This is a genomic window from Rugamonas apoptosis (assembly GCF_014042355.1).
In the GTDB taxonomy this organism is placed as follows: Bacteria; Pseudomonadota; Gammaproteobacteria; order Burkholderiales; family Burkholderiaceae_D; genus Rugamonas; species Rugamonas apoptosis.
This window is the reverse complement of sequence record NZ_JACEZU010000019.1, coordinates 1-57,671: the sequence shown is the minus strand read 5'-3', so window position 1 is coordinate 57,671 and position 57,671 is coordinate 1. Positions and strand designations below refer to the sequence as shown.

The window sequence follows — 57,671 nt, the reverse complement described above, 5'->3', positions numbered from 1 at the left end:
ACGGCAAATGCTCTGTGCCCAGTCGCGGAACAGAAAAACCCGCAAACCGACCGATATTATTTATCCAGAACCAATCCATGAACAGCGTGGGGGAACGCATATAAAGAACTAGTGGCCAGATAACGCACCATGGTAGGCTGACAACGACCGCCGTCAACAGTCCGCGCCAATATGCACGCAAGCGCCACGCCTCAAAACAAAGCGGCAGGAGCAGCGCGGTGAGTACCATCACCGCCGGCGCCAGTAGTCCTTTCGATAGGAAGCCGATGCCGACGCCCATTCCGAGCAGGAAACCGCCCAGGTGTGCCCTGGATAGAATGGTGGCGAACCCCAATGCCGATATCGCGAAACTGGCGAGCAACGGCAAGTCTGGCATCATCATGTGGCTCTGTACCAGCGTGCCAAGGCACGCGATCAATATCAGGGCGGCGTAGCGCCCCATGCCGGCGCCCCACCAGATTCGCGCTGTCGTACCCAGCGCCCAACAAGCGACAGACATGAAAAAACCTGATGCCAAACGTGCGCCATCATGTAACGGAAGCCAGTGGGAAAAGATCGATGCAAACGCCGTCGCCATCCAATAGAACAAGGGCGGCTTTTCCATGAAGGGTTCCCCCGCGAGCATCGGCACTACCCAATCCGACGACTCATACATGTGCTGCACGACCCCAAATACATACGCCTCATCAGCTTTCCATGGATCGTGACCTACCAGTCCAGAGAACGTAAAAACGAGAACCACAACGACGTATGCTTGCACGCCCCGAGAAAGGTTACTGGAGATCGCGTAGCGGTCTGCCTTTCCCTTGGCAAAACAATTTAACAGACGCTTGACGACTGACTGGTGCATTGGATCGGTCTCAACATGGCGATGGATTCGCCCCTGCAGAAACCACTTCCCGGGGGCAGGAAGCCAATGCTTTGCCTTCGAGCACCGCGCAAGGCTAAGTTTCATTTTAATTCGTGCACCACGCCTCCACAATGGTCGAGAACTCGACCGGGTAATCGAATCAGGAGACACCGAGGCACACGACACGAAACTAGCCGATGAACATCCCAACACAGCAATTGCCCTTTGCGCTGCAAAGGTGGGCCGAGTCCATTCCGGCTAGGCAGGGGATAAATCCCTGGATCGAGTCGCGATGATGTTGATCCTTCATGACGTCACAAAATTAAAAGAACAAGGCTGTGCGAGTGATGGTGGTGCCGTTGTTTGTGTAGTTGCCCGTGGCGCGCACGGAACCTGTGTCGAACTTGCCGTCATCAAGTTTGCTATCGATCTGCTCGGCGAACGAATCGGGCAGGTTGTCAAAGCGGAGGCCATTGCCGCCTCGCCCGGCCACGACTTCGTTGTAGATGTAGACGGCACCACCCTGGGCGCTGGTCATGAAGTCCGTGCTGCCGTTGTAGGAACCCGTAATGAAGCCGGCCAGCGCCAGATGTTGCGGTGCCAATTGATATTCGGTGATCTGGCCGTCGCCATTTCCGTTGCCGGTAGCGCCAGGAACATGACTGGTAGCCAGCGCGTCGTCGCCGGGCAGCGCCCGAAATCTGTCCTGATAGGCATTGACAGCGGCAGACAATGCGTTCGCCTGCTGGATAATATTTTTAATCTTGGCACTATCGATCAGGCTCTGTCCCTTGAGCACACCGCCCAGTAGTAAGCCGATAATGACGAGCACGATGGCAATTTCAACGAGCGTAAAGCCGTACTGACGTGATAAGAGGGGCGGCATGATATTTTCTCTGAACAGCCTTCCAGCGAGACCTGAACCGTCGTCCAATTTGAACACGACGACCATCAAATCCGCCGGATCCAGACCATCCCTGCGCCGGGCTCCTGCCAGAAAAATCGGCAGTCTTGGTCTGGCGATTGAGCAGATCATACTCCGATAGCCATCGAGGCGTATTCGATCCACCCCGGCAAATATTCCTATCGCTCAGCCTGCGCCAAGTTTGGCCTGTGCCGCCCTAGCCTCCCGTACCAGGCCGACCGCTAACCTTCGCTCAGCATGCCATGGATCATCTGATGGTACTGGAACGCCTTGCGAATACGTTCGCGCATGGCGGCCTCATCCCACGGCTTGGTATGGAAGCGGTAAATCTCGCCACAATTGATGGCGCCAAGTATCGATTCGATTTCGGTGTAGCCTGACAAGATGATGCGCATCGTACCAGGAGACAGCTGCTTGACGCAGCTAAGGAATTCGGTCCCATTCATGCCCGGCATGCGCTGGTCGCTGACCACCACCTGAGCCTGGTGCAAGGCGGATCGCAGAGATAGCGTCATAGTACGGAGAGATAACTTGCATAATTCAAGCGTCTGTGTAATTGGCAACACGAACATCCAGGTCTCAGATTGACGGTCGGCGCGCGAGAACTGGGTTTTCAAAAAGAATTGCAATTTCCAACATTGCAATCGATACTGTGCATGTACCCCTCTCAAATTCCTTGAATTTGAATTTCACCCGCCAAGTCAGGCGGGTTTTCTTTTTACCGAAAAGCCCTCTCTCCCCTTGCCAAACAGCACATCTTGACGAAATTCGTATCGGATTTAAACTCTACCAATACAAAGCAAACACCGCAGTAACTGACGTCCAATCATGCCCACACACAATTTCGATTTCGGGCCGATACCATGGCCTATCGTGGGCACCTCGTCAAACGAGCGTCGCCCTGACGGGCATCGAGCCTTCCATTTGACGAGGCAAATGGAACAGCAGGCTGATGCCCAATTCAGTGGATGGGCAAGGAGGGCTGCGGAAGAACTAGTCCGAACCCTGAGAGAAAATTAGTAGACCTGGTCGTGATCGTAACACCGCAATTAGCATATTCCCTGACGGACCGGCGTCACGAGCTGTTGGAATCTCCGTCCTTCTAGAGCGAAAAGGACGTCAGGTCTCGACAGGCAGTGCCCCGGCTGCCTTATCGTTCCCAGTGGCCGCGTGTCCACTCCCACTCGTTATGGCGCCAACTCCAGTGGCCGGGAATCCAATAATGCGCTGGGCTTGGTGCGACGGTAATTTGCTCCACGATTACTGCCGGCATCGGACGTGCGGAGCCCTGGTACCAGTGTCCTGGTTGCCATTGCCATCCGTGGTCGCGCCAGGTCCAATGGCCTTGAATCCAGGCATATCCAGACGCGGGAGGTGGCGGAATCACTTCCTGGATGGGGGCAGGCGCCTGGCGCACAATCGCTGGGTGGTCGTGAACTACGACTCGTTCCTTGACGACTGTGGTGCAGCCACCCAAGACAATCGCAACGGCTGCCGCATACATCATTTTTTTGGTCATTTCTTGTTTCCTTGTTTCTTGTGTTCGCGAAAAAACGTTGGCCGTCATTTTTTCTTTGCCGAAGAATAGCGTATTCGCCGGCAATCCGGGTTTGTCTGTGAGCAGGTCCCCGGTGTCAGACCCAACGGCCAGCATCTCCTTATTGTTGGCCAACTGGCTGGTCGCGCTTGGCGATTTCATTACCTACGTAGCCACCACCAACGGCACCGGCGATAGCAGCCAAGGTACGGCCATTGCCGCCGCCAATGCGACTTCCGACCAGACCACCAACCAGGGCTCCAATACCGATGCCAAGAGGACTGTTCTGGGCGACTGGAGCAGGCTGTGGATATGCCGGAGCTTGTCGATAATCGCGGGCCGTTTCAACTTGAGCGACCTGGGCGTGTTCACCGCCATAGGCAGTTTCCGAAATGCGTGGGTACTCACGGTGTAGGACAGCTTTGTGTCGGACGAGCTCGCGCTCAACCGGTGCTTGTAATGACGGCTGTGCCGCCGAAGCGCTGCCGCTGTTTGCTAACTCGCCTGCTGAGGCGGTCGCGACGGCACCATGCGAGTTAGGCAAGAGTCCGGCTATCGCGGCTGCGCCGACCAGGCTGACCAGCGTCAACGAGACAGCGGCGGTGGCCATCAGGGGGTGGATGCGATTCGAGGCTACGGTGGTTTCCATTTTCGTTCTCCGGTATGGCGCTGACGTCGCGCCGTTAGGTCAATAACGGTTAAGGTCGAGAACAGGGTGTATGGAAGACGTTTCCTCAGTAAGCAGATGTAACGCGAGCAAGGGCAACTTTGGACGAGGACGTGCATGCCTGGAACGACGGAGTCAGCGACTTGAACTGAGGAACAATGGGCAGACATCCCATGCAACAGCGATACGGTAGGCAGCTCCCGCCGGCTTGAGCGCGTCACCCATCGAGCCACCAATCAAATTTATGAGTTGGCAGGACTGCCGCAACATTCCACAGTCGGCAACAAGTGGTCCCGCGATGGTACGATCGGTGACCAATGCGACGGTGAAGACGGCGTGCGGATTCAGGGGAAATTACAAAGTTTCTTTGAACTGGAGGGTGGGCGCAAATTACTCCACCAGTCAATTATGGCCGCCGGGCGCCTATCCGCTATTGGCCACCAATGTAGTTCCGGCACATGGCCACTAAACTCGACAAGTCTGCCACGTCCTGGCGCTGATTCAAGAGTTCCAACACAAGTTCCACTTGGACCCGGCTCGGGATAATTTCGGTCGGGCTATGAACCATCCAGCCGATGAGGAGCGGCGCAAGTTCCTGCGGGGACAGCAAGGATACTTCTTTTCGCGTCGGGACACGGGTGTGGTACTGATATCTGCCCCGCTGCTTCGTCGCCCATCTTTCCGCTGCTTTAATGTTTTCAACGGGAATTCCGAACCGATCAAAATCTGCTTGCATAATGTTTCTCGTAAGTTACTACCTGCGAGTCAGAATAGCATGAAAAAAATCGACGGCTGATGCCGAATGTTGACAAAAGCGGCCTCAACCCGGCACACCATTGCCGCGCATTGGGATTTGCGCCGCTGCCTGTCCGTTCCGGGATCGACGCTCTCCTGCTCTCCCCGCGCACCCGCACTGTAGCAATAGCCCATCGCCTCGTTTCCTCGGCTGCCGATCGGCGTTACTTCGGTGCCTGGCAAGAGATACGGAGCCGGCATAGCCTGTACCAGATCATCAAACAACGCATGAAGCAAACCGCGAGCAGAGTGCGCCTGGCCGGACGCGTCGAAGAGGCCGAGCACCTCAACAACGCCACTCCCCCTTGGCTGCGCCACACCTTTGCGCATTCTGCACTGAGGCAAGGCCATGGCTTGCGCGAAGTGGCAAGCCTGCTGGGGCAGGCGAACACGGACACCACCATGATCTACACGGAACAAGAAGCTTTGGATCTGATCAGGGTTATAGAGCGAAACCAGCGGGAAACCCAGGCGCAAAGTTAAAGCTAATTTTCCCACCTATTTCAAAACTGTCTTCGCCGCCTGGGGGATTCGGCCGGCTGCACGTGCTGAAATGCCATGTATAGGAAGAATGCTCGAAATTCGGCGAACGTGAGCGTGGCCCGGTCCCGCCCCTGGGCGATCGGTTAGCCCCCGGGCGTCCGAGATCCTCGACCGACCGGTCGAGGACGAAATAGCCGCGCTCGACGCGCAACTTGCCCGGCCTGCAGTGTGCATGCAAAGCCTGCGATTCAGATTTCTTGGTTAAGCTCATCTCTAACACCCTCGCTCGCACAGTAGCGCAAGTGCCGGACGCCGGCCCTGGAGACCGGGAGCTCAGCGTATCTCCGACCCCGCGTCAGCCCGCATGCCGAATAAGCCCTCCAACGTAGATGACAGGGTCAAGCCCGCCGTCCCTGACGACCGGACGGCCAGCCATTTGTGCTGCACGCAACAAGCTGCAACATCGAGCAAGGCGTAATGCACGATCGCCGTCCCGTCCTGTCCCATCAAGCCACACAGGACGAAATCCGTGTTGGCCGCCTGCGCCGGCACCACCCAACCCAGGGTGCCGCCCCTGGACCGGCAACGGGTGACGGCAACGCGTAACGAGATGCATTCATCGAACATGATGACGGCCCGGTTCGGCGTCCGTTGAGCGTGGCCGCCGGCATGCACGATGCAATCCAATACGGCCTCAAACAATCGCAACCACGCCTCGCTGTGCGCCGCCGTGCGCCAGCACGCCAGGTCATCACCGACTGGCGCCAACGCCAGTCGATAGGCACGGTGCAAGCTGCCAAACATCTTCTTGACCAGGGCGGCGTGCGGCATGCCCGGCTCGGCGTCGATCAGCCGGTAATTCAACGTGCCGCTGCGGTCGTAAATGCCGCGCAAGCGAGCCAGCACCCCGCCTGTGTCCAGTCCTCTGCGCAGCGTTTGCTGCCGCTGCGCTGCCGCAAACACTGCCGGGCTGACGATGGCTGTATGCGCTCCCTCGTGGCGCAGCCATAGGCTGCGCTCGTTCATGTGGCGCCGGCCACCCAGGCGCGCGGTACTGCGGTTATACAAGAGATTGCCGCAGTATTTTTCATTGTGCAGTATGCCCTTGACCAGAGTTGCGCTCCACGCCCGGCCGGCCGCCGCCACGCCCTCGGCGTTGAGCGTACGCGCCACGCCGCAATAGCTGAGCCCCTGCTCGGTGTACAGGCGGAATATGCGGCGCACGGTGCGCTGTTCTGCCGCCGGTCCAGGCGCCAGCACCACGCGATCGGTGGGATGGCATTTTCGCTCGCCTTCCTCCAGCATCCGCCGCACGCTGCCATCGGCGCGCACGCTCAGCCGGCGCAAGCCAAAACCGGCCGCGCCGCCCGGCTTGTAGCCGCGCGCCAGCAGGAATGCATGGGCGTCGAAAGTCCGCTCCGACAGCGCGCGGCTGAACTCCGCCGCCATCGTGCGCTTGACGCTCTTGATGATATGGGCCAGCGGCGAGCCGTCATTTGCAAACCGCTCGGCGCAGTACACCACGCGCACGCCGCCGCGGCTGCACAGGTATTCGTAATAGGCGCTCTCATCGACATCCTGAAAGCGGCCCCAGCGGCTGACGTCATAGACAAGCACCCGGTCGAAGCCAGGCTGGCCGTCACCAATGTCGCGCATCAGCTGCTGCAGGCCCGCGCGGCGCCGGGCATCCAGCCCGCTCTTGCCCTCGTCACGATAGACCTTGACCACCTCGCACTCCGCGGCGGCCGCATAACGCGCGATGTAGTCCAGCTGCAGCGCGATCGACTGACCCTGTTGCTCAGTGGACATGCGGACATAGGCTGCCGCCCGGTGCAAGACGGTCTCCGCCACAGGCCGCGCGGCGTTCATGGCCCGGGCCCCACAACCGGGCCAGCCAGCCCGAATACCGCGTCCAGGCTGGAGTGCAGCAGCGGACGCGACTTGGCGGATAGGCCGCTACCGATATAAATCATTTGGCGACGCTCCTGCGCCGTCGCCACCAGCGCATAGCGCTCGATCACGCGGTTGTCACGGTCCAGCAAACCCGCCAGAATAAAATCCACCGCGCGCCCACGCTGTACCGCAAGCCGCCAGCGGCACTGGCCGTCCGCCCGCTGGCGGCAGGTCAGCACCGACAAGCGCAGCACGTAATCACCGTTGAGCCGCAGTTGGTTAGGGATGCCCACGACCGGCTCGGACTGGCCTCCGGCGGCCGCCACCCGGATGCAGACTTGCTCGCGCAGCCGCGCGACCATTGCGGCAAGGGCCACCGGCGCGACCACATGCTGTGTCTGGCGCGGCGGGGGCACACCGGCATGCGCATAGGCGCCGGCCAGCGAGCCAAACATGCGCGCCATCCGCCTCCAGCCCGGCATGCCGGGGACCGCCGCCAGCAGCGCCAACGTGACCTTGCCGTACCGTGCGTACACCCTCCGGATCGCTGCCAGCACCGCCTCCGGCGCCTCCCCATTGCGCATGCGCCGCACCAACTCGGCCAAGAGGCCTTGCGCCGGCGGCACGATGGCGGCCAGCGCCCCCTCCTTGCGCAACCAGGACTCCGGTGGGTTGTGCACCCGCGCCGTTTTCATCCGCGCGCTGCTCCGGTTGTAGAGCAGGTTGCCCCAGTAGTGCTCCTTGCGTAGTACGCTGGACACGCGGTAGTCGGTCCAAGCGGCACCGCCACAGGCGACGCCCTCTGCGTTGAGCTGGCGCGCGATCGCACGCAGGGTCCAGCCGACGTGGTTATACAGGTGGAAAATGCGTCGCACGACCGCTAGCTCTTGCGGCGCGCCCGGCGCCAGCAGCACCCGGTCGCTGGGCCTCGGCTTGCGTTCGCCAGTCGCCAGCGTGCGCTGCTCTCGCCCATCGGCGCTGACGACGATCCTGCGCAGGCCATACGTTGCCGCGCCACCCTGCTTGTATCCCAGCAGAGCCAGGCGCCGCTGGCCGGCCCAGACTTTGGCCGACAACTCGCGGCTGTACTCTGCCGCCATGCTGCGCTTGATGCTTTTGAGTAGCTGCGACAGGGGCGCGCCATCGTTGACGAACGCTTCCGCGCAATACAGCAGGCGGATGCCCGCCTTCCGGCACAGGAACTCGTAGAATCCCGCCTCGTCGCCATCCTGGTAGCGTCCCCAGCGGCTGACGTCATACACCAGCAGCACTGCGAAGTCCGTATTGCCGGCCGCGACGTCGGCCAGCAATTGCTGCAGGCCTGAACGCCCCGCAAGCACCAGGCCGCTACATCCAAGGTCCGCGTACACGCGCACCACCACCATCGCATGCGTGGCCGCATAGCGCCGCAAATACGCCTCCTGCATCTGCGGCGACAGGATCTGCGCGGTGCTGGACATCCGCACATAGGCCGCCGCACGCAGCAGCCCGTCTGCACCACCACTGCCAAAAGCAACGTTCATGGCCATTCATCCGGTGCCTACGCCCTGTCGCATCATGCGCCCATTGGATCAATGTCGCAAGTGCAATGCCTTAACAGCTAGCGATGTTCAGGACGACTATCCCAGACACAACAGTATCAACTATCAACTTGCGACTTACTTAGCAAGTGTGCTTCGCTTCACGCGTCTGGCGCGCGCGTATACCACAACTTCATCGGAGCAATTTTGACTTCAGTCAACGGTTAGCCTCCTTGAAAATTAGAAGTTATTGCGTACCATCTCAAGTATCGGGAGGACGCCATGTGGTTTGAAATTTACCAGGATAGTTGCAAAAATACAAAGGAGTGTTGGCGGTGGCGACTCAGGGGGCATGATCGAGTCGTCGCCGCCAGCACCGTGGGATATTCAACTGAAGATGATTGTCGGGAGGCAATTGTAGGTCTAGGGCAGAATTCGCTGAAGACCCCCATGGAAATAAGAAGACGTGCTCCCTTGCTTCCAAAGCCATGACGGCGTGTCGAAAGACTATACGAGCTGAATTCCACCGCGCCATGGTTCTGATGAAAACGCCAGTGGAATGGGGTATGGCAAGCGGCTCTCGAAAACACCTTGCCCTAAGAACTGAGCCACTGCAATCCTACATAATTTTTCAAGTTCCAAGTCTTCCGAGCCAGGAGCTAGTATAGGATCGACTATATAGGCGACCCGGCCTATCTGACTATGCTGATCCAGCGCATCAGAAATGACGATCTGATCGGCGTTCTTTTGCGAGCACCCTCGCTGAAAGCACGCAAAATAGAGTGATGTTGTGGAATTTTTCAGCGAACCAAAAAAGAAGAACCCGAAAACCAATACATCTGTTTTTGTCATCATGTTCTCCTTTATTTCACATCATCTCCGTTTCACATAGTAGATTTTTTGTGTTCCACCGGAAATAGAGTTACCAAGGAAAATGACAGCATGTTGATCCCCATCAAACACAGCGTTCGCCAAGCCCGACGTGGCAGTGCTGGAATCGCGTCGCCTGGCGGCCCTCCCAAGCGGTCCAGCGGCCTGAGCAAACAGTCGTTGTACCCGGAACCAACGCTTCGGCCGTCGTCCTGCCGCGCTTATCGCATCGACTGACCAAGCTGCGAAGGCAACGTGAAGAGGTCGCGCTTGAAGTGGATGGCCTGGTGCATGCACACCCTCGTTATTCGGTCCTGACCAGCATGCCTGGAGTCGGCGTCGGGACAGCGGCCAGACTCCTCACCGAAGTGGCAGCCAAGGCTTTCGCATCAGCCGCCCACTTGGCGGCCTGCACCGGATTGGCGCCTGTCACGCGCCGCGCCGGGTCATCGATTCGCGGTGAGCATCCTTCCCAACGAAGCAACAAAATGCTCAAATGTGCGCTCTTCCTCTCCGCCTTTTCCGTGCTGCGAGATCCAGTTTCACACGCTTACTACCAACGCAGGATCAGCCAGGGAAAACGACATAACCTAGCCCTGATCGCGCTCGCCCGGCGGCGCTGCAATGTGCTCTATGCGATGATGCGTAACGGAACACTCTAGCAGGCAACTGCGATGACTAATCCTTGACTAACAACATAGGGACACGTTACAACCGCCGTGCTACCGAAGCGTTGGCCGCGTTCACGTCTTCGGCACGGACGTTGATCACCGCATCCGAATTGAACAGCGCCTCAAACGCCGCAGGCTTCAGGATGTGAACCGAAGGTGCCGACGGGCCGATCTCGGTGAATCCGGCAGCAGAGATGTAGCGAAGGACGCCAGCCAGATCTCGTGCCGTCATCCGCGCATAAAGGTCAGCTGTAGCGGAGACGACGTCGACATCAGTGGCAGCCCTGCCCGCCGTCGAAGCCGCCAGTGCCACCGCAGCCAACGCGACGGCGGCGACACGCCGCCAGATGGTTGCGTTCAATTGGCGAGCTCAAAGCCAGCGGCCTTGAGCGCAGCAACAGCCACGTCGTGGTCTTGCTGGGCGTTGCCACCAGAGATGCCGATGCCGCCGACCACGCGCCCTCCCACCACAATGGGAACACCGCCGCCCACCGGCATGACGCGCGGATGGTTGGCCAGCGGAGCCGTGGCAGGCTGAGCGACGACCTGGTTCCAGATCAGCGTGTCCAGACCGAAGGAGGCGGCAGTCCAAGCCTTGTTGACGGCCACTTCTGCGGCCAAGAACGGCGTGGCGTCGGCGCGCTCGAAGGCGATCAGGTGGCCGCCCTCGTCGGTGACCGCGATGGCCAGATTCAGACCGATCTTGGTGGCCGCGTCGCGCGCGGCGACAGCCAGCGCAAGTGCGCTGTCGCGCGTGATGGAAGCCTTGGCTTGAACTTTGGTAACGGTGCTTTGAGACATGATAAGTTTCCTTGAGATGAAGTTAATGAACGGTGAATGAATTACAGTTGTGGGCCTGGATACTGGGACGCGGCGCGATCGAAATCAGAAGCCTTCGAGCACAATCTTGCCCACGGCCTTGCCGCTTTCGATCAATACATGCGCGCGGGTCAGGTTTTCCGCGTTGATGCGGCCAAAGACGGCGTTGGCGGTCGTCCTGACGCGGCCGGCGTCGACCAGGTCAGCCACGCGCCCCAGCAGAACGCCTTGCTCATGTATGTCAGGCGTTTCGAACATCGAGCGCGTGAACATCAGCTCCCAGTGCAGCGACAGCGACTTGTTCTTGAGCGCGATCGGATCCAGCCCTTCCATGTCGTCGATGACGGCCAGTGCGCCCTGCGGCTTCAGGCTGTGGATGATCTCCTGGTAGTGTGTGGCAGTCTGGGTGAGCGAGGCCACGCAGTCGACATGCTCGATGCCGGCCGAGCGCAGCGCCTGCGACAGCGGCTTGGCGTGATCGATGACCGCGTGCGCGCCCAGATCCAGGCACCATTCACGTGACTCCGGACGCGACGCCGTGGCAATCACGCGCAGCTTGGTCAGCTGCCGGGCCAGCTGGATCAGGATCGAGCCCACACCGCCGGCGCCGCCCACCACCATCAGGGTCTGGCCTTCGCCACCGCCCTGGGCGATGCGCAGCCGATCGAACAGCAGTTCCCACGCGGTGATGGCGGTCAGCGGCAGCGCTGCGGCTTGCCCGTCCGCAAGCGACTTGGGTGCCCTGGAGACGATGCGCGCGTCCACCGCATGCAGCTCGCTGTTGGCGCCCGGGCGCTTGATCGAACCGGCGTACCAGACGCGGTCACCGACCTCAAAGCCTGCAGCCTGCGCGCCCACGGCCTCGACCACGCCGACTGCGTCCCAGCCGAGCACCTTGACTTGGCCGGCCGCCGGCGCGCTGGCGGCACGCACCTTGGTGTCGACCGGATTGACCGAGACTGCGTGCACGCGCACCAGCAGGTCACGTGTACCGGGCACCGGCGCGGGCAGTTCCACATCCTCGAGCGCCTGGGGCACGTTGATGGGCAGGTTCTTTTGATAAGCAACAGCTTTCATCGCACTTTTCCTTCCTTGGTTTAAGTGATGTCGATGGAAGGTAATATAGGTAGAATAACTGCGCTTGATAAGAGGGCTTTCCGATGCATCACTTTCAAACCAGGATTGAAAATATAGGCGACCTCCAAGTGCTGCTGTACACGGTCAGCGGCGGGTCATTGACTGCGGCTGCGCGGGCACTCGGCATCACGCCAGCGGCCGCCAGCGCAACGCTCAAGCGGCTCGAGGCTCAGCTGGGGACGCGGCTGTTCGAACGCTCCACACGTGCCATGCGGCTTACGGCACCGGGTCAAATCCTTCTCGAGTACGCCCAGCGCGCGTTCGAACTACTGGCCGAGGGGGAATCCCAGCTCGATGCCGAACGCGGCGCTCTGGTGGGCACAGTGCGTGTCTCGGCGCCGTCTGACCTTGCCCGGACCGTGCTCATGCCAATGTTTGATGAATTCTTGGCTCTTCACCCCGGGGTGAAGCTGGCGCTCAATGTTGGCGACCGCGTGCTCGACGTGCTACGGGATGAGGTGGACCTCGCGCTTCGGTACGGCGAGTTGAGCGACTCTCGCCTCGTGGCCCGCCGACTTTCGCTGGCGCACCCCGTTCTCAGCGCTTCGCCCGACTACTTGAATCGTCACGACACGCCACGTACGCCAACCGACCTGGTGGACCACAACTGCATCTCATTCATGCGCGGGGGGCGCACGTTCAGCTCGTGGCGCTTCGGTCAGAACGGCCAATGGACGACGGTAAGGGTCAGTGGCGACCGGGTCGTGGATGACGCCTCGCTGGCTCGCCAATGGGCAATTTCGGGAGCCGGGATCATCTTCATGACGGAGATCGAACAATGGCGTGATCTGGAAAGCGGCCATCTGGTGCGGCTTTTGACCGAATGGGAGACAGATCCGTATCCCTTGCATGCTCTCTTACCTAGCGGGCGCTTCGTCCCGAATCGCGTTCGCGTGCTGGTGGACTTCATCGCTGGACGTTTTGCTGAACTCCGGCTATCAAACAAGGAGCACTGAGGAAGGCGCCCGCCAGACCTTCAATTTCTAACCAAATGGTAACCGCAACCGTCGAAACGGCCTGAGGCAGAAGTTCGTTGCTTGTGGCTTCCACTGCAATGCCACCCCGCCCCCATCGTTCGCCGCGGCGCGAACGGACGGAGGGAAGGTCTGCTGGCAACCTATGGCATGGTGCCACGCAAGCGCATTCCCTCTGGCGTGCGGCCCTTCGACACCATGAACGCCCGCGCGGAAACGTCGGCCAGCTGCGCTCATTCTCGGGCGCCTGGAAGAAGTCCCAACTGTGCCTGGTGCCCATGACCGCCTTCTACGAACCATGCTACGAGAGCGGCAAGGCTGTGCGCCGGGGTATAGGCATGGCGGACCAGTCCATGTTCGCCGTGGCCGGCCTGTGGCGCGAATGGGAAAGCGACGGCAAGACCGAAGCATCGTTCACGCAACTGACCACGAACGCGGATGACCACCCGCTCATGCGCCGCTTCCATAAACCTGGCGACGAAAAGCGCGCGCTCGTAATCGTCCCGCAGGACGAATGGGATGACTGGCTTGAATGTTCCGATCCAGAGTACGCCCGCAGTTTCCTGCGTCCTTACCCGGCCGACTTGATGACGTCCTGGGAGCATCCGGTACCGCCCCGCGCGAAGAAAGCAAACGAAGCGCAACACGCCCAGTTGGAATTGCGTGGAGACACTCCTGTCTGAGTTCCCGAGTGCTCCACATTAAGTCCTGCAAACGAGTGTACTAAGTCAGCACTGCACTGAATCATCGACGCACAAGCCTTTCACGCGCGCCGACGAACCCAAGATGCCAGTGATCCGCGTCAAATCATCGCGCTGGCTATGAATATGCATTCGCAAGATTTCAATGATGCGAAATTGTACAGCCACGCCATCAATGCCTTATGGAAATTATGGGGAATTATGTTGGTGGCCGCAATTGGCCATAATTGCTGGAGATCACCAAGGAACGCTTCTTCCGCCCTACCTTACGCACGCCGGATTGAATCTGATGGATTATAGGGCCAGCGCTGCGGGCATTGGATATAGCTAACCTCTACATTGAGTGCCGATGATACGGGTCAAACGATCACAATTTCCAGGCACTTTGCGTTCGCATGATAGGTACTATGCAAATCAATGCAACCTTCGATGCGATGCCAATTCATTGCCCAGCTGGAATTATGGGGAATTATGGCGGATTATGAGAAATTATGGCGGCGGCCATAATTCTCCATAATTGCTGGAGACCATCATGGAACACTTCTCTCGTCCCGCCCTCGCCCGCGAGATGGCCGACCGCCTGCAGGGCAAGTCGCTATTTGGCGACGGGGCGAACGGGCTGTTCCTGGCCGCGCCCAGGCGCACCGGCAAATCGACGTTCTTGCTCGCCGATCTGGCACCCGAGCTGGAACGGCGCGGGGTCGTCGTCGTGTACACGGATCTGTGGGCCGATCGCAGACGCGACCCGGCGACGCTCATCGCGGAAGCGATCGGGGAGGCATTGAAAAGCCAGTTGGGGCTCGTGGCGCGCGCCGCAAGGAAGAGCGGCCTCGAGAACGTCAATATCGCCGGCTGGCTCAAGATCGACACGACGAAGATCGGCACCAACCACGGCGCGACCTTGACCGATGCGTTACGCGCGCTGCACGAGGCGAGCGGCCATCCAGTGGCCCTGATCGTCGACGAGGCGCAACAGGCGCTATCGAGCTTCGACGGCGAGACGGCCATGATGGCCTTGAAGTCGGCACGGGACCAGATGAACCGTCCCGGCCAGACGAGTTTAATGCTGGTCATGTCGGGTTCGGACCGGGACAAACTCATGCGGCTGGTCAACACGTCGGCAGCGCCATTCTATGGTTCAAGCATCCAGACCATGCCGCTGCTGGATGTCGACTTTGTCGACCATGTCTGCGATTTGATTTCCAAAGAATGCCCTGCCCTCGCTCCATTGGACGACGCGCCCCTGCTCGCGGCGTTTCGCCTGCTCAATTCCTGCCCGCAACAATTTGGCGCCGTGCTGGGGGAGGCACTCAACCCGACGCGGTGCGGCGGCGAACGATTCGAAACGCGGGTATTGATATCGGCCGAACAGGCCCGCGCATCGAATGAACGCCAGCTCACGGCCGCCTACCTTGCGCTCAAACCTTTGGAGCAGACAATCGTGTGGCGCATGCTCGAGTATTGCGAACGCTTCCGTGCCTATGACGCGGACGCCGTCGCGTTCTATCGTACCGTCGTGGGCAAGCCGGTCACGACGAACCAGGTACAAACAGCGCTCGAGGCGCTGCGTAATCTGACACCGCCCATGGTGTGGAAGTCCGCCAGAGGCGAGTACTCGATCGAGGATACCGCGATGCATCCATGGTATTTGCAGCGTGCCGGCGCACAACGTTGGCCGCCTGCCGCAACGCCCGCCCCAGCTCAGTTCTCGGGGAAAGACGCCCCCTCCCCCAAGCGCTGACGACCCATGGCCTGGGGCTTCGATATAGGGATCGCCGTCGTACGCCTCTCCAGTTCATGCATCAGAAAACCCAACACCCGCCTATTCTCGCGAAACGCGGACTGCGGAAATGGGCGCAACCCTTGCTGTTGGAGCGCCAACAGGCTGACGATATGCCGCTCAGAAAAACCCTGGCGCCGTAACGCGCCCAGATCCCCGCGCCCAAGCGCGCGATTAGCGCGACGCATCGCCGCCTGCGCGGCCCTGATACGCCAGATCTCGACGATCAGCCGTTCGAGCTCCTCGGTACCAAACCGATCCCATGACTCCATGTGAACCTCCAGAAACGGCTGTGACGGTATGCGTATGTCGACCAGCCCCATGCGCTCAGCCAACGGTCGAACTGATCGCGCTTGCACCAACAATAAACAATTGCAAAACATTCATTATTATCAAACATCAAATAAATTGTTATTTGTAGAAACTCCTTTCGCCGGCCCCGGGTTGGCGGCAAATCCAGACGTTGGCACTACCCGGCTTCCCGTTCCGCCGATCCTCTCTTGGAATTTCTGATTTACAAGCATGCGATGCGGAAAAACGCAAGCTGGCTTGGCGGAAACGCGTTTGATACGCATCAGATCACGACCGCATTTCGATCCCAATAATTCGCATTGTGCATATTATGCGAATTACCAGAGCCCCTACGCTTTGTGCCGCAGGAGGAGAAAATGGATCCAATGGTCGAAATCCAGCCCGAGCTGGAAAACCATGCCTTACGGGAAAAGCACGCCGAAGCGCAGCCGGTCGACACCGTCATGGCGACGATGAAATCGACATTGAAACACACCAGCGATGCCATCGAACCGGCATTCCGGCTCGAACGCCAGCACCACTTTCTCACGGCGATCGCAGGTTCCTCAGTGAAGCTCAACTTCGTCCTCGTGGCTATCCTGGCAGCGTCGGTCGTGCTCAACTGCGGCCTTGGTTGGGTCGCGGTCCATCCGGACCGCCAATACTTCGCCACCGACAATGGCCGCCTGTTCCCGCTTGTGCCCCTGTCACGCCCCTACCAAAAGAGCGCGGACGTGATCCAGTTTGGCAAGGACACGCTGACCCGCTCGTTTACACTCGACTTCCTCAACTGGCGCCAACAGCTCGAGGATTTGCGCCCCAGCTACACACGCGACGGGTTCGCCCAGTTCATCGACAACCTTGAAAAAATGGGCATTCTGGACATGGTCAAGGGACGTCGGATGAACATGTCAGCCTCCGTAGGCACTGGCGTACTGACCAAGGATGGCGTCGAGAACGGCGTGTTCCTGTGGGATCTGGAAATGCCGATCGAAATCCGGCTCGAAGGCCAGACCCAGCACCTGCCTCCTCAACACTTCAACGCCCACTTGCGTATCGTCCGCATTCCCACCCTCGACAACATCCAGGGGATCGGCGCCGCGCGCCTGGTCACCGATCCGGCTTGAGGAATTGAACATGAACCGCACACTGACACTCGCTTTGGTATGCCTGTGCGCCGCTGGTACGGCGCAAGCGACGCAACCAGAAAGTCCTTCCGCCAAGGCGACCGCGGTGGCCAATCAATTCCCACCACCGCCAGCTCCGCCTACTGCCGGAACGGCCGGCGCCCAATCGGCGGCCCCGGTGCAAGCGACGGCCTACGGCAATAACGGGGGCGGACCGTCCGCCGCGACGGCTTCTGGCCCTTCCGCTCCCGCCGAGAATGGCGTCGCGCCCCTGCCGCCGCTCTCGCCGCCCACCAGTGCCAAGCAGGCCGAGAATATCCTCGTTCCGCTGGCGCCGGACGAAATCATCAAGCTGCGCATAATGCTGGAGAACATGCGTAAGGCGAACGCTTACCATCCGGTACGCACCGTCCCAAAGACCCGCGACACGACGGCCGACCTTTCGCCCGGCGCGCCCATTCCCATCGCCCGTATGCTGCCAGGCGAAATGTCGACGCTCGTTTTCATCGATGGACTGGGGAACCCATGGCCTCTGGCTGCGCCACCACGGGTCTCCGACCAGCGTTCATTCGACGTCGACTGGCTGAAGGATTCCGCATCCGTCGTTATTTCCCCGTTGTCATCCTACGAGGATGGCAATCTGGCCGTCATCCTTCGTGGACTCGCGACGCCGATCATGATCAAGCTCGTGACCGGGGAACCGGATTCGAACAATAAGAGCCGCGAAGTCGACTACCGCCTGGACATCCGGGTTCCAGGCCGTGCGCCCGGCGCGCCAACCGGTGTCGCGGGCCCGGAACGCGTCGCCCTGTACGACACGGTCCTGCAAGGCTTTCTGGATGGCCTTCCGCCCAAAGAGGCCCACGAGTTGAAGGTTCGTGGTGGCGCTCCCACCCGCACCCAGGTATGGCAACTTGATGGCGCCGTTTATGTCCGCACGGCCGCTGACTTCCAGTCGGCGTTCGAACAGACGATGGCCGCGAGCGATGGCACCCGCGTGTACAGGCTGGCCCCGACCCCGTACGTCACACTGTCCGAAGGCGGACAGCCGCTGGTCCTGGAACTCGACATCGAATAGGAGACCGCCATGGGCAAATTTCAAGTCGATATCGGCCGCCAGTTCAAGATCGTGGCGGTCTCCGTCACGATCGTGGTGGCCGCGCTCGCCTACATCGGCTACACGTATTTGAGCTCGGCGCATGCCGAGGTGACCTCGATCAGCCATATCCAGACAGGGCAAGGCACCACCACCGACGAAAGTGAACACTACAGCAGCGTGCTACGCAAGTACAACAAGGTGAACGCCAAAGAGGCCGAGCAGGACGGCAATTCCTATGTATCGGCCATGTCGTCGCGCGCAGAACATGTCGCGCCAACCGAAGGGCCCGTCGCGCCTGCCACGCCAAATGAAGCACCGTCATCGGCACCTGCGGCCGGTCCTGCGGCCCCGGCGACGCCCCCGCCTCCGCCACCACCCGCTACGGCCTCGCCAAAGCCCAATGAGCGCCTGTCCGAGCAGATCATGACGCTCGCCGCCAACTGGACACCCGTCCCGCACACACTGGCGCGCACAACCGCCCTGGAAGCGGCGGCAGCGACCAGCCCTGCCAGCCCGGAGGTGATGCCAACTGGTGCGGCACGCGAAACGGACCATGTGGAGAAAATAGTGCCGGCCTTCTACGTCGCGCCGGCCATCCTTGGCACCGCCATCGATACGGATGAAGACTCCTGGATAAGCTCGAAGATCGCGGCCGGTGACTACGAAGGGGCGATATTGCATGCGCCCGGCTACAAGCGCGTGAATAACTCGGTCGACATGACTTTCACCTTCATGGAATGGCGCGGCCACACCTATCATGTGACCGCCAAGGCCGTCGACCAGGAGTCGATGCGCACCGCCCTTTCGGGCGAAGTCAACAACCGCTACTTTTCGCGCGTCCTGTTGCCCGCGCTGGCGCTGGGTCTGGGCAAGGTTGGTGAATTGTTCCAGGCGGCCGATACCCAGACGACCGTGACGCCACTTGGTGCCATCATCCAGACCCGCAATGACACGCCGAGCGCCAGAACCATCGCCGGGACCATCCTTGGCGGCACGGCCACTGAGACTGGCCAAGTGCTGAAATCGGAGGCGGCACATACCCCGACGAAACAGGTCCTCATCCCGTTGCGCGAAACGATCGGTATCCAATTCATCGAATCGGTGTTCTCCACCGACGATATCGACCACAAGCGTGCGGCCGGCCAAGCGCTCCCCTCGGAACGTCGGCCGGTGCCACCGCTGGTACCAGCGCGTATCCCGCCACAGGGCAGGCCGGAAAAACCACCATCGGAAGACGACGGCTCGCGCCATCGTGATCAGTGACTAGCCAAAATAGGTGAAGCAAATGAATCAGACATCCACACAAAGGCCGGAGCATGCCAAGGATATTTTCGATCTTGATGCCCGGGTCACGGACGCCAGGCAAGCCGCCGCACAGGAAGGCCATCAACAGCCGTCCGGCATCGCCGCGAAGAATACGCTATTCGACCATATAGCAAGCCTGAAGACTGTTCACCTAGCGGTCATCGTCGGCATTATTCTCTTCGCCGCGCTCGCGTACGTCCATGTCGTGCGCGACGCGCCGGCGGTTCGGCATCACGAGGCGCAATACATCGACCCCAATGCCGCGCCAGAAACGTCGCAAGCAACACCGCAAACCGCATCGACGCCTGCGTCCGCCCCGGTACCAGCGCCCACACAAGCCAAGGCCGGCCCCGACGCACCTCCCGCTTCGCCAGCTGAGGGTGGAAATTCCGCACCCGCAGCGGGGATCGCCGACAGCGAGCGCGTCATGATCGGCAACGCGTTGGCGGACCTCAACGCCAGATTGAGCATCCTCGAGAACCAGGCGGCGTCACAGGCCGCGCCAGTGCCGCGCCAGACGGCCGGGGTCGTGGTCAATGCGTCGCACCGGCCATTGAAGCTTGGCGGCCGGTCGTCATCGCAACCACCAGACAGCGCGAGCCAGGTCCGGTTAAACGGCTACAGGCTCAATACGATCTTCAACGATCAAGCCTGGATCGACCATGATGGGCGTACCTATCTCGTCCAACCCGGCGACCAGATCGGCGAGCTTCGCATCATGCGCATCGACGCGCGCGCTCGCCGCGTGCTGACGTCGAACGGCACCATCAACTAGGAGCGGTGGCGATGGACATCTCGGCGATGCTGGTCAACCTCGCACGCGATGCGGCCGCCGTGATGTGGCTTGCGTTGTGGACCATGGGGGAGCTGGTTGGAACACTGTACTGTGGGAACGCTGTGCTGCGTATGTCGCGCGCCGCCCGCCTGCCGGGCCAGCCGCCCGTGACGATGGGCGAGCTCGTGCCGGTGATGCTGGTTGGCGGCTTGATGTACAACCTGTCCGTGTTCATCAACGCGACCTGGAATTCGATGGGCACGGGCACCATCGCGTATGGTCCGGTGGCCTATGCCACCGGCGCGACCTTTGGCCGTTTCGCGGATGCCATCAACGCCGTGCTCACACTGGCCAGCATCGCGGGTGGCTATTTCTTCTTCAAAGGCGTCATTCTTCTCAAACACTCGGTCGCCGATGGCCAGAATCCCCAGGGCGGGGAGGACATCGTCTGGCGCGCGCTGGTGCACATGATAGGCGGATGCATGCTGGTACAGATAGCGGACATGATCGAACGCTTCCGCCAGACAATGCATGTGGTCTGGTAACGAAATGAGGTGAGACACGAGACACAGTCAACAACCACCAGGGCCCCGATCACCTTCGCAGGCCGCGCGACATGACGGTGTGGCGAAGCTGACGTTAGCCGGTCTCAGACCAACTATCCTAGGAGATACGAAATGAAAAAATGGAACATCGGCGCGGGGTACGACGACGTTTGCCGTCGGATCTACGCCAATTTGCAGGCCACCCAAGCGCAGTGCGCACTATCCCCCCGGCAGCGGCGCCTGATGATGATCAGCGCAGCACTGACCGGTGGTTGCCTCGCGGTCGCCGGTCCCGCACATGCGGACACCTCCAGCGGCTTGGCCGGCCTGTTTCACGTCGGTACCACGCAGGCGGCCTCCATCAAGACCGACCTGGGCGTCGTGTTCGCCGCCCTCGGCTTCGGCGGCGCTGGGCTCGGCGGCATCAACTGGGTCAAGAAAGGCAAGGAAGGTGAGCATAGCCAGCTCAAGGCGCACCAGATCTATGTGCCGATCTTGGCAGGCGCCGTATTGGGCGCCATCGGCTACACCATGATCAAAGCTGGCGAGACCATCGGCATCGACGGTTCCAGCCATGGCGTGGTTCCGACCTGAAACACCGCTAGGGAGGAGGCGTGCGCAAGCACGCCTAGCCAAACATGCAACAGATCGACGATCTCCAATTTTCCGCTCGGCTGTCCGATGTCAGAGACGGTCCCGCCAACGATACGCAGGCATGCGCGGCGCATCCACGCTTGCTACTTGCTACGCCATCGCAGGTATGGAGCGGCGCCCCTGTGCACTCGCTATCGACATCCACGCACGCAGAAACATCCTTTCCTGATGGCGTCCTTCACCAGCGTGGCCCATGCATGTACTGTGGATTTGAATTCGAACTCAACGATTTACACCATATCAACGACAACCACCAAGACCACACGGATGGCAACGAGGGCGTCATCTGTGCTCTATGCCACGTCTGGTGCCATCTCGGCGAACTGCCACCGGGCGACGCCTACGTCAGCTACCTGCCTGGCCTGTCCCCATGCGACGTCAATCACCTGCAACGCGCGATGCTGGTCGCGCTGAGCTCCGGCGACGACAGCGCGGTGCACGATGCCAGGGACATCCTCAACTGGATGGCCTCGCACCGGGACTATGTCCAGCAAGCGTGGGGCACGGACGAACCCGCGACATTCGCCTCGGCGATCGTGCGCCAGCCGCTGGAGGATAAGGAGCTCCGTGAAATCGTCTTCGCCGACCTGGCACTCGTCATCCATCCCCGCCGGTTCATGGCGGTCGCGCGTAGCTGGGCATCCGGTCCCTACAGCGATCACCCCGTGTCCGATTGGACGCGAACCTATTACAGCGTCATCAACGCGCCTATCTAACCTGGCTGGAGAGCGGCAATGAGTGTCATGAATTCCTGCGCTGAAGCGGTCGAGGACGTCCTGGCCTACCTCGCGAAGTACATGATAGGCCGCGACGTCGCCAGCTATTGCGAACTGGCTACCCACATCGGGCTCACCGACGACGACATGCGCCGGCACCCGGAACTGTCCGATCCCTACATCCTCGTCAATAATGATTTTTCGCTCCTGACCGTGTTCGAAGTCCAGGGGTGCTACCAGATCCTCGCGCCCGATGAATTCGCAACACTCATTGATAACCTGCGCGTGCGTCAGAACGGCTACATGCGCCGGCATGGCCATACCCTCGTGTTCTCGCTCGAGCGTGACCCGGAACGCGCCACCGATGAACTGATCCGTCTCGCTGAGCCGCAGATACGCGCCGCACGCAGGATAGGATTGAACACGGAGGACATCATCCTGGATCGCATCGCGCGCAACGCCCCGCTGGTGGCATGGGAGCAGAACCTGCTGGTCGTGTACACCCATACGACGGTGATGAGCAAGGATGAGCGCAAGGACGAATTCAAGCAGCGGTCACGCGAAGCAGTGGAACACAAGTTGCCACCGATCGGCTACGGCCAGACGCCCGCATCGATCATGCTGGCGTTGAAAGACCGCCACGACATGATGCTGGAGCGAATACTGCACGACTTCGAGCACTGCGGCCCCAACGGGCGTCCAGGTGTCATGCTGCGACGGCTCGATGTCGCCGACGCCGTGCGGGCCGTGCGGATCATGGTGAACCGCGAACGCACGTCGCAGAAATTCCGTCCCGCCCTGTTGGGAGAGAAGATCACCCCGCACGGACGTGCGGATCCGCATGACGTGTCGGACCTGGTCGCGCCGCTGCTGAGCTATCAGATCTGCGCGAACGACGTCATCACATCGCGCGAACTGGTTCAAACCGACGAACTTTACCACGGCGTCCTCTCGATGGAACTTGGGCCGGCCGACTTGCTGCCCTTCGCGGACCTGTTCACATCGGTGGAGCGCACTATCCCTTGGCGGATCCGCTACGACCTCACGCCTTGCGGACTTGATGCGATGCGCGGTCGCCAGATGATGACCGCCTTCGCCGGTGTCTTCCCCGCCAACCGCGAGATCCGGCAGTCGCTGGTCGATCTGGAAGCCCGCAGCAAGACCGACGCCATCCTGTCGATGAAAGTCACAGTCTCCACCTGGGCAGCGACGGAACGCGAGTGCAGGCGCCGGATGGCCGCGCTGGAAAAAGCGCTGCAGGCATGGGGCGCCTGTCAGGTCACCTCCGTGCATGGCGACCCCGTCGCCGCGTGGGCGTCGAGCATCCCCGCCTTCACCAGCAAGAACGTCGCCAACCGGTTAACGCCGCCCCTGTCCGATGCGCTCAGCATGCTGCCTTTGCAAAGGCCGGCGACACCGTGGGGTGGCGGCGGCAACCTGCTCATGCGTACGCCGGACGGGAAAATTTACCCGATCCAAATCGGTGGCCGCCTTCAGGATACGTGGATCGAGCTGTACGCCGGCACACCGGGCTCGGGAAAATCCGGCATGCTCAGCACGACAGCAATGGCCGTCATGCATAACGCAGGTGCCGCCCGCCTCCCCCTGCACGTGACCGTCGAAGTGGGCACCTCCGCGATCGGGCAAATCGATCTGATCCGCGACTCCCTCCCTGCATCAAGGAAGTCCGAAGCCGTGTATCTGCAACTTGAAAACAGCAGCCGCTACATGGTCAACATCTTCGATACGCAACTGGGCGCCCGTCATCCAAGCCAGCAGGAACACGATTTCCAGGTCGACTTCCTGAATCTGCTTTGCTGCGACCCGGACACCAAGAACGTGCCGGGGGACTGCGCGCGCGCCAACGAAATGCTCGTGAGGCTGGCCTATGACGACCGTAGCGAAACCTCCCCCCACCTGTATGAACCGAACGTATGTCCCGAGGTCGACAGGATTCTCGACGAAAACGGCTTGCGCGCATCGCGCGACGCCAAGTGGTGGGAATGCGCGACCTGGTGGGAAATAACGGACTTGCTCTTTACTGCAGGCCACCACCGCGCCGCATCCGTGGCGCAACGTCAAGCGGTGCCGGTACTCCCCGATTTCAACGCCTATCTGCACCATGAAAAAATCCGTCACCTGTTTGGCAACGCGAGGATCGACGGCGACGGCGAACCGGTCCTCAGCTATATGGATCGATGCTTCGCAGTCGCGAACAACTCGTATGCCCTGTTCCAGGGCAGGACGCGATTCGAATTGGACAGTCAAACCCGCGTCGTCGCCATCAACCTGAATAACGTGATCGGCAACAAGTCGCCGCAAGGCGAACTGCGCACCGCCATCATGTATATGTTCGGACGATTCATGGCGGCGAAAAACTATTTCCTGCGTCAGGACTCGCTGCTTCCCATGGTGCCGCCCCTGTACCACGACTATCACCTGGCGCGCATCGCGGACGTCAAGGAAGAAATCAAGTCGATCGTCTTCGATGAAACGCACAACGCGGGCGGCTACAAGCCCTTCATCGCCACGCTGATCAAGGACGGCCGTGAAGGCCGAAAATGGGGCATCCGCATCGTCTCCGCCACACAATATTTTTCCGACCATCCACAAGAACTGCGTGCGGCCGCGACCAATATTTATCTCATGCGCGGAGGCAATGCGCAAGATGAGGCGATCCTGCGCGAGGAATTCACGCTGTCCGAGGAGGCCATCCGGCGGCTGCAACGCGAAGCCGTTGGCCCCGGTCCTGATGGCGTGAACTTCCTGGCCCTGGTCAAGACGAAGCTGGGCTTCGTGGCACAGATGCTGACCAATACGGTCGGCCCGATCGAACTATGGGCGTTTTCAACGACGCTGCAAGACGTCGCCTTGCGCGATCTGCTGGCACAGCGCGTCGGCATTTATGCCGCCCGGAGCATCCTCGCGCGCCGCTTCCCGGCCGGGACCGCGATGCCCACCATCGAGAAGATGCGCCTGGCCGCGAACGATGACAGCGGCACGTCGATCGTGCAGGAACTGGCCAACAAGCTGCTGCACGCCTACCTGGCGGACACCCAACTCATCGAGGATATGTCATGAAGAAGACGAAAGCGATATTCGCAGGGACCAGCATCGCGCTAGTTGCACTCGCCATGCTGGCTGAACCGGAATTGGCCCACGCGTTCGGGGGCATTGATAGCGGCGCCATCGTCGCGGCCGTGAATGCGGTAAACCGGTCAGTGATCGCCATGAACGCCAGCATCTCGGCGCTGCTGTATGACATAGGCGAGGCGATCAATCAAAATGGCCAGAAGACCGCCCGCACGGTCGAAGCGGCATCAAAGGCGCAGCGGGAATTCAATACGGTGCAGGAAACCAACCGGCGCCTCGAGGATGCGCGACAACGCTACGACATCCCCACCAGCATCTGCTCCGAATCGGCGTCGGGCGGCGCGACTGGCATCGCTCAGGCGGCCGCGATGACACGCTCCTCCATTCGTCCAGGAGGCGGCGCGACCATCGCCAACCGGTCCGTCGCCGCCGCCGTCAATACGCCGCCCGTCCCCCAGCCGGCCGACGCGGCGCGCGCGGCCCAGGTGCATGCGCAGTACTGCGATACGGACGACTATGCGGCCTACGGTGGCGCAAGAACGTGCCCGAGCGTGTCGTCCAGCATGCCGGGTGGCGATAAGCGCTTCGACACCATCATCAACGGCGCCGGCCCGGACGGGAAGAAGCCGGACCCGACATTCAGCCAGGAGCAAACCGATGCGGCCCGCATGTACGTGCAGAACGCCATTCGCCGTTCTGTGGGGGCGCAGTTGCGCAAGTCGGAAGCGGACACGCAGGCCGGCGCCCAATACCTGGGCCTGATGACGCAATACAACGCGATCATCTCCGCCGCCGCCGATCCGCTCGAACAGATGATCGCCGACAGCCAGCCGAACGCCGCGACCAAGCCGCTCCTGCAGGAGGCACTCACTTCGCCTTCCGCGAGAGCCTATTACGACCTGATGGCGTCTCCCAAAGCCAGATCCACCGGCATGATGTCGTCACGTGAATTTGAACTGTTCGAAGTGGGCCGTCGTTATGCGAACACGGAATACCAGTCCGACCTGCAGGCGATGAGCGGTGACAACCTGACGCGGGAACTGATCAGGACCGCGTCGTTGGGAAACTGGTTGTCTATGTCGATAAGGACCGAGCTTCAGAAAGCCAATATGCTCAACGGCATGATGTTGGCCAGCACGGCACGACACGAATATGAATCGCTGCTGGCTGATAAATACAAGGCCGTACCGGGCCATGCGGGTCGCTGACGAGCAGAGGGCATCATGCGCATCTCAAAGACACTTCGGATGATGGGGCGGCTCGCGATCGGCGTGCTGGCGCCATGGCGCGTCATCAAACGCGATATCGATCGCGTACGCGCCGCGGCGAGAGAGCACGAAAAAAATATTCATTACATCCGTGATCTCGCGCGCCGGGCGGCCAAGCCCAAGCACGAAGGTCCGAGAACCGCGTCGTTCGACGACGTCATGCGCCGGCACACGCCGGCCTCGATCGCGCGAGTTGAGCGCCGCTTTCTATTTCAGAAGCGGTTAGCGCTGGGCACCGCCGCGGTGATTCTCGTCGTCTCCGCTTGCGCGATCGCAAACGGGCGACTGCTGGGGATCGCGACAATCATAGCGAGTATGCCCCTGTTTTTCATGGCCAGCTTTTCCGCGCATTTCAGACTCTGGCAATTGCGCAATCGCCGACTGTCGGCGGAGGAAAGCGGCGGCCTGGACGACTTCTTCGCCGAGAATCCGCGCTGGATTCGGCAGGTTCTCGATCCGGAATTGGGAAACCATGGGGAGGAATAACCATGAAACTGAGCAAATGCAGATGCGCTTTTATTGGCGTGCTGCTGTCCTTGCCGGCGCTCGCCGACGATAGCACCTCCTTGTCCGCCATCGCCGACGCGGCCCGCCGCACCGGCGATAAGAGCCGCCAGGCGCTGGTGTCGATCTTCGGCGATGTCGTCAACAACCCGCTCGCGGCCGGAACAGGTGGCAGCGACACCATCCTTGCTTCTCTGTTTCAAGTGGTCAACACGGCATTGCTGGTGGTCGCCGGCATGTTCGCGACCTACGTCTGGTTTCGCAAGCTATCCAAGGTGGCCCATGATGGCATCGTTTTCGACCGTGCCCAGCATGCGATGTGGGGACCGATCCGCCTGGTCTGGGGCATCTCCAGCCTTGTCCCCACCGCCAATGGCTGGGCACTATCGCAGCTGCTGATGCTATGGGCCGGATCGCTGCTGGGTGTGGGGATCGCGAACATGGGCACCGACGCCTCGATCGCGGCCTTCGCCGATGGCAAGAGCATGGTCGTGCAACCGGCCGCCCCCGAGACCATGTCGCTCGCGAAGTCCGTCTACGAGATGAACTTGTGCATGCATGGCATCAACACGGGACTGCGGGTGATCGCACGCAGCGGCGGGCTCGATTTCCCACGGGAGTATGTGCAGCAGTTCGATATACCCAACGGCTTCATTCTTAAAAACCCGGATGGCAACAAGGTATGCGGCGGCGCCGTTGTCGATGCCACCTTGCTCGCCTCCAGTGCCACCTCGACCTCATGGTTCGGCCCCTCTGTCGACGCCAGTCCGATCTACCGCGCTCACCTCGATGCGCTCAAGACCATGCAGATCACGCTGCGCAGCGATGCGCAGCGATTCGTGGAACAAGTGGCGGCCCAGATGGACGGCGCCACGGTTACTCAGCCGGATTCGAATCTGGCTGTCGAGCACGCGGCACTAGAATATGAACGATCAGTGAATCTGGTTGCTCAGAGACAAATGAGTGATGTTAAGAATCTCGCCGTTGACCTATCCAGCAAGATCAAGGATACGGGATGGTGGAGCCTGGGCGCATGGTATCAGACCTTCGCTGTCGCAAATAGCAAGTTATCCGACGCGGTCGCCGGTAAGGCCCAACTGACCGGCGAAAGCTTTGTCGGTGATCCTGGCGTGGCCGAGGTACGGACCGCAATTTCCAAAGCCTACCAGGCACAACTCGCATCGAACACGGATGCGGTCGCCCTTGGCCAGACCGGTGCCACAGGAACGACAGACACCGCCAAATTCATCGGATCCTTCTTTAGCCAACCTGGACAAAAGCTCCTGTATTACATGACCAACGCGGACTTTGGTAGTTCGGGCGGCGGCACCACGAACCCGCTGATAAAAATGAAAAATATCGGGGACTACACGCTCGTCACCGCCGAAGTGGCCACAGGTACATTTGTTGCGCTGTCGGCCGCAACTGAAGCAGCAAAATCGAGCGTTGGGGGCATGATCGTGGACAAGGCGTTCGGAGTAGGTTCCTTTATCAAGGGGGGCATCGATGCCATCAGGCCCTTTTTTCTGATGATCATCATTCCCCTCTTTCTGCTGGGAGGCGGCCTATCGATCTACTTGCCGATAGTACCCTTCATCGTCTGGTTCGGTGCCATCATCAACTGGCTGGTGGTCGTCCTGGAGGGTATCGTCGCGGCACCGCTTTGGGCGATGGCGCATATCGATGGCGAGGGCGAAGGCCTGGGCGGGAAGTCCAGCCATGGTTACTACTTCCTCCTTAACCTGATCACCCGTCCCTTTCTCATGGTGGTTGGCTTTCTTGGCGGGGGCGCCAGCCTTGTGGTCGGCGGCACGTTCCTGAACGAAATCTTTGGCATCGCCGTGGCGAACGTGCAATTCAGCTCCGTCACGGGCCTGGTCAGCCTGCTGGGTTTCCTTTACATCTATTTCTCGATGTGCGTGAACCTCGTACACAGCTGCTTCGGCCTTATCTTTATTGTGCCTGATCAAGTGATCAACTGGGTCGGCGGTCAGATTTCCAGCCGCATCGGTCGAGATGATAACGAGTCGGTGCGAGGCGCGGTCAATGTTCTGGTGAGCCGTCTTGACCATATGCGCCGCGCTCCCGAGTTACCCGGCTCGGGAACGGATAAGCCTGGTAACGGCGTAAAGCGCTGAGACGAAATTTCAATAGGCAAGAGTTGCCACCGCAGTTTAGAAGCAGCGCAATACGCCTGCTCTGGAGGAGTTGAACATGAATGCGATCGCCCATCGCCTATACCGGATACATAATGGGATCGCGAGCATGCTACTTATCGCGGCGCTGATCTGCATGCCGAAACTAGTGTCATTGCTCATGGATTATGCGAGCCACGATCAGCGTTATGCATACGCGATCGCAAGGGAAGCCTCGGGCTGGATGAACTTCATTGTTCCTGGCGGTGCGTATGGCCTGTTCTGGGTGATCTGGAACATCAAGCGTACGGATCTCCGCATCAAGGCGACGCAACCGCCAGGCTTTACGGCCTGTTTCGAGATACGCCGTGGTGACCAGTACTTCGGCATAGCTCAAGACCGTTCATGCATCGTTATTGTGGACATGGAAGTCGATTTCGCAACGTGCCAGCCGCTAGGATTCGTTCAGACATTTATCATTCAGCAGGTCGACTCTCAGTCTGAACTCTCCCTACGGTTTAACAGTTTCGAATATCCAAGCATGCGGTTTCGCGTCAAAACGCGTGCCGCAAGCGCGATCGCGGCGAAGATCAACTATGCACTCTGGCCGTAGCCGCATATGTCTTCAACATCCCGATTTGTAAGGAGCGCTATCATGACGGACCAACTCGACCTTCCGCCCGCGCTGGAATTCACCCGCCTCATCAACAATCAATTTCTGGCCGCGGCGCGCCAGCTTAATTGTGCAAGTGCGCTGCGGACCGATCCCAGGTCCGCCGAGGAAGCCATCGCGAGCCGCGCCGACCTGTTCCGAGACGTCTCCAGGGCATACCCAGTCGCCAGCCAGGCCAGCGGCCTACAGTGCACCATAGTTCTCCCGGCGATCTCCCCAACGACAGCGCGCCTATGGGCCCGGCTGGATGCGGACGATTTCCGCGTCCTCAATAAGATCGGTCGCGACCAATATAGCCACGTTGCCCGGTGGATGGACGAAAACACCTACCCAGCCTATCAGGACGCATTGCGCCATTACGCCCCTGATCTCTACAACATTATCGGCGCTACGCGGCGTGTCCGCGACGTTTCCTATAGCCCAGTGCGACAGCTGCCGGCCAAGACACGAGATCGCGGACAAATCGCCCTGCCCTTCGACGCGGTCGAGGCGCAACGTTCCGGCCACGATGACGCTCATCGCTGTGGCCGATAAAATTCGCATTGTATAGTGACTGCAAAGTTTTGTTAGCTGGGAGATGCTATGCCGATTCCCATCACACCGCAGCAAGGCCCCACCACCGCGATCGAAGATGATCGCGAGCCGGTAATCCAGGGTGATCTCGCCAGCCGAAGCTCCCAGCTCGAGCGCGCCGCGCATGTGTACCGCCGTGTTATCGCCGCACTGGAGCCCGGCGAAGGGCTCTCGGCCGCACAAATGCGAACGCATTTCGCGGATCAAATAGCCGATCCCGCACGCTATCACGAGATCGGTGAAGTGCCCAATGCCAAAGGTCTGCGCATCGGCGACCGCGTCGTCAGGATAGGGCGGGAACATGAAGTGCACTTCATCACCAGCATCATCACCGATTTGGCCGGTGATCAGTCCTCTGTGCGGGTCCACACCGTGTCACCAACATCATATGGCGGATGGTGCGAGCTTGACGACGTCGAACGGGTGGAAGACTCCCCGTTGGAGCCGGGCACGGCCGACGTACCTGTGGCCAGCCATGTAGCATCCGATGACGGTCCGGCCCGCGATGCGGAAATGACTATTCGGGACGCCAGCACCGAAGGCCCGCTGTCCAAGCGCGTCGACCGCACGCTGGCCAGACGCAACGCCCGCGCCAGCAGCGAGGCTGCCCGATGGGGCTTCGCGCCTGACTCGCTGGCGCCAGGTCCCGATGGGATCATCAGCGCCAAGTTCGACCGCTCCGAACGTTTTGCCGAACTGCGGGACGGCAAAATATCGGTCTTCATCGATGTGGCCCAAGCACCCAACGGTTTATGGGCAAGCGCCGTGCGCGCCGACGACACGGTGGATACCTACGCCACCGTGCTTGCCCCAAATGGGCGTTGCCGTCCCTACTCGACCCTCGACGCCGCCGTCAACGGCGCGCTGCACCAGCTCAAGCCGCACCTCAATGAGTTTCTCCACGAACGGATCAAATCGACGGCGCACGCCACACTGCGCAGGCGCGCGCGCGCGACACTGGCGCAACGCGATCCGGCACTTGTCCATAAAATCCGGTCGCTCGCGAGGCATCATATTCAATCGTCGGTGGACTTGTTCGATGATGGCATAGATCTGCTCAGCGGACCGGCGTACACCGCGCATCGCATCGAACTATTGACGCTGATTGACGGTATCGCCCCGTCAAGCGGCAGGGCGGCGACAATCGGGGCACTCAAGGACGCCTTCTTCGACATCGCGGCGATTGACGATCCCTCGCCACAGCGGCGTACGGAACTACTGGAACGCTGGCTGCGCGACGCGCCCGCTCCCCTCGCGGACAGTCGCGGCGAGCCGCCACAACAACTGCAAGGCGCCATGCCTATTGCACCGCTCAAGCCCGCCACAGCCGCAATTTCAACCGCGATGCCGGCGCATGCAGGCGATGAAGGCGGTCCAGCCACGGCCGGCATCATCAACGTTCGAGCGACACTTGAACTTTCCGCCTGGGTGGCCAACGCCATCAAAAGTGGCCGGCCATTTTCCGCGACCGAGCTTTTCGCAGCGGCCGATGCCGCCTTCGGCGGCACGTGCGCGAGAGGCCAATACACCCCAAGGGATGCCTACGACGCCATGGAGGCAGGCGTGAACATGGCCATTATGGCCGAGGGGCTGACGCCGCACGGATCGGTCGAGGACGCACTGGTCAAACTCGATCGTCTCGAACGCATCATGCGATGCCTGCCCCAACAAACGCGTCGGGCGGGGGAAACGGAAAGCCACGATCAATTCTCGACCGTTCCACCGCTAGCCTTCGTGGGTGCCTGGGCGGCCAACATCGCGCGCGACGACCTCGTGCTCGAGCCCTCGGCAGGCACCGGCGCGCAAGCCATCTTTGGCGAGCTCGCCGGGGCTCGCCTGATCATCAATGAACTGTCCGCGCGCCGTCTCGCGATCCTGCGCGCTCACTGGCCACACTGGACATCCTATGCCGAGAACGGCGAACAACTGCACAACATCCTGCCACCCGAACAAATCCCGGCCGTCGTTTTGATGAATCCGCCATTCAGCGCGAGCGCGGGCAGGTTGGGCGACACGCGCAGCGCCTCGGTCGTCGAGCTCCACCTGCTGCAGGCCGTAAAACGCCTCGCACCGAACGGCCGCCTGGTGGCCATCGTGGCCGAATCGATGTCGCCTGACCGCCCCGGACACGGCCCGTGCTGGAGCGAGATCAAACAATCGTGCCGTCTGCGGGCAAACCTGCTCGTGGATGGACGCTTTTACCGGAAATACGGCACCCGCGTCGACGTTCGCCTGGTCGTACTGGACAAAACTGGCGCGCACCAGGGGGCCATTGTGGCCGAATCGATACGCGAACCCGGCGACGCGCTTGAGCTTCTGGAGGAAATCCGCAATGAACGACAAGGTCAACCGAACCGCCCGCGCCTGGTCCCATCCGCTGAACCGGGCAGCGGCGGCGCTGCTTCCGACAGGGTTCCAGAACCCGCGCGAACTGCCGGTGTTGGCACTGATGCGCTGGGGATTGGAGAACGCCCTGGACATCAATCCCTTTCCGGCGAACTGGCCCGACGGGGAGACACTGAGCGCGGTGATCGACCGGATGAGCACATGGGATCCACGCTCGGTGATGCGCTTCCTGACCAACCCGGAGCATCTGCCAGGCCAGGAATACTACCTGGCGCCGCAGGCGCTGTCGACGGTACAAGACCCGGCGGACGCGGCCACGGTCCTGCTCGACGCCCTGATCAACGGTCTCACGACGACGGGAGACTAGCCGGTGTCGACATCGCCGCTACGGCGGCGCCCTTGGCAGCGTCCGCACTGACGGACGCCGTCTATGAGCAATACGTTCCACAACGGTTGACTGTCATCGGAAGCCAGCCCCACCCGGGCACGCTCGTGCAATCGGCGGCCATGGCCGCCGTCATGCCCCCGGCACCCACGCACCGCCCTCGCCTCCCCCCGGAAGTGATCGAGTCTGGCCGGCTGTCGCTGCCCCAGCTGGAAGCCGTCGTGTACGCGGGTCAGGCCCACGTCCACCATTTGCCATCAGGCGAGCGGCAGGGATTTTTCATCGGTGACGGGACCGGAGTAGGAAAAGGCCGCGAAATTTCCGCCGTCATCCTCGACAGCGTGCACGCCGGTCGGCAAAAAGCCGTGTGGATCTCGGAAAAATCGGGCCTGATGCGCGACGCCAAACGCGATTTCGCGGGCGTACTGGGCGACCCCGCATTGATATTCTCACATGCGAAGATCAAACCAGCGGACGCGATTCTCCAGCCAGCGGGTATCGCGTTCACATCGTACTCCCTGCTCGCCCGCAGTGAGGCGAAGACCACGCAAAACAAGCGCGCTCCCGCCAAGGCGAGGTTGCAACAATTGCTCAATTGGTTGGGCCCTGACTTCGACGGCGTGATCGCGTTCGATGAAAGCCACAACATGGCCAACGTGATCGAGAAGCGCGGCAGCCGCGGCAAGACACCGCCGGCAGCCAAAGCCCTGGCCGGCGTCGAACTCCAACGCGCCTTGCCGCAGGCGCGCATCATCTATGTTTCCGCCACCGGCGCGACCGAGGTCAGCAACCTCGCCTACGCGACCCGGCTTGGCCTGTGGGGCGACGGCACGCCGTTCCACAGCGCGCAGGATTTCACCAAGTCCGTCGATGCCGGCGGCGTCGCCGCGATGGAATTGATCTGCAGGGACATGAAGGCGATGGGCGTGTACATTGCTCGCTCGTTGAGCTTCGATGGTGTCACGTACGAAAGGCTGGAACACGAGCTCACGCCGCTGCAAATCGATATATACAACGCACTTGCCGGCGCGTGGCAGACCGTGTTGAAGAACGTGAACGCCGCATTGGCATCGACCGGCCAGGGCAAAGACGGCAACGCGAAGAGCGCCGCCATGTCCCGGTTCTGGGGCGCACATCAGCGCTTCTTCAACCAGGTCGTGACCTCCATGCAAATGGCGACCGTCATCGAGCACGCACGTGAGCAGCTCGCCGCCGGTAACGCGACCGTGTTTCAACTGGTGAACACCAACGAGGCTGCGCAGGAGCGCCAGGCTGCCGATATGGCCCGCTCCGGCGCCGACCTCGAGGAGCTCGACTTCACGCCGCGCCAGAACCTCATCGACTACATTCGCAACGGCTTCCCGGTACAGCAATACGAGGAGTACAAGGACGGCAACGGCAACACACGCCAGCGGCCCGCCGTCGATAGCCAGGGCCAGGCAGTCATTAACCGGGAAATGGAAGCGAAGCGCGATGCCTTGCTGGAGACACTCGATGCCATCCGCATTCCGGACAACCCGATCGACATGATCATCAATACCTTCGGGCCAGAGCAGGTCGCTGAAGTGACCGGACGTGCGCGCCGGTTCATCACGCAGCACGACGACAGTGGCGCGTTCAAGGTGATGGAGCAGAAACGTTCCGCCGCCGCGTCGGCCGCCGACGCGGACGCCTTCATGGCGGACCGTAAGCGCGTGCTCGTGTTTTCCGACGCCGGCGGAACCGGCTACTCGTTCCATGCGGACCTGGCACAGGCGAACCAGCGCAAGCGCATACACTATGTCATACAGCCCGGCTGGCGTGCGGACAAGGCCGTCCAGGGCATGGGACGCACCCACCGCACCAACGAAGCGAGTCAGCCCCACTACGTGCTGCCGACGACGAACCTCGAGGCCCAGCGGCGCTTCATCTCCTCGATCGCCAGGCGGCTCGACCAGCTTGGCGCGCTGACCAAGGGACAAAGGCAGACCGGCGCGCAAGGGTTGTTCAGCGCCGAAGACAATCTCGAATCCATCTACGCGGCGCGCGCACTGCGCATCATGTTCAACGACATGTACCGGCACCGTTCACCGCTCGATTTCGACGAGACGGCCAACGCGATGGGGCTAAACGGCTTGATCGACCAACGCACGGGCGCACTGAATGAATCCAAGCTTCCGGGCATCCCGCAGTTCCTCAACCGCCTGTTGTCGCTGAAAACCCACGAGCAGGACCGTGTCTTTACGGAGTTCTCCCGCATGCTGCGCCACGTCATCGAAGTCGCCAAACAGCAGGGTAGCTATGACTGTGGCGTCGAAACGGTCCGCGCGGACTCGGTCGAAAAGCTCAGGGACGAACTTGTGCACGCTGACGCCCGTACCGGGGCCGAGACGCGCTATGTGGAGTTGGCCCTGCACCGCCCCCAGACGACGACGCCATTTTCGGAACTGCCCGTCTTCCGCGAAGATGGCACGTTGCAGGACGGCGTCGTGGGGTTCTTCAGGAACGAAAAGACGCGTAAAGTCTTCGCCCTTGTCGGCACTGGCGGCGGGACCAACGAACAGGGAATATTGATCACGCGCGGGCGCCAATACCACCCCACCGGCCCGGTGCGTTACGTCGACACGGTAGACCAGATTGTGTCCGCATCCCGAGGCTGCGCCACCATCACGCGCATCGACATGGTTCCGGCCTACGTGGGCGAACCCTTCCTGGAGCGGTGGGAACGCAACGGCCGCAGCTTCCAGGAATATAGCGATATTGGCGTGAAGGCGCTGCGCGAAGGTGGCATCAAGGGGCTTGAGTACCTGGGAACCATGCTCGGCATCTGCGCCGAACGGCGCGCCGCGCTCGGCAAGGTCATTGACCGGATCAAGGCGGAGCTTGGCGAGGAGGAAGTCGAGCGCCAGGTACGCGCCTACACGCGCCTTGAACACGACGAAGCGGAACGAGAGTGGGCCAGGGAGCTTGCGGCGGCGCCACGCACGTATGTACAACGCATCCATTTCATCACAGGCGCCCTGCTTCCCATCTGGGACCGTATTCCAGGCTCGCCACGCGTGATCCGTACCCAGACCGATGCCGGGGAAAGGCTGCTTGGCCGGGTGGTCCCACCCAGTCTGTTACAACAGACGCTCGCCAACCTGAGCCTCACTTCGTCCGTCGCCAATATGTCCCTGCCGGACGTCCTGTCCCAATTGGCCAGCGGTGGTCGCGCGACGCTGGCCAATGGCTGGCAACTCCGTACCACCCAGGTCGGGGGCGACCGCCGCATCGAGCTAGTCGGCAGGCATATGTCGCCTGGGGATATCCGGTGGCTGTCCGAACAGGGCGCCCTATCCGAACGCATACGCTGGGAGATGCGCATCTTCATCCCCACCGGGGCCAACGAGGCGCCCGTGCTGCAACGCATCCTCAACGCGAAGCCATTAACCGACCTGGTCCCCAAGGGCGGTGCCGACACCGATAGCCCGGCTTTTTCAAGAACGGGCGGTCGGAGCGCATCCCTGGTCGCGACTGCCCTCCCCGTCACAGCGGTCGAAACGGTGGCGTCTCGTCTCAGGCGCGGCTGGCCCACCTGCCCGGAGATCGTGTGCGTACGCACCGTCGCCGATCTGCCATTCGCCGCCCAGGCCGACACGCGTGGCGCCTACTGGCGAAACAGGGTGTACCTGGTGAGCGGCAATCTCAGCGACGAAGCCGATGTTGAATTCACGCTCGCCCATGAAGTCCTCGGGCATTTCGGCATGCGCGCCATACTCGCGCCGCAGCAACTCGAGGCGGAATTGACACGGCTGCGCGAGAACAATCCCTCGCTGGCGAGAAGATCCACTCAGCTGGAAGCGATCTTTGGCATGTCGCCCCACCAAGCGACCGAAGAAGCGCTGGCGGACATGGCGGCCAGCGGTGCCACGTTGCGTGGCTTCCAGCGATTCGCACTGGCGATACAAAGAGGATTGCGCGCGGTCGGCCTGACCCAGGTCGCGGACTGGATGGAGGGAAGAACACAAGCCGAGACGCTTGATCTGCTGGCCCGCGCGCGCCGGCATGTGTTGGAACGGCATGGCCCGTTGCAGGCCACGATCCATTTTGCCCCACCCACCTCCTCAGAACCACCGGGCGAGCGCGAGGCGAACGATGCGGGGGATTTGCGGCAGGAACTTCATCGTCTGGCACTAGGCCATGCGTCCGGCGGCAACGCCTCTGGCGGAACCTGGCCGTTGACGCCGTGAAGGCGTCGCCGCTCCGGAAATCTGCCGTTGAGCGACATCAAACCGTTCGCATGAACTCACCAAAGTCAGTTCGCATAATACCTATACTGCAAATTGAAGAGCGCCGATGCGCCACGGTTCCGTCCACACGTACAGGAGAAACAGGTCATGCCTCAATCACTCGCGTTGGTGGCGGAGCGCCCTCAGGCGGACGGATCAAACGGCGTTCCCGGCCAATCACCATCCCGCTTTCCTCAGGAATCGCATGTTGCAGCTGCCGCGTCGACAGCACCCGATATTGTTTGACAGGACGCATCACATGTCTCCGCTCTTGATGCCCCCGGCTGCCCGCCTGCGTCGCCCAGGCCGCCGCCGACTACTCGATTCCGCTGCGCGCACTGATCGCCATTCGCATGACCGAGGGCGGGCAAACCGGAACGGTCAGCTACAACAAGAACAAGACCGCTGACTATGGCCCCTTCCAGATCAACACGCAGTGGATCCGGCAATTCAAGCGGCAATATGGCATCACCGCCGACCAGCTCACGAACGACATGTGCATGTCGGCCCGGGCCGCCGCCTACATATTGCGCTTCGAAATCAACGCGGCCGGTGGCGATTTCTGGTCCGGAATCGGCCACTACCATTCGCACACGGCCGCGCCCAAGGCAGCGTACCAGGCTGCCGTCTACCGCAACTCACTGAAGTTCTGAGGCTCACCATGACGATGGCCAGTCAAAGCGCGACCAATGCCGCGAGCGAAACGACCACCCTATACCTCGTGCTCGGTGGCGCCGCGTTGGTGGGCGTGGTGGTCGCCTGGCATATGTATCACGGACTGATCGCATATTGGCTGCTGCATGCGACCTGGTTGGAACTGGATTACCTGCGCCAGTTGCCGCTGTTGAACGACCATGTCGCGCCGCTGCAGCGGTGCTTGATCGCCGCAGCCTACCGTCCCGAGCAGCTCGCGGCCGGCGCCCTGCTCGACTTGCTCAACGCCGGCGGATGGTGCTTCGTCCCGCTGCCGGCGGCCATCGGGCTATACGGCCTCGTATGCGCATGGCGCCACCCGGCGAATCGCACCAGGCGCGCCATCACGGCGGCCACCCTGCCGCACATCATGGCGCGGCATGCGCCGGCCGTCACGCCCGTCCTCTACTATGGCGATCTGCTCAACGTGGATCCTGCCGAACACCGCCGCTCGCTCAATCCGGAAGAATGGGCGCAACAAAGAAATCTGATCGTCAACGGCCAACTGCGCAGAGACCTATGCGCCGACGAGCTCGTCAAAGACCTGGGTGGCCGGCTGGCGTCGCTCGAACAACTGAGCTTGACGGAACAGGCGATGTTCGCCATCTTCGGCGCACGGCTGCTGTCCGACGGCAAAGACATCGCGCATGCCCAGGCCATGCTCGACGCCCTCAATCGCTCCTGCCACCACATCAACTGGCAAGGGCGCCGTGGCTACCCGGACCTGACCATCTGTAACGCCGCCTTCGCAAAGTATGTCCAACATCCCGCCGCCCGCATCTGGCTGGAAAAGCATCATTATGCGCGCACGCTGCTGCACGCCATGCATAAGGACTCGCTCAAATATGGCAGGCTTTCAAGCGCCCACTTCCGCTGGCTCAAAGGCATGGATCGGCCCTTGTGGTACGCGCTGAACACGACGGGACGCAAGACGCCGTTCGTCGAGTCGGCCGCCGTCTATACGCAAACTTTATGGGAAACATTCGCCGCCGAACACGGCTATCAACTGACCGAGCCGTGTGTGGACGACGCCATCGATGGCATCGAGTCTTACCTGATCAAGGTGGGGATCGTGCACAGACAACAATGAAAGGAATCCCTATGTCGACCGTAGACCGTACCGAGTTGTTTGGTGATTCTCTCCTGATCCAGTTCGGCGCGAGCGGCGTCACCCGGTCGGCGTCCATCGTGACGCTGGACCATGGCGTGTCGTTCGCCGTGGCTGGCCTGGCCCTGACCGCCGAGACACCGTCGCGCCAGCACGCGACCGTCATCGAAACGTTTTCCTCCGAAAGCCAGGCCCGTGGCGCGCTCGAGACCCTGGTGACGCGCATGGAGCATCACATCCGGTCCCGGTACCTTTGGCGCCTGGCTGGCACCATCACCAAGTGGATCGGCATCCCCGCGTCCATCGTAGTGGCGATGTCGACATTGAACCTCGCGCTGACACGCGGCACCCCCATGGCGCCTTCCGCGCCGCAAGCGCTGATGGCCGCTCCCGCTATCGCACAGGCATCCGAGCCGTCGCCGCGCCAGCCGGCGCCAAGGCGGCCGCTACAGGACGAGCTGGCCCGGGCGATGGCCGACGGCGCGAAATCGGGCAAGTTCTCCGTCACCCTGTCCAAAGCGCCAGGCGGTACCCTCTACGTCTTTTCGGACCCGCTGTGCCCCCATTGTCAACGGTTCGAGAACGAGTTGGCGGAGCTGGGTAAAACATTCACCGTCCACGTGTTCCCGGTATCGGCGATCGGTGGCGACGCCTCGAAAAGCCGGAACAGCCACGCGTTGTGCGCCAGCGGCGCCGACCGGCTCGCGCTATGGACAACCATCGTCGCCAGCCGCGACGTGGCGGGTGCGGACTGCACGTTGGGGCGCGCGGCGGCCGACGCCAACGACACAATCTTCGCGGCCATGCGCTTCAGCGGCACGCCGACGATCATCAGCGGCACCGGCGTTATTTTCCCGGACAACATCCCGAACAACGCCGCCTCGGTCAGCCAGTGGATGCGCGAGACTTCGTCGTCCACATCGCCCTAAGACGTTGATGCGAAGAGGATGGAAACGTCATGTACATCAATCCCGACCATGAAATTGACACGTCCGCGCTCACGCGCGACACGCGCACGGCCACGGCACGGTTGAGTGCCCAGCTGTACCGGCCCGTGCCCTGCGCTGCGCTTCTGCTCCTGCTGCTGGCCGGCCAACTGTTCCTGGCAGCGCTGTGGCCCATCTGGACGATGGCGACCCTCTGGCTGGTCACCAATTTCAATGAGCGCCCCTACCTCATGCCATTCCGTCGTCCCAAGGACGTCGGCGGCACCGATCCCAGCGACTACCAGGAACGGATTGAGTCCTCCAGCTGGCTGTTCGGCCTCTTTCCAACCACCCGCACCGTCCGCACACTGATGCTGGCGGGAGGCATCTTCTTCGCGGGCTATTTGTGCGCACGCGATATCCGGGAGCGCGGCCGGGAGCTTTGGTTCAACAGCTCGGACTGCCGAACCCACCTTTTTCTGGCGGGCACAACTGGTGGCGGCAAGACGGAAACCTTGCTGGGCATCGCGTACAACACCTTGTGCTGGGGTTCAGGCACGGTGTTTGGCGACGGCAAAGGCAGCGCGACGGTTCCCTTTTCGCTGTGGTCATTGTGCCGCCGTCTCGGTCGCGAGGATGACTTCCTCGTGGTGAATTTCCTTACCGGCGGCGTCGATCCATTCCAGAAGATGGTGGAGCGCGAGAAGTCGGGCTCGGATGGCCTTGTCCACCTCGCCCAATCGAACACGATGAACCCCTTCGGCGACGGCGCCGCCGACTTCCTGCTGCAGCTGGTGGCCTCGATCATTCCCAAGGCGTCAGGCGAGAGCGTCAAGTGGCAGCAGAAAGCCATCACGCTGATGGACGCGCTGTTCCGGGCGTTATGCTACAAACGGGCACGCGGGGAGATCGACATCTCCGTGCCGGTGATCCGTCATTACCTTGCCTTGAACAACCTGGTCCAGCTCTACCTGGAAGGACGCGCCGGCCAGCTTCCGGAACTCGCCTATCTGCCGATCAAGGCCTACTTCGAAACCGGTTTGCCAGGCTTCCGGCCCGAACTGGCGGAGGAACCTGACCAGTGGGATAAGGAAGTATTCAATCAGCATGGCTATCTGACCGGTGAATTCTCCCGGATACTGTCTCTGCTGATCGACACCTACGGGTACATCTTCCTTGACCGCTATCCCGAAGTGGACGTGCCCGACGTTCTGCAGAACGGCCGGATTCTGGCCGTGATGATACCGCCGCTAGAGAAATCGCCTGCGGAAGCGGCTGCCCTCGGAAAGTTGTACGCATCGCAGGTCCGGCTCAGCATGGCGCGCGACCTCGGTCACCGGCTTGAGGGCAGGAAGGCGGACGTGTTGGACACCAATCCCACCAACGCCCCCCATCCCTACATCATCATCAACGACGAGCTGGCCAACTACTTCGCCGAGGGTATGGCCACGATGTTCGCCCAGGCCCGCGAACTCAATTACATGATGGTGGCCAGCGTCCAGGACGTGCAGGGTCTCAAGCGCAGCGACGCCGGCGCCGAAAGCGCTTCGGTGATCGCCAACACCAAGATCAAATGGACACTGGCGCTCGAGGATCCGGCCGACACGTTCGACCTGTTCCGCAAGGCGGCGGGCGAATCGTGCGTGAGCGCCGTGAACGGACATCAAGCCGTGGCGGGAAATTTTTCCATGTCCTTCACCGTCAAGGACGACATCAGCGTCGAGAAACACGACCGCATCGGACTCGATGATCTCAAGAAGCTGTCCGCAGGCGAAGGATACCTGATCTTCAAGGACAAGGTCGTGCCCTGCGTCTCCTTCCACATTCCCGACATCGACAAGAAGAGCGAGCGGCTGCCTATGCATATCAACCGCTTCATCCAGTTGTCGGCCCCTCGAATCGAGCGCATGCCGTCCAGCGCTAAACGCCTGCATGGCACGGAACGCGCGCTAGCCGACAATATCCTGTCCCAGCTGACGTTATGCGACGCCCCCCTTTATCCGAAGCTCGACGATCCCATCCTCGCATCCATCAAGGCCGCGGCGTCGCACATGAATGAAATCGAACGGTTCCAGGTCACCCCGGTGGAGCGCGGCATCGTTCTGTTCCAGGCCGCGCGCCGGGTACTGAACGAGGTCCACCAGTCCGGTCGAGCTCCATACTGGCACCATGAATGCGGGCCGGAACCGGAGCCCGAAGACGAAGTGTATTGAGGAGACGGATATGCCAGCCGATTCACGCATCAGGCTCAGAACCTTGATCACCGAGAGCTACAAACTGCCACCGCTGCGCTTTCGCGTCGGGGCGCTCACAGTCGATCCGCCTCGCTTGTGCCGCACGGCCAGAGAAGCATGTGACGTCGCACGCGAGCTGGGCGCGACGCGCATCGAATTCATCCTGCCAGATCGTCCTCCCGTCGTTTTTGGGCTGCGCCAGCGGCAGTGGCGGACGCACGATGAGGCCAGCCTGGAGGACCAGCAGCGGCACCTTGATCGATACTGCCTGGGCGCGATCGGAGACAGGTTCAACGCGGCGATCAAACGAGGCCGCGAACCGGCATCGCTGTTTTCCAGTCACGCGCACCGCGACTTGATAGAGCTGCGGCAGATTCAGGATCCGAACGACTTCGAGCGGGCAGCGAGCAGCATGATACGGCTCGCCTCGATCAACGCCCCCTATCGCTACGCCTTATCAGGAGCCGTGGCGCCGCATGCGCAGACTTCGCAGAACACCGCCGAGAAGGTACTGATGCGCATGGTCGCCGAACGAATGGAGGTGCGCGACGCCGGGTCGTCACCGCCCGGATCGAGCGGGTTGGCGGTTTCACCACCACGGCGCTCGCCCGACACTGGTCGGATGCCTCCCTCACTCGCGGATAGCGATGCTGGTGGCACGCGGCCGGGAAACGCGCTGTCCGGGCAAGCTTGCGCCGCCACCCACCATGACCGCGCCAGGCTGGCCTCGGATAGCCAGGCGCGGGAGAGGTATCGCAATGTGTAGAACACGTGGATGGCGAAATTGGCGCTTGCCGGCCACGCGGGGATTTTTTTCGGCGTTGCTCGTCTGCGCGCGTCCGGCGTGCGCGGCCAGCGGGCCGGAGGTCGAGCTGCGGGCAAGCCCGTCGTCAACGCGATTAACCTTCACGCTACCCGTGGATCAGGTACGCGCGGCGGTCAAAGCCCGCTTACTGGCCCTGTCGGGCGCCGACGAGCACCGCAGGTACCACCTGGTATTCAGCTTTGGTGATCCCCTGTTCCCGCCATCAGAAGAAATCGCGGTGGACGCGCAACGACGGGGCGCGCTGCGGGAGGTCGCCAACTGGATCAAATTGCCAGCCTCGGCGAAGTTGGCCGATCTGCTGGTCACACCGGATATCGATAATTTCTGGCCCACCGATTATTACGCAGGCAATCACGGCATCGGTTTTTCCACGGCCTTCATTCTGCATTTCGCAAACTGCGGCCCCAGTTCGAGCACCGTCGACCTCATGCAGATCAACAGTTTCGTACGGGTGGGAAAGCATTTCGACCTGTTGGGACGTACCGGACCAAAATTCTACTGGGATGACCGGCCGGCCGCGCCATCGCCGCAGGCCGCGCGCGACTTGGCCGAACTCCTCATCCGCGGCATCGCAAAGTGATCCTATGCGCGGCTGCGTGGCGCCGGCGCCGGCGCGAGCGCAGGTGGCCTTGGCTTCTCCTGCCGAATGGGCGAATCCAGCAGCACCTGGGTGGTCGGATTGAGCCGGCACGTGGCGTGCGTGATCGCATCCCAATGTCTGAAGGGAACGACACCGACCGTCAAGGTGCGCGGACTGATGAACGTGCGGCTGTCAAACGCCATGACCTTGACGTGTTGGAACGCCATGTTATCGGTAACCCGAGAAATCAGGCCTGGCCTATCAAGCAACAGCAGCTTGCCGTCGGTCTCCAGGTTCGCCCCGCCGGCATCATCATCGGTGTCATCCTTGATCAGGAAATCGATGGTCTTCCATAATTCACGACGCGCCTGTGCCAGGGATACAAGATCATGAGACCCGACTTCGTCGATGCTCATCTTCACCGGATTGATCGGCGAAGTCAGCCTCACATGAAAATCGATGACCGTGAAATCCAGGTTGTTGAGCTGCGCGTAAGCGTATGCGGCCATGAAGCCATCCTGCTTGGCCTGGCGGCCATAGAAGCCGCACATCAGACCCGGCATGGCCTCACACATCGGCAGGCTGCAGCCCTTGAGTGAAACGACCCGTGGCGCCGGACCATGGAAGAAGTGGACGGTGGACAGCTCAATCGTCGGGCCGTCAGCGTTGGCGTGAGCACTCATTCGCTCCCCTCCCATCCACGCTCGAGCACATCGGGGCGCCCTTGGCGCGAACCAACATCCTCCACCACCTGGGTCAGCACACGTAGCGCTTCCTCCTTGGTCAGAGATAGTCTACGTATCGCATCGGCCAGACGTATCGTCGGCCTGCCCGGCGTGCCGTTCTGTCGCAACAATCGGTGAGCGGACGCCTTGGATCGGCCGATCAGGGCGGCGAAATGAACGACGTCACCCCGACTCCCCTCGAACCCGAGCGCCTCGCTGAATTCGCGTATATCGAGAGACCGCGCGATGGGCGACGAATCCGGGAAGCGCGTATAGAGTTGCAACAGGATCGCCACGGCGGGATCCGGAATCGGCAAGGCGGCGTTCTTGTCGTTCGTGTATTCGGACCAGCGGACAGTTTGCAGGCCCAGCGCGTCGGCCGCCGATGCCATTGTCAGACCATTGGCCAGACGCCAGCGCTCAAGGTCGGCACCACAAATTGGAGAGTTCTTGTCGGTCATGAGCAAATTCCAGATAGTGAGCTACAGAACCGATGGCATGTTTGATCTAAATCGAATCTTGAAGCCAAAGTGATCGCATGTGCATTCATTTTGTATAGCATAGTCTATGCGAATTCCACCAGTTTCTTTTTTCATTTTATACGCGATTCCCGGTCCGTGGGAGCCCAGCGGTGTCGAACATGTAGTTGGCTAATTGAGGCCTCCACCGTTACGCAACGATCGCGCCGGCAAGGCGACCGTCCTCGCGGCATCAAACACGGGCGCGGCGGCACACCCACAAACTACTGGGGGTAACATGAATACCAAAGAGATCGCGCATTACCTGGCCACAAACCCCGATACGCTGGTCCGCGCCGTGCGCGACGGTATAGTGCAGGCCGACTTGAAAATCAACGGCATACCGCTTATTTCCGAAGCCGTCGCCTCAGACAATCTGGAACTTCTGTCCGCACTGATCGACCGAGGGGCCGACGTGAACGCCTACGCGTCCTTACCCGCCGCCGAACGTGGCATGGCCCCCATCCACTTCGCCAAGAGCCCCACCGTTGTCGCCGCCTTGGCAAAAGCGGGCGCACACATCGACGCTCCGTACAAGGATGTCCCGCACGCCTGGGGTATGCCTGGCGAGACCGCGCTGCACTCCTCCTTATTGGGCCAAAGTGCAGAACATCTGCAACTATCGGAAGCGCTGCTCAAAGCCGGTGCGAACCCTGGGCTCCCATACAGCAGCCAGGAGTTCAAGTACGGAAGAAACTCCATCCAAAGCATGTCCGAGCGCGTGATCCGCAAGGGAACGACGATCGCCACCCGCCTGGAATCGCAGAGGAACACCTTTGGCCAGGGCGCTATGCACCAACCAGAGATAACACACCCCGGCCCAAGCGCAACGTCAGCGGCCGACAATGCCAGCCCGTCAGCAGCGCGCTCGGTCGAGGGCAGAGTCATGGCCTTCGGCTTTGATGATGAACAAGCAACAGACATCTTCTACGTCGAAATCGAAACCGCGGACGGCCGCCAAAAATACTTGGCCAATGGCCCGCTGGTTCCGTCTTTCGAGGACAACAAAGTCGATATCGGCGAGGTGATCGAAGTTCAGCTGGACGTCAACGGCCACATCGGATCGGTCCAGGTGAATCGAATCGAGACCAACGAGCGCGAACCGGCGCGGACCGAACCTCCGTATGTCCATTCATCTGGCGACGACAACACTGCGCGACGCCAGGACGGTGCCACCAGCGACGATGCCATCCCAACAACTATTGCCGCGCTCCCATCTTCTCAGGCTGTATCAGTTAGCCAGGATCCAACCATCGCGCCACCAGATCCAGCTGGCGCAGCGGAAGTCAGGCGTCTGTGCCGGATCGAAACGCAAGCCGCCGACGTGGCGAGGTTCATCGAAATGAACATCGGACACGAAGCCTGGCGCGTTGAATCCGAGGTCAGGCGTTCTCCCTCGACACTGAAGGCCCTCCTCGGCAGCAAAGGGCGGATGGCCGCGCTGGCACCGTACATTGCCGATAAAACCAAGCACCTTGATCCATTGCACGTGCTCGAGATCAGCGCGACCATCGCCAGCACCTTGAGGCGTGCCGACTACAAAGATATAGCGGTCGCGGTCGCCAACGCACGAGGGAACAAGCTCGCTAGACCACCCCGCCCGCAAACGGGCCCCGAACTCCAACCACTCACTTCCGTCAACGCTGCGACCGTCAGCGTGTCGACGGCACCACATGAGCATACACCTCTCGAAATAGAGAATGAAACGACGTCAGCGACCAGGCCGATTCTCCTGACGCGAAACGGCATCGTGCCAGCCAGAGACGGGGACTACAACGACTTTGATGATGCATTGGCCAAGAAGAAGGTTCTTGATGAGATGAGCTACAAAGTTCGGGCCGATGGAACTGTGCTGTACCAAGTCGCAGGCGCCGACGCCTTCGTCGATCACGGCGACCAACTGCTCATGGTCAACGGTGCGGACAAGCAGGAACGCGCCATCCTTGGAGCATTGTTGCTCGCAAAAGAGAAATACGGCGGCGCCTTCGAACTGACGGGCGACGCGGCGTTCAAGAACACGGCGCTGGACATCATCGTCAAGTATCGACTCGACGTGCGGCTGAGAAACCCCGAGCAGGACGCCATGATGCGCGACATGCTGGCCGCCACCGGCAGCACAAATTTCCCGGCTGCCACGCCCCAACACCCGGCCGAGCCCATCGACTTTCCTCAAAACGAGTCCCCTGTATCGACACCCGCGCCAGCACCATCGCCGCAGGCGGCTGAAATAACCGCCCAAATGCCCGCGCCCCAGGCCTCCACGCCCCCCATCGCAGAGGAAGTTCTGGATGGCACGCTCGTCAGCCTCGGGCGTGCCCCGTACCAACACATACCGGACAACCAGACATCCTATTTCATGGAAATCCAGAGTAGTACTGGCGGACGGAGCGTGGCCTGGGGATCGGAACTCGATCCGGCGACCATCGGTCTTGACTTGCGCAATGGCGACCATATCCATTTGAGCCGCCCACCGCACGGCGAGAACAGGCGCTGGAAAGTCGATGGCATGCTGGAACAGCGGTTCGAGCGGTCAAACGCCGCAACCGCGGCGTGCTTGGATGACACGGAGTTGCGTGTATCGAATGCGCAGAATATTCAAACCGCGCCCGCGAGCCAACCGTCCAAGAAAAAGGCAGGTACTGAGCATGCCGTAACCGTCAAAGAGAAGGAAAGGAAAAAAACGGAGGGCTTCAAGGGAAAAGTGGTCAATTATGGCCGTGCGCCATATCAATTCGATGAGGACAACCTCGAAAATTATTTCGCAACCCTGCAGCAAGGAGACGGCCACGAACTGACCATCTGGGGCAAGGAGCTCGAGCGGGCTATTGGAGCGGCGGCGGTTGATATTGGAGACGTCATAGCGCTCAAACATGCAGGTAAAACAGCGGTGACGGTGAAGCAACATGAACGCGACCTGGCAGGCCAGTTGGTCGAGGTGGGCGAGATCAACACCCATCGCAACGCCTGGGATATCAAGATACTCAACAAAGCCACGTCGCTTGATCGATACGCTGATACACCTCCAGGTGGCGCTCGCCTCTCAGCCGTCTCAGCCGAGCAAGCCGTGCAGGTAGCGCCGGACGAGCACCCCATCAATCGGCTCGAGGGTACGTTACTTCGCCATGGAAATGCGCCCTATAAGAATACGTTGGGGGGAAAGCCCAACTATTTTGTCGAACTGCGCAATAGCGACGGCAAACAGCATACGGCCTGGGGCACGGATCTCGCGCGCGCGATCCGTGCTTCAGGCGCCGCCGAAGGCGAACACGTCATTTTGCAGAATCTGGGACGGCGAGCCGTACAGGTTGATAAACCAGACCTGGGCCGGAACGGAAATATTCGGGGCATCGTAAAGGGAGTTTCGTATCGGAATCAATGGGAGGTTGAAGTGAAAGACCGTGCGCACAAGCCATCGAACTCAGTTGCGTCCACCGAGCGTGAGCAAACTGGTTCTATCGTGATCCGGCCGGCTGCCTGGTGGGAGCGGCAAATATCGTACATCCAACGCTACGTTGGCGATTCGCCAGATCTTCTCAAACAGGTGGACCGTTTGGGGCCGCTCTCCGCGCCGGAATTGGTCTCGTATGTCGACGAAGAAGGGCATACACGGAACGCCAATTATAAGGATGGACTCAAGGACTTGTGGGGGCCCGCACGCGGGCTCGTTCCCGGCATGATGACACCGGTCGTCACCGGTGGAAGTCTAGGCGGGCATCCCCTCACACCATCGTTGTCGCTGACGCGTGGTGGCGAGGAATACCTGCAAGGCCTCGCACAGGTCGGCCCAACCATCAAGCATGTCGTCGTTCTGCTGCAGACAAAGCCGCACGACCCGTCACCGGGCGTACTACCGGTGCTTGCGGCGACTAGCACGGAGGCTGGCACAACATGGTCACCTGTCGGTTACGGTCTCGCGCTGCCAGCGAATGAATCCGGCAAAGATGGCGAGCACGGTATGCTCAGGTTCGAACTAGGGCGCCAGATCATTGATGCCAAGGTCACCCTGGCCCCGAACGACGGCTTACGCCGGCAACTGGGCCTTACTTCGACAATGGTTCCGCTCCCAGAACAAGTATCGAACATGCGACAACAGACCTGGACAGCGAACGTCCAAGCGGCCAGATAGGATCACCTCCCCTTCGCGCGACCGTTCCAATAATCGCGGGTTCAACGCAAAGACTTTGGAGAGCCACCATGAAACGTCACCTCCCCGTACTTGTCGCAACGTTACTGATTTTTTCGGACGTATCAGCGACAACCTGCCGTAGCCAGACGGCGGCGATGGCCGGAAGCCGGACCGGCTACAGCCGGGACGAAGGCGCGGCGACACGCGTCGAACAAAAGGAAAGCCAGTCATCCGACGCCGTGGGACGTTGTGTCAGCGGGATCACCACGATCAACGTCATGCCGACCTTCCCGTCGCTGTCCGATATCTTCAACAGCGTGATTGAAAGGGCTTGCACGGTCGCCATCGACCGGCTACGGGACGTGCCAATTCCAGGAACGCCAGGCGGTGCCGGAACCGGAGACCTGCCTGGTTTGCCAGCGTGGCCAAGCTTGCCAGGCTCGTCCTCGCCAACGCCCTCCCCTGGCGATCCAGGCGGAGCGATACCCATCGTTCCCACCACACCCAGCACCACGCTGGGAACTACCGCGAGCGATTTGTGGCGTGCTATCTGGCATTAAGGGTGGTGATGGTGGACTGCTTTATGCCATTTCAAAATTCTGAAGTACATACCCCTCAGTCCGTGGACGAGTTCAATTGCGACCGAACTGCCGCGTGCGAGCGCAACTAAGCGCTATCATCAAATGTAAAGAAATTGGCATGAAATGTGAAGTGAATCGCTTTTATATCAAGTAATGTGGAATTTGATAATTTCCACTAGGAAATGCTAGTATTTGTCCACTACTTACAGGTAACCGCTTTTCAGCAACGCCGGCCAGACCATGTCGGAAATTATTCAGTCAGTGCAGCGAGTAGCGGGTAGCGGGTAGCGGGTAGCGGAAATCATGAATGAGATTGCCTCGGCCAGTCATGAACAGAGCGAGGGTATCGAACAGGTCAACCAGGCAGTAACGGATATGGATGAGGGAACACAACAGAAAGCGGCCTTGGTCGAGCAGGCTGCGGCTGCCAGCCTCGACGAGCAAGCGGTGCAGTTGCCTCGCGCCGTTTCGGTCTTTCATGTCCAACATCAAGCGAAGACTGCCGTTCGCTCCGAAGTGGTTGCTTTTGGGAGAAAACGAACCGCAAGCTATAACGGTGTGTCCAGTTCGAGACGCCTCGCTAACGTTGACTCGGCACGGACCAATTGCGTGGAATGGGAACAGCAATAACACCGTTTTCGGCCAGACCAAATTTTTTTGTTTGATGTATTTGTGAACGATAATTCCACACCTGTGCTGCATGGGCAAGGCCTGTCACTTTACCCATCGAGGCAGTAATTTCACCAAATGCATATTGTCAACAGGAATTGAATTCTAAGAACATAGACCATTTGTCCGCCCGGACGCCTGGCCGCCTAAGGAGAACATATATGTTACGCAACCTCACCATTAAAATGCGCCTGACAGCAGTGCTAGCCTTCCTGGCCGCGCAACTGATCGTTGGCGGCCTGATCGGGGTTATCTCTCTGGGCAATGCCAACAACGCCATGAAATCACTGTACGACGACCGCCTGGTCAGCTTGGGCAAGCTCGACTTCGTGCTGCGCGCCGTGCTGCGCAACCAGGCGGACCTGACCAAGACGTTGCTGCAGGATCCGACCTCGCACAAGCAGGCAACGGTCGACGTCCTTGAGCGCAGCGACGCGATCAACAAGGCCTGGAACGAATACATAGCCACTTCGTTGACGGACGAAGAAAAAGCCCTGGCCAAGGAATTTTCCGCTGGCCGCCAAAAGTATCTGGAACAAGGCGTACAGCCGGCCACAGCCGCGCTGCAAAGCGGCGACATTCCGGCCGCCACTGACATTATCGTGCAACGCCTGCCCAAGCTTTTCATGACCATCCGCGAAAAAGGCAATGCGCTGATCAAGCTGCAGCTCGACGTGGCGCACGACCAGTACGAGCAATCGCAACAGGTTTACCGGACGGTGCGCAATAGCTGCATCGTCGCCCTGTCCGTGGGACTGATCCTGGCCGCCTGGGCCGGCTGGTGGATCGTGCGCGCCATTACCGTGCCGTTACAGGAAGCCGTGGAAGTGGCGCAACGTGTCGCCAGCGGCGACCTGACGGGCGAGATCGAAGTGACCTCACAGGATGAAACGGGGCGTCTGCTAGAGGCTCTGCGCGTCATGAGCATCAGTCTGCAGCAGATCATCGGCAAGGTACGCAGCGGCACCGACACCATTACCACCGCATCGGCGGAAATCGCCGCCGGGAACCTCGACCTGTCCGCCCGCACCGAGCAGCAGGCCAGCTCACTGGAAGAGACGGCGTCGTCGATGGAAGAACTGACCTCCACCGTCAAGCAGAACGCCGACAATGCGCGCCAGGCCAACCAATTGGCGGCATCGGCTGGCGAGGTGGCGCGCAAAGGCGGCGATGTGGTGGCGCAGGTGGTGCAGACCATGGGCGGCATCAATGCGTCGTCCGGCAAGATGGCGGACATCATCGGCGTGATCGATGGCATCGCCTTCCAGACCAATATCCTGGCGTTGAACGCGGCAGTGGAAGCGGCGCGCGCCGGCGAGCAGGGCCGCGGCTTCGCCGTGGTTGCAACCGAAGTGCGCAACCTCGCCCAGCGCAGCGCTGCGGCAGCCAAGGAAATCAAAAACCTGATCGACAGCTCGGTCGAGCAAGTTGCTGTTGGCAGCAAGCTGGTCGACCAGGCCGGCTCGACTATGGGCGAAATCGTGACCAGCATCCAGCGCGTGAGTGACATCATGAATGAGATCAGCTCGGCCACGCAGGAACAGACCTCAGGCATTGAACAGATCAACCAGGCCATCGTCGAGATCGACAACGCTACGCAGCAGAATGCGGCGCTGGTGGAACAAGCGACCGCAGCTGCTCAATCCATGCAGGATCAGGCGCGGCAGCTGGAGCAGGCGGTGGGCGTGTTCAAACTGGACGGCATACTAGCGAAGGCCAGCAGCCTGGCCAAGCGGCGCATGACACCGCCGGCGGCCAAGCCGGTAGCCCGTGTAGCGAGCGGAGCCAAGCCGGCCAGCGCATTGCGGATGGCTGCCCAAAGTGCCAAGAACGGCGATTGGGAAGAGTTTTGAGGAATTTTGCTAAGTAGGAATTAAATTAACCAAATCGCGTTCCTCAAGGGCCTACAAATTTGAAGGAGTCCGTGCTGTTCATAGATGGCGATAAGTTTTACAGGTGTTTTCGGCGGCCTATGAGTGGTAAATGTCAACAACTGAGACGACCGACGCCATGCAGGCGAACGCAGCTACTGCGCTGGAAATCTTGACGGCGAGTGTAATATTTTCGTGACCATGACCAGCACAGCAGCGGTGACCGGAGTAGCCAGCGTCAGCAATCGGCGCCGATAACCTGACCGCAGGGTCGCATGACACCATCGCCGTCGTGGTGGCCTACAGCCTGCACTATGCCAGCGCCGACGTGACCTAGGCTAGCGCTGTCATCAAGCTGGCGAGAAAACACAGGAACCGTGCCAAGTCACCATCTATTCAAACGGAACCAACCAAGTACCAAGCCGGTTAGCTACAACAGCCCAGACCCTACCGGATCGGTAACTAACCAAGAACCATGAACCATATAACACCTTCTCTCCCCCTGACGGGGTAGACGTCGCCCACGGCGTCGGCGCCCCGCGTCCGGCCCGCAATGCCAAGCCCATTGGCATCTCCATCAGAGGACGAACAGGGGCATCTGAACCTGGCTGTCCGGGTCGGCACGCTCGGTACGTAGGGCGGGCAGCTCGCGTTTGCGGGCCAGCATCAAGTGTGAACCGAAGGACGTTTTGACCTTCGATAGGGTTTTCTTGGTGATCAGCACCTGCATGCGCTGCCACCGCGATTGCTGGTGCTGGGCGATGTCGGCCGCTGCCCCCTATCCTGGTACTTCGCCGTTTTCCGGCTGCGAGGCGGCATTGCGCCCGCCCTCGGTGGCTTCCGAAATCCACACTTGCAGTGTATCGGCCTGCTTGATGACCGGTTGCAGCGCCCGGATGGCCTCGGCGTCGATGGGCGATACGTCCACCAGATCGGCTAGCGCATCGGTGCGCATTTCCTCGCTGCGGCGCAGCAGGTACTGGCCCACGGTGGTGCGCATGAACGCCCGCATGGCCTCGCCCAGGTCTACTTCAAGGTAGAGCTGGCGCAGCTCGGGGTCTTGCGGCAGGGACGATATATCGATCAAGACTGCCCTCCATACAGGGCGATGAGTCTTTCAAAGAAGTCCTGGCCCAGCGCGGCCACGACATCGGAGGAGATGATGTAGTCGCCGTTTTGCAGCGGGATCGGCGCGGCGCTGGTCGGCATCGGCGCGTTGGGCTTGCCTGTGGGCTGGTGGTAGTTCCGTACCAGTTCATCGAAGAAGTCCCGGCCCAGCGCCTGTACGACGGCAGCAGGGACACGGAACTCGCCATTGCTGACGGCGACCGGCTGGCCGTTGGCGACAGCGGCCACGGAATCGCTGGTGCCCAATCCAAGTCCCTGGGCCATGCAACACTTGGCAAATCGACCGTTGTTGAACACAGGCTCGGCCAGCAGGCCTTGGACAGCACCGCCCGGTATCAAATCGTGGATCGGACAATTGAACGCAGCCGGAACCAGCCACATGTTTGAAGGGTTTTAGCTATTCAAGTTGTCCGGCTTGTTGCCCAGATTCGTAAACGCCCCCCTGGCGCAGGGTGGCAGGGTGATCACCCACATGGCTGATTGGAACGGTTTAATAGCGTTTCCGCAGTGCCGGGTTGGGCTGAGTCGGGTCGCCGTACTTGTCATACCACACAGGAGATTAATGTAAAGTTAAGTTACTAATCAACTCAAATACCATTGCCAGGTCGGGACGTCCCTGTTCCTCGGCGCAGGTCTTGCAGACCAATGCAAGCGCATGCGGATTGCGATCCATGGCTGGCACATTATCAAGATAGTCCTGCAAAATCCGCAGTAGCACACAGTCATCTTTAGTTGACATTCCCCCCCCCATTTAGATCCCGCAGCATCCAACATCTTAATGCCAACACTGTCAACCAGCAGGTAAAGCCATGTCGTCCCACTCGCCGTAATCGTCACGGCGAGATGCCTTTTTCGGCGGCTCACGGTGCCGAAATCATGAGCCGCCCAATCCAGGCCGGCTAGCTTGCCCAAGCTTCACGCCTTGCACATTGCCTGCTGCAACACCAGGTTGAACAATCCCTTGATAGATAGACAAAATTAAATCGCCGCCTCGCTGCACCTCCAGCTGCACCCACGCTTGCCACTGGCACTACCGTGCCAGAACATGTCTTGGTTCTGTCAGACGAGCAGCGAGCCACGCGCCTTCAGCGCCGCGTTGTACTCCTTCCAGTTGGTCGTTTGATATTTAGGTTTGGCCGTACGTGCATCGCGCCGGTTTACCCGCGCATCGACTCGGGCGCCGCTGGCGGGAATTTGTGCCACAGAGCCGTTCAACAGTCTCACGCCAGGTATTTTGCGGGTGTCAATTTTCCTGTCACATCGTTAAAAACAACACGTTTCATTGTGGAAATTCAATTTAATCCTCGGCACTGAAATTTGCTTTACAGTCCGCTTGAATATCACAATAATAACTACTCTAATACCACTTTCCACATGCAAACAACGCTTGTCCTGCCACACCAGCAGCGATGCTGGGCCGGAAAGCCACGGATCTCCTCCTGAGATAGCCGGGTTGCACAGTTGACGTAACAAAGTCCAGTACAACTTTACAACGTGCAATGCCTACTGCTTGTGGCGCCAAGGTGCGCAGCACTTCCGGGGGCATTAATAAGGAGGAAGTGCCATGGCTGAAGTTATCAGTATAAACGCGATTACCGGTGATGATTATTTGAACGCTGCCGAAGCTGGCACCGCGCTGGTGATCTCGGGTGGGACCGGTGGCGCAATGCCGGCGGGTACCGTCATTACCGTCACACTAAACGGCACGAACTACTTCTCCGCTCCGCTCACGCAAAAGAATGGCAGTTGGACTGTGACCATTCCCGCAAATGTTGTTGCTAACTTGGCGCAAGGTGGGCAGCAAGTTTCTGCTACTGGCGACACAGCAGCTACCGTGACCCACAGTTTCACAGTCGACACCATCGCGCCCAGCGCGACCTTCAGCAGCACCATTGGCACCAATACGGGTGCGACGACAACCATCTCAAGCGGTGGAGTGACGAAAGACACCACACTGGCCTTATCCGGCACCGTAAGCGATGCGAACATCCAATCGGTGCATATTTTTGACGGTGCGACAGACCTTGGCGCCGCGAACGTGACAAGCGGCAACTGGGCATTTACCACGACGGCGCTCTCTAACGGGACGCACAGCTTCACAGCCAAGGCCACCGATAGCGCAGGCAATACGACTACCACCTCCGCGGTGAGCGCTACAGTGGATACGACTGCGCCAAGCGTTACCATGAGCAACACCATCAATACGGATAGTGGGCAGTCAAGCACCATTTCCAGCGGAGGTCTGACCAAGGACAATACGCTGGGACTGTCAGGGACGGTTACGGATACCAATATCTCCAATGTCCATATCTTTGATGGCGCGACAGATCTTGGACTGGCGACCATCAATGGCAACACTTGGTCGTTTACGACCACGGCGCTGAGTAACGGGAATCATAGTCTTACAGCAACTGCAACAGACGCCGCTGGCAATGCCACGACCTCATCGGCCGTGACAGCGAACGTGGATGTTACGCCGCCCACCATAACGTTGAGCGGCACGATAGGCACGAATTCTGGGGCGACGCCTACGATCGTCAACAACGGAGTGACAAAGGACAATACGCTGGCGCTGTCTGGCACCGTCAGTGACGCCAATGGTGTCGCTTCGGTGCATATTTTTGATGGCGCTACTGATCTTGGCGCGGCAGTTCTGAATGGCAGCAACTGGACCTTTACCAGCGGCTCATTGGGGGATGGGGCACATAATTTCGTCGCAAAGGCAACTGATGCTGCGGGTAATGTCTCGGTTAGCTCTTCCGTGTCGGCGACGGTCGATACCGCTTCGCCGACGTTAACGGCTGTTTCTGATAAGGTCGCCGAAGCCACCGACCATAACGGTGCGGCGGTCACCTTTACCGCGACGGCCAGCGATACTCATGACGGCAGTGATGCTGTTACGTTCACCGAAGCTGGGACGACAGTTCACTCTGGCGATATTTTTAGCCTTGGCACGCATACAATCCAGGCCAGCGCAACGGACATAGCTGGCAACACTAGTAGCGAAACATTTAAGATCACAGTTCAGGATACGGTAGCGCCGACCGTCGCCATTAACACCACGCTGGGCACCAACACCGGTCTGACTGCGACCATCAGCAGCGGTGGCTTGACCCGCGATAACACCGTGACTGTATCCGGCACTGTCAGCGATACGGTAGGCGTGGGCTCGGTGCACGTTTTCGATGGAAGTAGTGACCTTGGCGTTGCAACCATAAGCGGCAACACCTGGTCGCTCACCTCGACCGCATTGTCCGATGGGCTGCACAGTTTCAGCGCGACCGCCACAGATACCTCTGGCAATGGCCGCGCCACCGGTGCCGTCACTGCGATGATCGATGCCACTGCTCCAAGCGCCCCTGGCTTGGCCCTGGCGACCGACTCCGGCAGTTCGAGTAACGACCGTATCACCAACGTGGGTACGTTGGCGATTACCTCGGAAGCTGGGTCGTCCCTGGCCTACAGCACGGACAACGGCGCGCACTGGACGGAGAGCTTTACCGCTATCGAAGGTGTCAACAACGTGCAAGTCCGTCAAACCGATGCTGCCGGAAACACAGGCCCGGCATCGAGCCTGTCCTTCACCCTCGACACCGCGACCGCGGCGCCTGTCGTCGCGCTGAGCAGCGACAGCGGCTCCAGCGGCGGCGACGGCATCACCAACGTCGGGACACTGGCCATCAGCGGCACCGAGGCCGGCGCCACCATCAGCTACAGCACCGATGGCGGCACCACCTGGACTAACAGCTTCAGCGCCGTCGAAGGCAACAACAGCGTCATCGTGCGCGCCACCGACGTGGCCGGCAACACCCACAATGCCGCGGCCTTCACCTTCACCCTCGACACCGCGACCGCGGCACCTGTGGTTGCCCTGGCCCACGACAGCGGCTCCAGCGGCAGCGACGGCATCACCAACGTCGGGACACTGGCCATCAGCGGTACCGAGGCCGGCGCCACCATCAGCTACAGCACCGATGGCGGCACCACCTGGACTAACAGCTTCAGCGCCGTCGAAGGCAACAACAGCGTCATCGTGCGCGCCACCGACGTGGCCGGCAACACCCACAATGCCGCGGCCTTCACCTTCACCCTCGACACCGCGACCGCGGCACCCGTGGTTGCCCTGGCCCACGACAGCGGCTCCAGCGGCAGCGACGGTATCACCAACGTCGGCACACTGGCCGTCAGCGGCGCCGAAACCGGCGCCACCCTCAGCTACAGCACCGACGGCGGAACCACCTGGAATAGCAGCTTCAGCGCCGTCGAAGGCGGCAACAACGTCATCGTGCGCGCCACCGACGTGGCCGGCAACACCCACGATGCCG

At 60.6% G+C, this 57,671-nt stretch carries 47 protein-coding genes, 3 pseudogenes and 1 riboswitch (1 of these 51 running past the window's edge); of the genes and pseudogenes, 30 read left to right on the top strand and 20 right to left on the bottom strand.

Features of this window, described 5'->3' with window-relative positions:
• The 6 genes from H3H39_RS26395 to H3H39_RS26370 form a co-directional block, all read right to left on the bottom strand.
• Positions 1 to 850, bottom strand: partial view of an ArnT family glycosyltransferase gene (locus H3H39_RS26395; RefSeq protein ID WP_182157400.1) — the 5' portion only. 926 nt of this gene lie to the left of the window's left edge; only the first 850 of its 1,776 coding nucleotides appear in the window; its start codon is at positions 848 to 850; its stop codon lies beyond the left edge, outside the window.
• 322 nt (positions 851 to 1,172) lie between these two features.
• A complete protein-coding gene (locus H3H39_RS26390) occupies positions 1,173 to 1,886 on the bottom strand; it encodes a prepilin-type N-terminal cleavage/methylation domain-containing protein (protein ID WP_229218321.1) in 714 nt (237 codons plus the stop codon).
• Between the two features lie 110 nt (positions 1,887 to 1,996).
• Positions 1,997 to 2,392: a response regulator gene (locus H3H39_RS26385; RefSeq protein ID WP_229218319.1), complete on the bottom strand. Its 396-nt coding sequence runs from the start codon at positions 2,390 to 2,392 to the stop codon at positions 1,997 to 1,999.
• Between the two features lie 533 nt (positions 2,393 to 2,925).
• Positions 2,926 to 3,474, bottom strand: a complete 549-nt coding sequence (locus tag H3H39_RS26380) for a YXWGXW repeat-containing protein (protein WP_182157419.1) — start codon at positions 3,472 to 3,474, stop codon at positions 2,926 to 2,928.
• Positions 3,434 to 3,961 carry a glycine zipper 2TM domain-containing protein gene (locus tag H3H39_RS26375; protein WP_182157398.1) on the bottom strand — a complete coding sequence of 176 codons (528 nt, stop codon included), beginning with the start codon at positions 3,959 to 3,961 and terminating at the stop codon, positions 3,434 to 3,436. The genes H3H39_RS26380 and H3H39_RS26375 overlap by 41 nt, the downstream gene beginning before the upstream one ends.
• A 448-nt stretch (positions 3,962 to 4,409) precedes the next feature.
• On the bottom strand, positions 4,410 to 4,715 hold the full coding sequence (locus H3H39_RS26370; protein WP_182157396.1) for a hypothetical protein: 306 nt from the start codon (positions 4,713 to 4,715) through the stop codon (positions 4,410 to 4,412).
• A gap of 59 nt (positions 4,716 to 4,774) precedes the next feature.
• On the opposite strand from H3H39_RS26370, the gene H3H39_RS26365 reads away from it, so the two are divergent.
• Entirely contained in the window at positions 4,775 to 5,257 is a 483-nt protein-coding gene (locus tag H3H39_RS26365; RefSeq protein WP_182157394.1) for a tyrosine-type recombinase/integrase, read from the top strand.
• Positions 5,258 to 5,590: 333 nt separating this feature from the next.
• Here the strand turns inward: H3H39_RS26365 and H3H39_RS26360 are convergent, their stop codons facing one another.
• The 3 genes from H3H39_RS26360 to H3H39_RS26350 all read right to left on the bottom strand — a co-directional run bounded on the left by H3H39_RS26360 (position 5,591) and on the right by H3H39_RS26350 (position 9,525).
• Positions 5,591 to 7,126: a recombinase family protein gene (locus tag H3H39_RS26360; RefSeq protein ID WP_182157392.1), complete on the bottom strand. Its 1,536-nt coding sequence runs from the start codon at positions 7,124 to 7,126 to the stop codon at positions 5,591 to 5,593.
• Positions 7,123 to 8,673, bottom strand: coding sequence for a recombinase family protein (locus tag H3H39_RS26355; RefSeq protein WP_182157390.1), 1,551 nt, complete (start codon positions 8,671 to 8,673; stop codon positions 7,123 to 7,125). Before H3H39_RS26355 ends, H3H39_RS26360 begins: the two co-directional genes overlap by 4 nt.
• A 504-nt stretch (positions 8,674 to 9,177) precedes the next feature.
• The gene (locus H3H39_RS26350; protein ID WP_182157389.1) at positions 9,178 to 9,525 is read right to left on the bottom strand and encodes a hypothetical protein; all 348 of its coding nucleotides are present in this window, start codon (positions 9,523 to 9,525) and stop codon (positions 9,178 to 9,180) included.
• A gap of 182 nt (positions 9,526 to 9,707) precedes the next feature.
• Here H3H39_RS26350 and H3H39_RS26345 point away from each other — a divergent pair.
• A pseudogene (locus H3H39_RS26345) lies at positions 9,708 to 10,202 on the top strand (transposase); the annotation flags it as partial.
• Positions 10,203 to 10,248: 46 nt separating this feature from the next.
• On the opposite strand, the gene H3H39_RS26340 reads toward H3H39_RS26345, so the two are convergent.
• From H3H39_RS26340 to H3H39_RS26330, 3 genes are all read right to left on the bottom strand, one after another.
• Positions 10,249 to 10,572 carry a hypothetical protein gene (locus tag H3H39_RS26340; RefSeq protein WP_182157388.1) on the bottom strand — a complete coding sequence of 108 codons (324 nt, stop codon included), beginning with the start codon at positions 10,570 to 10,572 and terminating at the stop codon, positions 10,249 to 10,251.
• Entirely contained in the window at positions 10,569 to 11,012 is a 444-nt protein-coding gene (locus tag H3H39_RS26335) for a GlcG/HbpS family heme-binding protein (protein ID WP_182157386.1), read from the bottom strand. Before H3H39_RS26335 ends, H3H39_RS26340 begins: the two co-directional genes overlap by 4 nt.
• A gap of 84 nt (positions 11,013 to 11,096) precedes the next feature.
• Positions 11,097 to 12,107, bottom strand: coding sequence for a zinc-binding alcohol dehydrogenase family protein (locus H3H39_RS26330; protein WP_182157384.1), 1,011 nt, complete (start codon positions 12,105 to 12,107; stop codon positions 11,097 to 11,099).
• 83 nt (positions 12,108 to 12,190) lie between these two features.
• Between H3H39_RS26330 and H3H39_RS26325 the strand changes: the two genes are divergently transcribed.
• The 3 genes from H3H39_RS26325 to H3H39_RS26315 all read left to right on the top strand — a co-directional run bounded on the left by H3H39_RS26325 (position 12,191) and on the right by H3H39_RS26315 (position 15,583).
• Positions 12,191 to 13,123: a LysR family transcriptional regulator gene (locus tag H3H39_RS26325; RefSeq protein WP_182157382.1), complete on the top strand. Its 933-nt coding sequence runs from the start codon at positions 12,191 to 12,193 to the stop codon at positions 13,121 to 13,123.
• A gap of 296 nt (positions 13,124 to 13,419) precedes the next feature.
• Positions 13,420 to 13,824, top strand: coding sequence for an SOS response-associated peptidase family protein (locus tag H3H39_RS26320; RefSeq protein ID WP_311196993.1), 405 nt, complete (start codon positions 13,420 to 13,422; stop codon positions 13,822 to 13,824).
• A gap of 550 nt (positions 13,825 to 14,374) precedes the next feature.
• Positions 14,375 to 15,583: an ATP-binding protein gene (locus H3H39_RS26315; protein WP_182157380.1), complete on the top strand. Its 1,209-nt coding sequence runs from the start codon at positions 14,375 to 14,377 to the stop codon at positions 15,581 to 15,583.
• On the opposite strand, the gene H3H39_RS26310 is transcribed toward H3H39_RS26315, so the two are convergent.
• Positions 15,544 to 15,894, bottom strand: a complete 351-nt coding sequence (locus H3H39_RS26310; RefSeq protein WP_182157378.1) for a hypothetical protein — start codon at positions 15,892 to 15,894, stop codon at positions 15,544 to 15,546. The genes H3H39_RS26315 and H3H39_RS26310 overlap by 40 nt on opposite strands.
• 396 nt (positions 15,895 to 16,290) lie before the next feature.
• Between H3H39_RS26310 and H3H39_RS26305 the strand changes: the two genes are divergently transcribed.
• From H3H39_RS26305 to H3H39_RS26210, 20 genes are all read left to right on the top strand, one after another.
• Positions 16,291 to 17,040: a DotI/IcmL family type IV secretion protein gene (locus H3H39_RS26305; RefSeq protein ID WP_182157376.1), complete on the top strand. Its 750-nt coding sequence runs from the start codon at positions 16,291 to 16,293 to the stop codon at positions 17,038 to 17,040.
• A 10-nt stretch (positions 17,041 to 17,050) separates the two neighbouring features.
• Positions 17,051 to 18,118, top strand: a complete 1,068-nt coding sequence (locus H3H39_RS26300; protein ID WP_182157374.1) for a DotH/IcmK family type IV secretion protein — start codon at positions 17,051 to 17,053, stop codon at positions 18,116 to 18,118.
• Positions 18,119 to 18,127: 9 nt separating this feature from the next.
• Positions 18,128 to 19,402: a conjugal transfer protein TraO gene (gene traO / locus H3H39_RS26295; RefSeq protein ID WP_182157372.1), complete on the top strand. Its 1,275-nt coding sequence runs from the start codon at positions 18,128 to 18,130 to the stop codon at positions 19,400 to 19,402.
• A 22-nt stretch (positions 19,403 to 19,424) separates the two neighbouring features.
• Positions 19,425 to 20,219 (top strand): hypothetical protein, encoded by a 795-nt coding sequence (locus tag H3H39_RS26290; protein WP_182157370.1) that lies wholly within the window; start codon positions 19,425 to 19,427, stop codon positions 20,217 to 20,219.
• A gap of 11 nt (positions 20,220 to 20,230) precedes the next feature.
• Positions 20,231 to 20,764, top strand: coding sequence for a conjugal transfer protein TraQ (gene traQ / locus H3H39_RS26285; protein WP_182157368.1), 534 nt, complete (start codon positions 20,231 to 20,233; stop codon positions 20,762 to 20,764).
• Between the two features lie 132 nt (positions 20,765 to 20,896).
• Positions 20,897 to 21,358 (top strand): DUF6750 family protein, encoded by a 462-nt coding sequence (locus tag H3H39_RS26280; protein ID WP_182157366.1) that lies wholly within the window; start codon positions 20,897 to 20,899, stop codon positions 21,356 to 21,358.
• Between the two features lie 44 nt (positions 21,359 to 21,402).
• Positions 21,403 to 22,134, top strand: coding sequence for an HNH endonuclease signature motif containing protein (locus tag H3H39_RS26275; protein WP_182157365.1), 732 nt, complete (start codon positions 21,403 to 21,405; stop codon positions 22,132 to 22,134).
• Positions 22,135 to 22,152: 18 nt separating this feature from the next.
• Entirely contained in the window at positions 22,153 to 25,215 is a 3,063-nt protein-coding gene (locus H3H39_RS26270; RefSeq protein WP_182157363.1) for a putative type IV secretion/conjugal transfer ATPase, read from the top strand.
• Positions 25,212 to 26,435: a conjugal transfer protein TraW gene (gene traW, locus H3H39_RS26265; RefSeq protein WP_182157362.1), complete on the top strand. Its 1,224-nt coding sequence runs from the start codon at positions 25,212 to 25,214 to the stop codon at positions 26,433 to 26,435. The genes H3H39_RS26270 and traW overlap by 4 nt, the downstream gene beginning before the upstream one ends.
• Before the next feature lie 15 nt (positions 26,436 to 26,450).
• On the top strand, positions 26,451 to 26,981 hold the full coding sequence (locus tag H3H39_RS26260; protein ID WP_182157361.1) for a hypothetical protein: 531 nt from the start codon (positions 26,451 to 26,453) through the stop codon (positions 26,979 to 26,981).
• Between the two features lie 2 nt (positions 26,982 to 26,983).
• Positions 26,984 to 29,137: a DotA/TraY family protein gene (locus H3H39_RS26255; protein WP_182157360.1), complete on the top strand. Its 2,154-nt coding sequence runs from the start codon at positions 26,984 to 26,986 to the stop codon at positions 29,135 to 29,137.
• A 76-nt stretch (positions 29,138 to 29,213) separates the two neighbouring features.
• Positions 29,214 to 29,747: a hypothetical protein gene (locus tag H3H39_RS26250; RefSeq protein ID WP_182157359.1), complete on the top strand. Its 534-nt coding sequence runs from the start codon at positions 29,214 to 29,216 to the stop codon at positions 29,745 to 29,747.
• 42 nt (positions 29,748 to 29,789) lie between these two features.
• A complete protein-coding gene (locus H3H39_RS26245; RefSeq protein WP_182157358.1) occupies positions 29,790 to 30,341 on the top strand; it encodes a hypothetical protein in 552 nt (183 codons plus the stop codon).
• A 48-nt stretch (positions 30,342 to 30,389) separates the two neighbouring features.
• Positions 30,390 to 37,322 (top strand): strawberry notch-like NTP hydrolase domain-containing protein, encoded by a 6,933-nt coding sequence (locus tag H3H39_RS26240; RefSeq protein ID WP_182157357.1) that lies wholly within the window; start codon positions 30,390 to 30,392, stop codon positions 37,320 to 37,322.
• Positions 37,323 to 37,645: 323 nt separating this feature from the next.
• On the top strand, positions 37,646 to 38,014 hold the full coding sequence (locus H3H39_RS26235; protein ID WP_182157417.1) for a lytic transglycosylase domain-containing protein: 369 nt from the start codon (positions 37,646 to 37,648) through the stop codon (positions 38,012 to 38,014).
• Between the two features lie 8 nt (positions 38,015 to 38,022).
• A complete protein-coding gene (locus tag H3H39_RS26230; RefSeq protein WP_182157355.1) occupies positions 38,023 to 39,144 on the top strand; it encodes a secretion/conjugation apparatus DotM-related subunit in 1,122 nt (373 codons plus the stop codon).
• An 11-nt stretch (positions 39,145 to 39,155) separates the two neighbouring features.
• A complete protein-coding gene (locus tag H3H39_RS26225; RefSeq protein ID WP_182157354.1) occupies positions 39,156 to 40,091 on the top strand; it encodes a DsbC family protein in 936 nt (311 codons plus the stop codon).
• A gap of 29 nt (positions 40,092 to 40,120) precedes the next feature.
• Positions 40,121 to 42,301: a hypothetical protein gene (locus H3H39_RS26220; RefSeq protein ID WP_182157352.1), complete on the top strand. Its 2,181-nt coding sequence runs from the start codon at positions 40,121 to 40,123 to the stop codon at positions 42,299 to 42,301.
• Positions 42,302 to 42,311: 10 nt separating this feature from the next.
• Positions 42,312 to 43,088: a hypothetical protein gene (locus H3H39_RS26215; RefSeq protein ID WP_182157350.1), complete on the top strand. Its 777-nt coding sequence runs from the start codon at positions 42,312 to 42,314 to the stop codon at positions 43,086 to 43,088.
• Positions 43,089 to 43,113: 25 nt separating this feature from the next.
• The gene (locus H3H39_RS26210; protein ID WP_182157348.1) at positions 43,114 to 43,728 is read left to right on the top strand and encodes a hypothetical protein; all 615 of its coding nucleotides are present in this window, start codon (positions 43,114 to 43,116) and stop codon (positions 43,726 to 43,728) included.
• Between the two features lie 2 nt (positions 43,729 to 43,730).
• Here H3H39_RS26210 and H3H39_RS26205 read toward each other — a convergent pair whose 3' ends face one another.
• The gene (locus tag H3H39_RS26205; protein ID WP_182157346.1) at positions 43,731 to 44,411 is read right to left on the bottom strand and encodes a hypothetical protein; all 681 of its coding nucleotides are present in this window, start codon (positions 44,409 to 44,411) and stop codon (positions 43,731 to 43,733) included.
• Entirely contained in the window at positions 44,408 to 44,914 is a 507-nt protein-coding gene (locus H3H39_RS26200) for a hypothetical protein (RefSeq protein ID WP_182157345.1), read from the bottom strand. Before H3H39_RS26200 ends, H3H39_RS26205 begins: the two co-directional genes overlap by 4 nt.
• A 295-nt stretch (positions 44,915 to 45,209) precedes the next feature.
• Between H3H39_RS26200 and H3H39_RS26195 the strand changes: the two genes are divergently transcribed.
• From H3H39_RS26195 to H3H39_RS26180, 4 genes and pseudogenes are all read left to right on the top strand, one after another.
• Positions 45,210 to 49,097, top strand: a complete 3,888-nt coding sequence (locus H3H39_RS26195; protein ID WP_182157343.1) for an LPD7 domain-containing protein — start codon at positions 45,210 to 45,212, stop codon at positions 49,095 to 49,097.
• A 68-nt stretch (positions 49,098 to 49,165) separates the two neighbouring features.
• The gene (locus tag H3H39_RS26190) at positions 49,166 to 49,657 is read left to right on the top strand and encodes a hypothetical protein (RefSeq protein WP_182157341.1); all 492 of its coding nucleotides are present in this window, start codon (positions 49,166 to 49,168) and stop codon (positions 49,655 to 49,657) included.
• 309 nt (positions 49,658 to 49,966) lie between these two features.
• Positions 49,967 to 50,308: pseudogene (locus H3H39_RS28130) on the top strand (methyl-accepting chemotaxis protein); the annotation flags it as partial.
• A 200-nt stretch (positions 50,309 to 50,508) separates the two neighbouring features.
• Positions 50,509 to 52,200 carry a methyl-accepting chemotaxis protein gene (locus tag H3H39_RS26180; protein WP_182157337.1) on the top strand — a complete coding sequence of 564 codons (1,692 nt, stop codon included), beginning with the start codon at positions 50,509 to 50,511 and terminating at the stop codon, positions 52,198 to 52,200.
• A gap of 595 nt (positions 52,201 to 52,795) precedes the next feature.
• Here H3H39_RS26180 and H3H39_RS26175 read toward each other — a convergent pair.
• From H3H39_RS26175 to H3H39_RS28120, 5 genes and pseudogenes are all read right to left on the bottom strand, one after another.
• Positions 52,796 to 52,948, bottom strand: coding sequence for a hypothetical protein (locus H3H39_RS26175; protein ID WP_182157336.1), 153 nt, complete (start codon positions 52,946 to 52,948; stop codon positions 52,796 to 52,798).
• A 48-nt stretch (positions 52,949 to 52,996) separates the two neighbouring features.
• Positions 52,997 to 53,305, bottom strand: coding sequence for a hypothetical protein (locus tag H3H39_RS26170; protein WP_182157335.1), 309 nt, complete (start codon positions 53,303 to 53,305; stop codon positions 52,997 to 52,999).
• Entirely contained in the window at positions 53,302 to 53,610 is a 309-nt protein-coding gene (locus tag H3H39_RS26165) for a hypothetical protein (protein ID WP_182157333.1), read from the bottom strand. The genes H3H39_RS26170 and H3H39_RS26165 overlap by 4 nt, the downstream gene beginning before the upstream one ends.
• 295 nt (positions 53,611 to 53,905) lie before the next feature.
• Positions 53,906 to 54,085, bottom strand: coding sequence for a hypothetical protein (locus H3H39_RS28125; protein ID WP_229218325.1), 180 nt, complete (start codon positions 54,083 to 54,085; stop codon positions 53,906 to 53,908).
• Between the two features lie 29 nt (positions 54,086 to 54,114).
• Positions 54,115 to 54,540, bottom strand: a pseudogene (locus H3H39_RS28120) (transposase); the annotation flags it as partial.
• 190 nt (positions 54,541 to 54,730) lie between these two features.
• Positions 54,731 to 54,807, top strand: a riboswitch (cyclic di-GMP riboswitch).
• A gap of 103 nt (positions 54,808 to 54,910) precedes the next feature.
• On the opposite strand from H3H39_RS28120, the gene H3H39_RS26150 reads away from it, so the two are divergent.
• Positions 54,911 to 57,671 (top strand): beta strand repeat-containing protein (locus H3H39_RS26150; RefSeq protein ID WP_182157330.1); only part of this gene is annotated, 2,761 nt, incomplete at its 3' end.

Bases quoted from the DNA above. Each gene is read 5' to 3' on its own strand.
- H3H39_RS26260 (WP_182157361.1), top strand. From the start codon at position 26,451: ATGCGCATCTCAAAGACACTTCGGATGATGGGGCGGCTCGCGATCGGC.
- traW (WP_182157362.1), top strand. From the start codon at position 25,212: ATGAAGAAGACGAAAGCGATATTCGCAGGGACCAGCATCGCGCTAGTT.
- H3H39_RS26270 (WP_182157363.1), top strand. From the start codon at position 22,153: ATGAGTGTCATGAATTCCTGCGCTGAAGCGGTCGAGGACGTCCTGGCC.
- H3H39_RS26220 (WP_182157352.1), top strand. From the start codon at position 40,121: ATGTACATCAATCCCGACCATGAAATTGACACGTCCGCGCTCACGCGC.
- H3H39_RS26305 (WP_182157376.1), top strand. From the start codon at position 16,291: ATGGATCCAATGGTCGAAATCCAGCCCGAGCTGGAAAACCATGCCTTA.
- H3H39_RS26355 (WP_182157390.1), bottom strand. From the start codon at position 8,673: ATGAACGTTGCTTTTGGCAGTGGTGGTGCAGACGGGCTGCTGCGTGCG.
- H3H39_RS26255 (WP_182157360.1), top strand. From the start codon at position 26,984: ATGAAACTGAGCAAATGCAGATGCGCTTTTATTGGCGTGCTGCTGTCC.
- H3H39_RS26190 (WP_182157341.1), top strand. From the start codon at position 49,166: ATGAAACGTCACCTCCCCGTACTTGTCGCAACGTTACTGATTTTTTCG.
- H3H39_RS26300 (WP_182157374.1), top strand. From the start codon at position 17,051: ATGAACCGCACACTGACACTCGCTTTGGTATGCCTGTGCGCCGCTGGT.
- H3H39_RS26275 (WP_182157365.1), top strand. From the start codon at position 21,403: ATGCAACAGATCGACGATCTCCAATTTTCCGCTCGGCTGTCCGATGTC.
- H3H39_RS26180 (WP_182157337.1), top strand. From the start codon at position 50,509: ATGTTACGCAACCTCACCATTAAAATGCGCCTGACAGCAGTGCTAGCC.
- H3H39_RS26315 (WP_182157380.1), top strand. From the start codon at position 14,375: ATGGAACACTTCTCTCGTCCCGCCCTCGCCCGCGAGATGGCCGACCGC.
- H3H39_RS26350 (WP_182157389.1), bottom strand. From the start codon at position 9,525: ATGATGACAAAAACAGATGTATTGGTTTTCGGGTTCTTCTTTTTTGGT.
- H3H39_RS26175 (WP_182157336.1), bottom strand. From the start codon at position 52,948: ATGCAGGTGCTGATCACCAAGAAAACCCTATCGAAGGTCAAAACGTCC.
- traQ (WP_182157368.1), top strand. From the start codon at position 20,231: ATGGACATCTCGGCGATGCTGGTCAACCTCGCACGCGATGCGGCCGCC.
- H3H39_RS26230 (WP_182157355.1), top strand. From the start codon at position 38,023: ATGACGATGGCCAGTCAAAGCGCGACCAATGCCGCGAGCGAAACGACC.
- H3H39_RS26205 (WP_182157346.1), bottom strand. From the start codon at position 44,411: ATGAGTGCTCACGCCAACGCTGACGGCCCGACGATTGAGCTGTCCACC.
- H3H39_RS26165 (WP_182157333.1), bottom strand. From the start codon at position 53,610: ATGGCCCAGGGACTTGGATTGGGCACCAGCGATTCCGTGGCCGCTGTC.
- H3H39_RS26195 (WP_182157343.1), top strand. From the start codon at position 45,210: ATGAATACCAAAGAGATCGCGCATTACCTGGCCACAAACCCCGATACG.
- H3H39_RS26250 (WP_182157359.1), top strand. From the start codon at position 29,214: ATGAATGCGATCGCCCATCGCCTATACCGGATACATAATGGGATCGCG.
- traO (WP_182157372.1), top strand. From the start codon at position 18,128: ATGGGCAAATTTCAAGTCGATATCGGCCGCCAGTTCAAGATCGTGGCG.
- H3H39_RS26280 (WP_182157366.1), top strand. From the start codon at position 20,897: ATGAAAAAATGGAACATCGGCGCGGGGTACGACGACGTTTGCCGTCGG.
- H3H39_RS26240 (WP_182157357.1), top strand. From the start codon at position 30,390: ATGCCGATTCCCATCACACCGCAGCAAGGCCCCACCACCGCGATCGAA.
- H3H39_RS28125 (WP_229218325.1), bottom strand. From the start codon at position 54,085: ATGTCAACTAAAGATGACTGTGTGCTACTGCGGATTTTGCAGGACTAT.
- H3H39_RS26360 (WP_182157392.1), bottom strand. From the start codon at position 7,126: ATGAACGCCGCGCGGCCTGTGGCGGAGACCGTCTTGCACCGGGCGGCA.
- H3H39_RS26330 (WP_182157384.1), bottom strand. From the start codon at position 12,107: ATGAAAGCTGTTGCTTATCAAAAGAACCTGCCCATCAACGTGCCCCAG.
- H3H39_RS26365 (WP_182157394.1), top strand. From the start codon at position 4,775: ATGCCGAATGTTGACAAAAGCGGCCTCAACCCGGCACACCATTGCCGC.
- H3H39_RS26200 (WP_182157345.1), bottom strand. From the start codon at position 44,914: ATGACCGACAAGAACTCTCCAATTTGTGGTGCCGACCTTGAGCGCTGG.
- H3H39_RS26215 (WP_182157350.1), top strand. From the start codon at position 42,312: ATGCCAGCCGATTCACGCATCAGGCTCAGAACCTTGATCACCGAGAGC.
- H3H39_RS26325 (WP_182157382.1), top strand. From the start codon at position 12,191: ATGCATCACTTTCAAACCAGGATTGAAAATATAGGCGACCTCCAAGTG.
- H3H39_RS26380 (WP_182157419.1), bottom strand. From the start codon at position 3,474: ATGAAATCGCCAAGCGCGACCAGCCAGTTGGCCAACAATAAGGAGATG.
- H3H39_RS26390 (WP_229218321.1), bottom strand. From the start codon at position 1,886: ATGATCTGCTCAATCGCCAGACCAAGACTGCCGATTTTTCTGGCAGGA.
- H3H39_RS26370 (WP_182157396.1), bottom strand. From the start codon at position 4,715: ATGCAAGCAGATTTTGATCGGTTCGGAATTCCCGTTGAAAACATTAAA.
- H3H39_RS26225 (WP_182157354.1), top strand. From the start codon at position 39,156: ATGTCGACCGTAGACCGTACCGAGTTGTTTGGTGATTCTCTCCTGATC.
- H3H39_RS26375 (WP_182157398.1), bottom strand. From the start codon at position 3,961: ATGGAAACCACCGTAGCCTCGAATCGCATCCACCCCCTGATGGCCACC.
- H3H39_RS26290 (WP_182157370.1), top strand. From the start codon at position 19,425: ATGAATCAGACATCCACACAAAGGCCGGAGCATGCCAAGGATATTTTC.
- H3H39_RS26335 (WP_182157386.1), bottom strand. From the start codon at position 11,012: ATGTCTCAAAGCACCGTTACCAAAGTTCAAGCCAAGGCTTCCATCACG.
- H3H39_RS26245 (WP_182157358.1), top strand. From the start codon at position 29,790: ATGACGGACCAACTCGACCTTCCGCCCGCGCTGGAATTCACCCGCCTC.
- H3H39_RS26320 (WP_311196993.1), top strand. From the start codon at position 13,420: ATGACCGCCTTCTACGAACCATGCTACGAGAGCGGCAAGGCTGTGCGC.
- H3H39_RS26310 (WP_182157378.1), bottom strand. From the start codon at position 15,894: ATGGAGTCATGGGATCGGTTTGGTACCGAGGAGCTCGAACGGCTGATC.